Raw genomic sequence first — 57,671 nt, forward strand, 5'->3', positions numbered from 1 at the left:
CGCCTACCTCAACGCGCAGATAGAAGCTGGCGCACAGGCAGTACAGATTTTTGATACCTGGGGTGGTGCTCTCTCCCATACTGCTTACCAGGAGTTTTCGCTCAAATACATGAGCAAGATTGTTGCCGGTCTGACCAAACACAGCGAGGGTCGAGAGGTACCGGTGATTCTCTTTACCAAAGGTGGAGGACAGTGGCTTGAAGCCATTGCGGATTCAGGTTGTCATGCGGTCGGATTGGACTGGACGACACATATTGGTCATGCTCGCCAACGTATAGGCGCCAAAGTGGCGCTCCAGGGAAATATGGATCCGGCAACACTTCGTGCGTCACCTGAAAGAATTCGTCAGGAGGTTGCCAGTATCCTCGGTCAGTATGGCAGTGGCGAAGGTCATATATTCAATCTTGGCCATGGAATCACGCCAGACATCAGCCCCGAGAAGGCTGGAATTTTTATTGACGCAGTTCACAGTTATTCAGTGAATTACCACAAGTAAATCTAAATAGGCTGACCAGTTGTCTCATAATTAGACCGACTGTGCATTCCCGGTTGCTATTGCTTCGTATCAGAATACTCTTTAAAGGATGAAAATAGCCTTGTGCAAAGGCTGTATGACAACAAGGCTTTATTTAAATTTATAAACTTGAGTGTGCATCAGTATGAGCATCAAGCAGGTCAAGGTAAGTGTCGCAGACATCACGATGGGGATGTATGTCTCTTGTCTTGATCGTCCCTGGAGTCAGACACCCTTTCCCATTCAAGGCCTCCTTGTTAAAAGTCCCAAGGAGATCAGTGCGCTGCGCAACTACTGTGAATACGTGTATATAGATGTTACCAAGGGCTCAAGTCCGGCAGTTGCTGTGCAGCAACCATCGAAAGCCGGACCCAGGGCGTCCCCTGCTTTATCCTCCAGGGCGAGAGGTCTGGCCGCTGAAGCATCGCCAATTGACGTCAAGCGTGGTGTATATGGGAAGGTTGTCCCTCTTACCGAAGAGGTGCAGTACGCCGAAAAGGGTTTGATGCAGCTCCGTGGCCATTTTGCCCTGGCCGTAAAACAAATCGCCAAAGGCCGGGACTTTGATTATCAGGGATTGAAAGATTCCGTAGGGGACATGGTCAACAGCGTTGTCAGGTGCCCCGATGCCTTTACCTGGCTGTTACGGCTTCGCCTCAAAGACCAGCACAGCCATGACCACAGTATGCGTTCAGCCTTATGGGCAGTGCAATTCGCCCGCTTTGTCGGTATGCCAAAAGAGGAAATGTCAGTGCTTTGCCTCGGCACACTGCTGAAGGATATCGGCAAAATTAAATTGCCCAACGGACTGTTGCGGAAAAGAAAGCGTACGCTCGAAGAAGTCACTGAATACCAAAAATTTGTCGACTACGGTGTTGAGATGTTACGCAGTAGTAATGTTGAACCACGCGTTGTCTCTGTGGTGCGTTTTCACTGCGAGCGTCACGATGGCAGTGGGTTTCCAGAGGGGTTACAGGGTGGAAAAATTCCTCTATTGGCTAGGATTGCCGGTATAGCGACAACCTACGATGCTATTTCAAATCCCCGCGAAGCTGAGGCGCCGGTGGCACCATCCAGGGCGGTGAGCCTGCTCTATAATCTACGGGATAAAAAGTTTCAGGATGATCTGGTGGTGCAATTTATCCAGTCGATCGGCCTCTACCCTACAGGTACGTTGGTGGAGTTGACGACCGGAGATGTCGGTATTGTTGTCGAACAACATGCGGAATCCCGTTTGACGCCAAAGGTTGCGGTGTTGGATCCGAAAAACACGCAGGCCTCAGGGGCCTATATTCTGGTTGATCTCAAGGATGAGGGTATATCCCGGAGAATTCTGGAGAAAAGTGGTCAGTCAAAAGCAAAATCCGTTTCCAAGTTAGCTATTGCAAGAGATCTCGATTTGTCCGGTTACGATGTGGACATTGCCGCTGTCAGTGGCATTTTTATGAAAAATGCACAACGGGTAATGGAATCGGTTGTTTCTGATGATGCCAAAATTGAAACGCCAGCTCGTCAGGGCGGGCTATATGCCACGCTTCGGGATCGGTTTCGTCTCTGATGGGACTGCGGGATTCAATTTGGATTACCTTATAACCGACCCATTCTTTCCCCCATTTGAACTGTGGTTCCAGGCCCGCAGGTTTCATCCCAACTCGCTGAATTTTCTTCAAATAATAGAATAACAGTTGAGCCAAATTTGAATCGGCCCATTTCTTCCCCTTTTTTTAGAGCGACTTGGTTATCCGAAAACTGCTCTGTTTTCAGTTTCCCCGGGGAGTAATTTCCCCATACAGTCTCAATGCCTGCTACCAGCATAGCGCCTACCATGACAATGGCACAAGGACCTCTTTCTGTGTTGAAAAAACTTACCAAGCGTTCATTTCGGGCAAAAAGGCCATCGATATGCTGGGTTGTCGTGGTATTGACAGAAAACAGTTTGCCGGGGATGTAGCGGCAATACTCCAGTGATCCGTGAATGGGCATGTGTACCCGGTGGTAATCTCGGGGAGACAGATAAATGGTTGCAAACTGCCCATTAAGGAATTGTTCGCTCCGAGGGCTGTGCTCGCCCAATAACGCGTCCACTGAAAAATGCCTGCCCTTCGCCTGGAAAATACGTCCCTGGGTGATTGCCCCCAGCTGACTGATAGTGCCATCCGCCGGTGAAACGATACTTCCCGGTGTGTCGTCAAGTGGGCGCGACTCGGGTTTCAGTGAGCGCGTGAAAAAATCATTGAAACTGGTGTAGTCATTGTCGGAACTGCCGACTGCTTCATCCATATTCACGTTATAGGTTTTGATGAATTGTCGGATAAGCAGGTTTTTTGTCCGTGGGTGGGTGCTCTCAGCCAGTTTTGACACCAGCCGGGACAGCTGGTGTTGTGGGGTCAGCCGTTGCAGGGCAACAAACCACTCGGCAAGGAAATCATTCACCGCCCCTGCTCCACGGGTGTGTCGGATCGATTTCCCCACTCCCACCATGAGCCATCGTAGGCGCGAATATTACTGAAACCCAGCAGGCGGGCTACTAGATAGGTAAAGCCTGAACGGTGATGCGACTGGCAGTGGGTGATGGTGGGTTTATCGGGAGAGATGCCCACTGAGGTCAGGTATTCGAGGGCATCCTGACGAATCCGCATATTGCGTTCGCGATCCATCAGGCTGGTCCACTCGCAATGAATAGCACCGGGAATATGGCCGCCTTTCTCGGCCATTACCTTTTCTCCCGTATATTCCTCAATACTGCGGGCATCCCAGATTTGTACATCATTGATAGCATCCAGAGCCATGATATCCTCGGCGCTGACAATCGCTGCTCGATCAACATTCGCCTCGAATTCGGCCACTTCGGGTGGAGGAACTTCATCGGTGGTGGGGAAACCCTCGGCGTACCAGGCAATGAGTCCGCCGTTGAGGTACGACCAGTTTTGATGGCCGATAACATCGAGTGTCCAGATCAACCGACCTGCCCAGCCACCTCCTTCATCATCGTACACCACTACATGTTTGTCGGCTGTCAGTCCGATTCGACTAAACAGTGCGTCCAATTGCGCGGGGGAGGGCAGTTTGTTGGGCCATGGTTGGCCGCCATTCATCAGTTCCTTGGTTGACACATGCACAGCGCCGGGGATATGCCTCCGGCTGTATATTTCATCTTTGCAAACATCAATCAGCAGGATGTCAGGTCGTTCAAGCAGTTCAACCAGTGACTCCGGTTCCAGTAACTTAGGTAACTCAGTCATAATTGCTCCCATTCATGCGAGGCGCGATTGTAACATCAAAAACCCCATGGCTTTACTGCTGGTCAGATTCCAGGCTCTGTACAATTTGCTGGTAGCTACTGAAGCGAGTTGCGCTAATGCTACCGGAAGCAATGGCCTGGAGCAGAGCACAACCGGGTTCTCCCTGATGCCGACAGTCGCGGAATCGACAGTAGCCAAGAAAAGCTCTGAACTCTACAAACCCCTCTGCGATGGCGTCTGGTTCAAGATGCCAGAGTCCGAATTCGCGGATACCCGGCGAATCGATCACTTCTCCACCACTCGGTAGATGAAAGAGTTGTGCTGTGGTCGTGGTATGTGTCCCTTTTGCTGCGCTCTCCGATAGTGCTCCCACAGCTGCTTCTGTTCCAGGGGCGATGCTGTTCAGCAATGAAGATTTACCCACGCCCGATTGCCCGACAAAGACACTGGTGCGCGTGCTCAAATAGTCTGTGAGTTCGTCAATGCCTTTTCCGGTATGAGCCGATACCAGCAGGCAGTCATACCCCAGCTTTTTGTAATCATCCATCAGGCTGACCAGTGTTTCGTGCTGATTTTCGGCAATCAGGTCAATTTTGTTCAGAATCAGGATGGGTTTAATACCCTGGCGTTCAGCAGCGACCAGGTAACGATCTATCAGGTTGGCATGGGGTTCGGGAAAAGGGGCTATGACAACAGCAATACAGTCGATATTGGCTGCAACTGGTCGCAGCTTGCCGCGGTTGTCGGGTCGGCATAGTTCAGAGCTACGGGGGCTGATGGCTACCACCACGCCATTGGATTCTCCATTCTGCCAGGTGACCCGATCTCCGGTGACAATAGAGGGCAGATTGGCTCGCAAATAGCAGCGGTGTACCTCGCCTTTGTGCTCGTCGGACTCCACTAATACCCGGTTGCCATAACACGCGGTAATTCTGCCGGTTTGTTCAGGACCAAGGCCATCTGTAGTCGTCTGGCTCTCCGGCGAATCCGGTCTGTCAGTGGACGACTGTGCTCGACGCTGGTTCTCCAGTATCCGTCGGCGCTGTTGTTTGGTTAAATGACGCTTGGACAATATTTCTCCTCTTCTTGCCCGGACAGCCGCAGTGGCTGGCTTAGTTGCCCCGGAGGATATAGCATATGTTCAACCGGGGACAGGCACAAAAGATGATTGATTTTCAGGAAATTTACCAGTCACTAGCGGGGTTTATCCCGTTGCTGGTGGCCTTGGTTATCATAATATTGGGATTGTGGCTCGCCAACTGGCTGCTGTTGCGTCGCGCGGGTTTGTCCACTGAGTCGAAGCTTCCCGGTCAGGTGACCATGTTGGCGCTGACGGCGTTGGCACTGGTGATTGTTATCCTGGTGTTACCCGTGAGTGAATCCACTCGCGGTGATCTGTTGAGCCTGCTGGGGCTGCTGTTGTCCGTTGTGGTGGCTATCTCATCGACAACCTTTGTTGCGAATGCCATGGCGGGTTTGATGTTAAGGGCAGTAAAAAGCTTCCATCACGGTGACTTCATTCGTGCTGGCGAGCATTTTGGCCGCGTCACTGAGCGGGGCCTGTTTCACACCGAAATACAGTCCGAAGATCGTGATTTAATTACTTTGCCAAACCTGTTTCTGGCGGCGAACCCGGTCATAGTCATTCGTTCTTCTGGTACTATCATTTCCTGTGATCTTTCGCTGGGCTACGATATCCCCCATTATGAAATCGAGCCTCTGCTTAAAGAAGCGGCATTGTCAGCAGAGCTGGAAGAGCCGTTTATGCAGATTCGGGCACTTGGCGACTTTTCCGTCAGCTACCGAATTTCCGGTTACTATGAAGAGGTAAAGCACCTGTTGACGATGCGGAGCAGATTGCGTCGCGAGGTGCTGGATAAACTTCATGGTGCCGGTATCGAGATTGTATCCCCGGCATTTATGAATCAGCGTCAGTTCAATAACGGCGAGAGGTTTATGGCGCCTGCCAAGCAGGCCGTCTCCGTTGAACCACCGGAGACGGCACCGGAGGCCCTTATTTTTGACAAGGCCGATCGGGCAGAGAAGATCGGAACCCTGGAGCATGAAATTCAGGAGACTACAGAAAGGATCAAGACACTGAAGGGACAGCTCCCGGGCTCGGGTGATTCCGAAACGGACGAACTCAATGCCGAAATCAGCCGCAGCGAGGAGCGCCTAGTGCATCTTGACAATATAATCCGCATAGCAAAAGAAAAGCCTAATGAATGATATGACTACAGTCAGGCACCCCCTCAATCTGATCTGGATAGATCTGGAAATGACGGGCCTTGATACCGAGACAGATGCGATTATCGAGATCGCTACGCTCGTCACCGACAAGGACCTGAATGTTCTGGCAGAGGGCCCGGTGATGGCCATTCACCAACCGGAAACCATGCTGGCGGGGATGGATGAGTGGAATACACGTCAGCACGGTCAATCGGGTCTGACAGAGCGGGTGCGCAACAGTACAACGACGCTGGCAGAGGCGGAGCAGGCGACCATTGCCTTTTTGAAACAGTTTTTGGATGAACGGCAATCGCCGATGTGTGGCAACTCTATCTGTCAGGATCGCCGTTTTCTGGCGAGACAGATGCCGTCGTTGGAGGCTTTTTTCCACTATCGCAATCTGGATGTCAGCAGTGTGAAGGAGATCATCAGACGCTGGCGACCTGAGTTGATGAAAGGCTTCAATAAACAGAGTTCACATCTCGCCATGGCAGATATCAAGGATTCTATTGCCGAGCTGACCTACTATCGGGATGTCTTTTTTGTCATGGAGTCGCAGGCGGAATAATCAAACCTTTGTCTCGGGGGAAGGACTGGTTCTCATTCCAGGTCAGTCTTTAGCGATTGAGGGTATTGATGATTTTTCGTTTGCGCCTTTTCTGTTGCTGATGTTGTCCCAAGGCCCAAGCCACATGCTCTCTCACCATCGGCGAACTATGTGACTCGCGGCTTCGCAAGGCGCTGACCACTGTCTCCGAGGTGGGCGCGTTGCCAAGGCCAACGGCTAGGTTCCGGAGCCAGCCCTGATAACCCACTCGCCTGATGGACGACCCTTCGGTCTTTTTGAGAAATTCCTGTTCACTCCACAAAAAAAGTTCAGCGAGTTCGCGGTTGTCCAGATTGTGTCGGGGCGTGAAATCTTTCTCGTCACTCAAAGATGCCGCTTTGTTCCAGGGGCAGACGGCCTGACAGTCATCACAGCCGAATACCCGGTTGCCCATCGGTTCGCGAAACTCCTCTGGAATGCTGCCTTTCTGCTCTATGGTGAGGTAGGAGATACAGCGTCGCGCATCCAGGACATAGGGCGCCGGAAACGCATCGGTCGGACAGACTTTCAGGCAGGCCTGGCACTCCCCGCATTGATCTGTCTCGCTGGATTGGTCCACCGGTAGCGGCAGACTGGTATAGATTTCCCCAAGAAAAAACCAGGAGCCGGCCTGGCTGTTAATCACCAGGGTGTGTTTGCCCATCCAGCCCAACCCGGCTTTCACGGCGAGGGGTTTTTCCATAACCGGTGCGCTATCGACAAAGGGGCGTTGTACCACGGCTCCCGGTACGGCTTTCTCGATCTCTTTAGTGAGCGTTGTCAGCCGATTGCGGATCAGTTTGTGATAGTCGCGGCCCAGCGCGTATCGGGAGATGTAGGCTTTGCTCTCATCTTTCAGCGTCGCGATCATATTGCTGTTATCGGTCAGATAGTCCATTCTGACCGTGATAACACGAAGTGTCCCGGGAAGTAATTGTTCCGGGTGGTAGCGCTTCTCGCCGTGTTCACTCATCCAGCGCATCTCTCCCTGGTGGCCCTCCGCCAGCCAGTCATTCAGCTGATGTCCGGTTTCAGATAAGTCTGTGTCGGTGATCGCCACCTGCTGAAAACCGAGCTGCCTGCCCCAGTCTTTGATGTCCAGAGCAAGCTGTGTGTAATCGATCTCGGGTGTTTCACTGGACATAGTCGAACGGCCGTGGTGAGTTGACGTATAATTTTGCCAGATATTCTCGGGATAATCGGTATTTTATGTACCAGAATTTGCCAGTGCCATTGTTTACGACCGGCCAAGCCCGTCAACTGGATCAGGCTGTCATCCAGAACGGTACCCCGGGCATCAAATTGATGAAGCGGGCGGGTTATGCCACGTTCCAGAAAATTCTCAGTCACTGGCCGGGATTGCCGTTGACGGTTTTCTGTGGTGCGGGAAATAACGGTGGTGACGGCTATATCGTGGCGGCGCTGGCGGCCGAGGGTCAACTGCCTGTTCGGGTGATTGAGATGAGCTCGCCCGGGAAACTCCGTGGTGATGCGTGCACAGCGTTTGAGTATGCACGTGATGCGGGTGTGACGATGGTCCCGTTCAGTGATTGCCTGGATCTGTCGGCGGGTGTGATTGTGGATGCCCTGCTGGGCACAGGGTTTTCCGGTGGGGTTCGCGAGCCCTATGCCCAGGCTATCCGATTAATCAACCAAAGTGGTTTGCCGGTTGTCTCGGTGGATGTTCCCTCGGGTCTTTGTGCGAATACGGGTGCTGCTATCGGCCCTGCTGTCGAGGCGAACCTTACGGTCACCTTTATTGCTCTGAAACAGGGGCTTTTTACCGGCCGGGGGCCGGCCCTCTGTGGAGAGCTGGTTTACAGTGATTTGCGTGTTTCCGAACAAATTCTGGCGGCAGAGCCTCACCCGGCTTATCGCCTTGAGCTGGATCTTCTGAGGTCGACCTTGCTGGCGCCCCGTCGACGTGACGCTCACAAGGGGACCTTTGGCCATGTACTGATTATTGGCGGTGATCGGGGTTTTGGTGGGGCGGTAAGTATGGCCGCAGAAGCTGCATTAAGGGTGGGGGCCGGGCTGGTAAGCGTTGCAACCCGGACCGAACATGTTGCAGCGCTATTGGCGCGCCGCCCCGAGTTGATGGTGCGAGCGGTGACCTCGGGACAACAACTTCGGCCGTTGCTGGACCGTGCCACCGTACTGGTCGTCGGCCCCGGCCTTGGGCGATCGCCCTGGTCCGAGCAACTATTGCAGCAGGTGCTGGATACGGCATTGCCGGTCGTTCTAGATGCCGACGCATTGAATATCCTCAGTGAGGCTCGACTGACTTCAGGCCATTTGCCATCAAACTGGATAATTACCCCTCATCCGGGTGAGGCCGCGAGGTTGCTGGGTATCACTGTGGAGGCTGTGGAGGCCGACCGGTTTGCCGCTGTGCGTGCTCTACAGCAAACATTTCAGTGTGCGGTTGTTCTGAAAGGGGCTGGTTCATTGGTGTGTCTTGACCCCGGGCTGCCAGTGGCGGTTTGTACCGGCGGCAATCCGGGTATGGCCAGTGGCGGTATGGGCGATGTCCTGAGTGGTATTATTGGGGGATTAATTGCCCAACGGTTGTCGGCGGACATGGCATTGCCGCTGGCCGTGTGCCTGCATGCCGAGGCCGCCGATCGAGCAGCAGTGGAGGGCGAGCGAGGTATGCTCGCTACGGATCTGCTGGGCCCTCTGCGGCGCCTGGTGAACCCATGAGTCAAACAGTGGTCAAGGTGCTCTCAGGTGAGCAGGCAATGGTGGAGTTCGGGCGCCAGCTTGGTAAATTAATAGTCGCACCGATGCTGATTTTTCTGAGGGGTGATCTGGGCGCGGGCAAAACTACCCTGTGTCGCGGTATTCTTGGTGCGTTTGGCCACAAGGGGCCGGTAAAAAGTCCAACTTATACACTGGTAGAGCCCTATCAGTTCGGTGGTGATGGATTGGTTTATCATTTTGATTTATATCGGCTGGGGGATCCCGAGGAATTGGAATTTATCGGTATTCGTGATTATCTGTCGCAAGGTGGCTGTTGTCTTGTGGAATGGCCAGAACGCGGTGCAGGCATGTTGCCATTACCGGATCTGCAGATCACGATAACCGCCGTTGAGGATGGCCGTCGTCTGAGTATTACCTGTAATACCCCGAAAGGGGAGACCGTTCTGGCTTCCCTGCCGGAACCGGGTTGAGGGCAGCATTTTGTTAAAAGCGCGAATCATCGTATCTGTTCTGTTCCTGCTGGTTGGTGTCTGTCAGCCCTTGGCCGCGGCCACAGTGGATGGTGTTAGGCTGTGGCGCGCGCCAGATCACACGCGATTGGTTTTTGATGTCAGCGGGCCGGTGAACCACACCGTTTTTGATCTTGATAACCCCCACAGACTGGTGGTTGATATTGACCGGACTACTCTGGAAACCCCATTTACCGGACTGGATTTCTCTACTTCACCGATTACCGGGATTCGCAGTGGTGTGCATGAAGGACATCATCTGCGAATTGTGCTGGACCTCAGTGCTCCGGTGAGGCCGCGCAGTTTCACCCTGGTGAAGAATGAGCAATATGGGCACCGGTTGGTCCTGGATCTCTACGATCGTGTAATAGGCGATGCCCGTAGTACCGCAGAGGAATCAGTTAAGCCGCCCCCCCTGGGGCAGCGGGATGTGATCATATCGATTGATGCAGGTCACGGTGGTGAAGACCCTGGAGCTTTGGGCCCCAACGGCATTCGTGAAAAAGAAGTAGTGATGTCGATCAGCCGCGAGCTAAAAAGATTGTTTGATCAGACGCCCGGTTTCAAGGCTCGGCTTGTCAGGGATGGTGATTACTATATTGCACTGCGGGATCGGACGCGCATTGCCCACGAACATCGTGCAGACATGTTTATTTCGGTCCACGCAGATGCCTTCACCAAACCTTCGGCCAATGGTGCCTCCGTATTTGCCCTGTCCCGTCGGGGTGCTACCAGTGAAACGGCCCGCTATCTGGCCAGTAAGGAAAATCGTGCGGATTTAATCGGTGGTGCCGGTTCGGTCAGCCTCGACGACAAGGATCATATGCTGGCCAGCGTATTGCTCGACCTGTCCATGACCGCGACCCTCAGTAGCAGCCTGGATGCCGGGTCGGAAGTGCTGAAATACATGGGGGGTGTTGCCCGACTTCACAAAAAGCGTGTGGAACAGGCGGGCTTTATGGTGCTTAAATCGCCTGATATTCCTTCCATTCTGGTGGAGACCGGATTTATCTCCAATCCTCATGAGGCGCGCTTACTGGGTACCCGCGGCTACCAGCAGAAAATAGCCAGATCAATATATAACGGAATTCACCAGCATTTCAGCAAGGCGCCGCCCTCAGGGACGCTGTTGGCTGCGAGAAAGTCGATGGGTGAAAATGTCCATGTGATCGCGAGGGGTGATACGCTGTCCGATATCGCCCTGAAGTACAATATTTCCGTCGATGCATTGCTCAGGCATAACGGACTTACCAATACCCGTATCAACATTGGTCAGCGCCTTAAAATTCCCTCTTCATAAGAATTGTTTCATGCCCAAAATACATCTGCTCAGTCCCCGGCTAGCCAATCAGATAGCTGCTGGAGAAGTGGTTGAACGCCCGGCGTCTGTGATAAAGGAGCTACTGGAAAACAGTATTGATAGTGGTGCCAGTCGCATTGACATCGATGTGGAACGGGGCGGCATTAAATTGATGAGGGTACGCGATAACGGTTCCGGAATGGCGGCAGATGACTTGCCTTTGGCACTCAGTCGGCACGCCACCAGTAAAATTGAACAGCTTGATGATCTTGAGTCGGTCGGGACTCTGGGGTTTCGCGGTGAGGCTTTGGCCAGTATTTCCTCTGTGTCACGGCTGGCAATTGCCACCAATGACCAGAATAGCGGCCCGGGCTGGAAAGCCGAGGCCGAAGGTCGTGATATGGCCGTGAATCTGGCCCCGGTCGCCCATCCACTGGGCACCACAGTTGAGGTGCGCGATCTGTTCTTTAATACACCGGCCCGGCGCAAGTTTCTGCGAACCGAGGCCACCGAGTACAAGCGTATCGACGAAGTCCTCCGCAAGCTGGCCCTGAGTCATTTCGAGATTGATTTTACCCTGCACAATAACGGCAAGGCCGTGCATCATTTCCGCGCCACCACCAGTCAGGCAGAACAGGAACGACGGGTGGCCGCTATTTGCGGCCCGGCGTTTATGGAAAATGCGCTCTATCTTGATCTGGAGGCCGCCGGGTTGCGACTCTGGGGCTGGGTGGGCTTGCCAACGTTCTCGCGCAGTCAGGGGGATCTTCAGTACTTCTACGTCAATGGTCGCAGTATCCGCGATAAGCTGGTCACCCATGCGGTGCGTCAGGCCTATCGGGATGTGATGTACCAGGGACGCCACCCGGCGTTTGTCCTCTATCTGGAGGCGAATCCCGCAGAGATTGATGTCAATGTGCACCCCACCAAGCACGAGGTGCGTTTTCGCGACAGTCGGACAGTACACGATTTCCTGTTTCGCAGCCTGCACCGTGCGATCGCGGATATCCGGCCCGGTGATACCCCGGCTGCACAGGTTGCCATCACTGAGCAAACGCCCAGTGAGCCCCATTGGCGCACACCGGTTGAACAATCGGCAATGGGCTTTTCGGCACAGCAAACGTTCGGGACCAGCGAGGTGGCAGAGCCCATGACCGCCTACGTTCCCGGGACTGAGTGGCAGGACAAGCAGCTACATCCTGAATCCGAATCGGACGGCTCCTCCCCCCCTTTGGGTTACGCTATCGCCCAACTGAAGGGAATTTATATTCTGGCCGAGAATGCAGAGGGGCTGGTACTGGTCGATATGCATGCGGCCCATGAGCGAATTACCTATGAGCGCATGAAGCAGGCCTTTGACGCTCAGGCGCTTGTCTCCCAGCCCTTGTTGGTGCCGATTACCCTGGCGGTAAGCCAGTCAGAGGCGGACGGGGCAGATGAGCACTCGATGCTGTTTGAAAATCTGGGTTTTTTACTGCAGAGAGCCGGTCCGGAAAGCCTGATTGTGCGGCGGGTGCCCGCCATGCTCCGCGATGCCGATGTCGAGCCGCTAGTGAGAGACGTGCTGTCTGATCTCCTGAAGCACGGTAGCAGTGATCGTATTCGGCAGCATCTGGATGAGATCATGTCGACGATGGCCTGCCATTCCTCGGTACGGGCCAACCGCAAACTGAGTATTACCGAAATGAATGCCCTGTTGCGCGATATGGAGGCCACAGAGCGTAGTGGTCAGTGTAACCATGGTCGACCCACCTGGACGCAGATGTCACTGGATGCACTGGATCGACTTTTTTTAAGGGGGCGTTAGCCTGTGATCCGGACAATCGGAAATATTCTGTGGTTTGTGCTCGGCGGTCTGGTGATGGGGCTTGCCTGGTGGTTTATTGGCCTGATCGCCTTTATCACGATTATCGGGATTCCATGGGGTAGATCCTGTCTGGTGATTGGCCAATTTACAATGTGGCCCTTTGGCCGTGAGGCGATCAGTCGCAGCGAGCTCCGGCAACGGGAAGATATTGGCACAGGTTTGCTGGGCCTGTTCGGTAATGTGATCTGGTTTCTGCTGGCGGGATTCTGGTTGGCGGTTGCCCATATCATGGTGGCGTTGGCGCTATTTCTCACCATCATCGGCATTCCATTCGGGATTCAGCACTTGAAACTGGCGGGCATTGCCCTGGCGCCGGTGGGAAAAACCATTGTTTTCAGTGATGTCGCCAATGTGGCAAGGTCGAGATAGTCTGATAGGTCACGCGGAATTTTTTTCAAGTATGACGTGAAAGAATCATTGCCGTCAGGTGACATGACGCATCTGTAACGACATCAGCGGTGAGGGCTTTTGTCCAGCTCCCGATCCAGTTTCTGGGACACAAAGCCTGGCCCCCGGGAAAAACCACCCAGCAAATTGTAGGCGACCGGTAGCACAAACAGTGTGAAGACCGTGGCAAACGCCACGCCACAGAAAAGTGTAACCCCCAGTACTTGCCGGGTTTCAGCCCCGGCGCCAAAGGACAGGATCAGGGGCACTGAACCGGCAACGGTGGTAATACTGGTCATCAGGATTGGCCGCAAGCGAACGCGTGCTGCTTCGGTAATGGCGGCCTTCACTGAGGCCCCTCGGTCCCTGGCCTGGTTGGCAAACTCCACGATGAGAATGCCGTTTTTTGCCGCCAGCCCCACCAGCATAATCAGCCCAATCTGGCTGTAGAGGTTGAGTGTATTGCCAGTGGCCCACAGCCCGAGCAGTCCGCCGGCGATGGCCATTGGCACCGTGAGCACAATAATAAAGGGATTGACGTAGCTCTCGAACTGGGCCGCCAGCACCAGGAACATCACGATAACTCCCAGTACGAAGGTGAAATAGGTGGCACTGCCGGAGGCTTTGTAATCCAGAGAGCGGCCTTTGTAATCCACGATGGCGTATTCCGGTAAGTGCTCGTCAACCAGCCTCTCCAGGTATCGCAGTCCCTCGCCCAGCGGGAGCTGGTCTTCAAGGTTGGCATCGATGGTAATGGCGCGATTGCGATTGTAGCGATTGAGGGTTTTGGAATCGGCAAACTCTCTCAATGACACCAGATTGGACAGGGGAATCAGCTGTTCCGAGCGGTCGGAGCGGACGTAAATATTGGTGAGATCCCCCGGGCTGTTTTGCTGGTCGCGCTTGCCTTCAACCATTACATCGTACTCTTCCCCTGTGTCGATATAGGTGGTGATCCGCCGCGAAGCGAGCATGCTTTCCAGTGTGCGGCCGATATTTTGCACCGATACCCCCAGCTCTGCAGCCCGGTCATAATCAATCAATACCTGAACCTGCGGGCTGGTCTCCTTGTAGTCACTATCAAGATCGATGAAGCCAGGGTTATCTTTCTGCAACTCGGCAAACAGGATGTCCCGCCAGGCAGCCAGTTCCTGATAGGTACCCCCGGCAAGCACAAACTGTAGTGGTTTTGCGGTTCGACTGCCGATTCCCTGCCGCATGATCGGATGAATTGTCACCCCCGCCAGATCGGCTGTTTGCAGACGAATTTCCGTCATAATATCCCAGGCAGAGCGTCGGTTATCCCAGTCGCCGAGCACGACTATGACCATCCCGGTATTGAATGCATCCCGGGGAGCGCGAATCAGGATCCGTTCAGCCTCACCCGTTTCCGCCAGCGGCATCAGTCGACGTTCGATCTCTTCCATATACTCTTTGGTATAGGCGTAGCTGGCACCTTCCGGCCCTTTTACCATGATAAAAAAGGCACCGCGATCCTCCTTGGGGGCATATTCATTGGGGATCTGGTTAACCAGCAGGACACAGAGTCCAATGATGGCGATAAAGATTGCGATCACCAGATAGGGTTTTTCAATGGCCGCATCTACCAAATGTCCGTAGCGAGTTTTTAACCGGTTAAAAAAACTGTCGACCTTCCGAACCAGCAGTGTGGGTTTTCCCGTCGGTTTCAGCACCAGTGACGCCAGCACCGGCGAGAGGGTCAATGCCACCAGGCTTGAAAAACACACTGCAGCGCTCATGGTCAGGGCAAATTCGGAAAACAGTCGACCCATGTCGCCTTCGAGAATGGCGATTGGGGCAAATACCGCGATGAGTACCAGCGTCGTGGCAATGACGGCAAAACCCACCTGGCGGGTTCCCCGGTAAGCGGCGACGATGGCGGATTCGCCGTATTCCTCCATTCGCCGATGGATGTTCTCCAGCACGACAATGGCATCATCCACCACCAGCCCGATGGCCAGCACCATGGCAAGCAGGGTCAGCAGGTTGACCGTAAAGCCCATGGCCATCAACACAATAAAAGTCGCAATCAGTGAGACGGGCACTGTTACTGCTGGAACCAACATGGCTCGGGCGCTGCCGAGAAACAGATAGATGATGAAAATCACCAGCGCAATGGCGATAGCCAGTGTTTTGTAAACTTCGTTGATGGCCTTTTCAATAAATACCGAGGTGTCATAACTCTGTTGAATCGACATGCCCTCGGGCAGTGTTTTGTTGAGTCTTTCGGCCTCGGCCTTTGCGGCACGGGAAACTTCCATGGTGTTGGCAGTGGATTGTTTGGTAATGCCCAGCCCGACCATGGTTTCACCATTGCCCCGAAACAGGGTGCGGTATTCCTCGGTTCCCCGCTCCACGGTACCCACATCATGGAGTCGCACCAGATGGCCATTTTCCCCGCGCTGCAACACCAGCTGACTGAAATCCTCTGCGGTCCTGAATACCCGTTCCACACGAACGGTGAATTCCTGATCCACCGATTCGATCTTGCCCGCTGGAAGTTCCACATTTTCAGATCGCAGTGCTGATTCCACATCCGCTGAAGTCAGGTTGTGAGCGGCCAGCTTGATGCGGTCCAGCCAGATACGCATGGCGAAACTCTGACCCCCGCCCACTCTTACCAGTGCTACGCCATCGAGCACTGAAAAACGATCTGTCAGGTAGCGCTCGGCATAATCGGTCAGTTCCGGTATGGAGAGACGGTCACTGGTGAGATTGAGCCACATGATCACATCTTCGTTGGAATCAATTTTCTCCACATCGGGAAGGTCGGCCTCCTCGGGGAGATCCTCGAGAATACGTGAAACCCGATCGCGCACATCATTGGCGGCCGCATCAATGTCACGGGAGAGGTTAAATTCGATATTGATTCTCGATTCACCGTCTGAGCTGTTGGACTCAATAAACTTGATACCTTCCAGGCCGGAGATCCGGTCTTCAATCAGTTGCGTGATACGGGTTTCCACTACGCTGGCGGCGGCGCCGGGGTATTTGGTCTGGATGGAGACAATCGGTGAATCGATATCGGGGTATTCTCGCAGTGGCAGGCGCTCGAAGGCGATTGTGCCGAAAGCCACCAGCAGCAGAGAAATGACCGAGGCAAAAACCGGACGTCTGATACTGATATCGGAGAGAAACACGGTGCTCAGTCCGCCTTGTCTGAGGGTGAGTTCTGCTGTCGGAGCAGCTCGCTCAGGGATTCGTTCCCTCTCTGTTCGGCAACCACATGGACCGCTGTGCCGTCATTGAGGCGCATGGTGCCGTGCGTAACCACCAGTTCTCCGACTTCAATTCCCGACATGACTGCGATAGCGCCAGGGCGGCGGGGTCCGGTGACCAGTTTGCGTTTCACCACCCGGGCGGGTTCGGTCGTGGTATCAACCACAAAGGCAAACTGGTTGAATCCCTCCTGGATCAGAGACTCTTCGGAAATCATGAGCCGCTCCTGTGGCGGTTTTTGTAATACCACGGTGACCAGCATACCGGGTTTCAGCTTGCGCTGTTCGTTGGGCAGCAGGGCTCTGACCATCACTGCGCGGGTAATGGGATCGACTCTCGAGTCGATACTGGCCACTTCGCCTTCTACCTGCTGGTTGTCGAGTTCCGGTGCTTTTGCTGTGATTGTCATGCCGGTACGAAGGCTGCTGAGGAAGATGGCCGGTACGGACATGTCGAGTTTCATAACGCTGTCGTCGTCCAGCGTGGTAATGCTGTCCCCCGGCGTAACCAGCTGGCCGACACTAATCTGTCTCAATCCGAGGACTCCATCAAAAGGGGCCAATATCAGGCGATCCGCCAGACGGGACCGGGTAGCATTGAGCTTTGCTTTGGCCGCTTCAAAGGCCGCTTGCCTTTCATCCAGCAGTGATTCCGTGGACAACTTCGCCGTGACTAGCGATTTAATGCGCCGATATTGCCGCTCGGCTTCCTTGACGGTTGAAAGTGCCTCCTCAAGCTGTGCATGCTCTTCGGCGCTGGTCATCTCCACCAGCACATCGCCCTTACCGACCCGCTGGCCATCATCAAAGTGAATCGCCGTGATCGTTTCTGTGACAGTGGCGGAGAGTGTGACCGCCTCATTGGCTTTCAGGGTGCCGATGGCTTCTATTTTTTCGGAGAATAGCTCGGTGGTCGCAGCCTTGACGAACACGGGAGCCGCTGCCGGGGCAGCGAAAATGCCGAGTGATAAGCTGTATAGGGAAAGGGCAAGAACAATTGCCTTGAAGCGCATGCGGTGATCCTTGATTGCTGCTTGGATATCAGCCGGTCTCCCGGTTGTCCGGTTCCTAAATAAGTGGCTATATTCTGATTGGGAAATATGACAGCTGAGGGAAACCCTGCCAATGGAAACGGGTGGTTTTTCTGGTGATATCTGCGCAGGCGGCAATGTTTTATTTCCCAGAATTTTTATTTACCCGGTAATACGCGCTACAAAGACTCCAGGGATCACTTATATTTCAGCTCCCCAGTCAGCAGAGCGGGGTGTTGTCAGGCAGAATTCGTTATCGTTGCAAGCCTTAAGTGAAGCAGCCCGAATATGTTTAGAGGGGATCGAGTTGTTCCCCCAATATCGCCAGCTGCCGCTTGAGGCGAGCCTCACTGTGTTCACCCAAATGATTAATCCGGTACACGGCGCTCCCTTCGGCCAGCGGCGAGAGATCGATATCATTCAGCTCGGCCAGTTGAAGATCGGTGTGGTCAGCCAGCAGAATTTCGCCCGCTGCGGCTTTATCCAACAGGCTCTGCATTTCGGCAAGGCGCTTGCCGAGTTCACGCTCGCTCAGCAGAATTGAAGGAGAAGCCTGTTGCAGTCCCGGGGACACTGCGGCGGTCAGTTCAACGGTGATGCCCTGTTTGTCCAGTAACTGCGAACTGAGGCGGAGCAGTGCAGCAGCACAATGTATCGCACGGGACAGCTGGTCACTGTCACCCTCGGCAAACTCCAGATAAATATGATAGTCACTTCCCGGCAAACGCGTTGCCCCATAGAGGCGTTCTGCACCTTCGACCAGCTGGTCAAGCTTCACCATCAGTATTTTAAAATGTTCCCGGTTTAGTAGTGCTTCCAAGCGGGGGAGGTTGCGGCAGGCGATCGCAAGGGTTGCCACCGATTGACCGAGTAGTGGGTTCGATGTGGTACCAGGTTTACGCAGAAGGGGTTCTATTCGGTATTCAAGCTGGGCCAGCTCGTCCCCTTTACCGGTTTCGCTGCTTGGTAGTTGTTCAAGTAATGCCATTAATCTGCGTGAGAGGCCGCTGCCAAACCGGAAAGCGGCAAAAACCAGGATGGCGGCCAGTAAAATCCACAGCAACAGTAATATTCGTGTGGCAGTGGTTGTCTGTGCTGCATAATAATCGGGTTGCAGAATGACAGACACAAATCCGATTGTGTTGTCATCAACACTGACGGGGCTTCGATAGCGGCTGGTGTCCATTGAGCGCCGGTCATTGTCGCCGGCTCTGGCAATCAGCTGGTTTTCAATGTCGTACACTGCGGTCTGACTTACGCCAGTAATGTCGAGCATGTCGTCCAGTTCCACTTGCAGGCTCAGGCTGTCCCGATGGATCAGTGGCTCCCGGATCACTTTTGCGAGTTGTCCGGCCAGTATATTTCCCAGGTGGCTTTCCTGTTGTGCAGCCAATGCATTCATCTGCTGGCTATGGGTAAGTCCCAGTGCAAGACCGGTGAGCACTGAAAAAATGAGTGCAGCGAGGGGCATAAGTTTGTCAAAAGATCGTTTGGTGTGGCCCATGCTGGTGACATATCCCTGTGATTGGCTATTGCTCATTCTATCTCATTCGCTGCTCTCCTATAATACTCGCGCCGATAAGGTTGTGATGATCCCCACCAAAAATGGAAGCCACTGTGAGAGAAATTCTACTGATCAATGTTGCCGGAGAAGACAAGCCGGGTATTACCAGCGCTGTCTCCCGGGTACTCGACGAGCACGGCGCGGATATTCTGGATATTGGGCAGGCGGTGATCCACGATAATCTCAATCTTGGCATTCTGGTCATGATTCCCGACGGCCAGCAATCGGCTTTGGTGCAGAAGGAAATTCTCTTCAGCCTTCATGCCATGGATATGCGGGTGCGCTTTCAGCCTATTTCCGAATCGAGTTATGAGCACTGGGTGGAGCAGCAGGGCAAACCACGCCATATTGTCACTCTGCTTGCTCGCCGCGTGGCCGCCCACCACATTGCGAGAGTGACTGCTGTGACCGTAGAGCAGGGGCTGAATATTGATAAAATTACCCGCCTGTCAGGACGAGTGCCACTGGAGCGTATCGAGGCCAATACCAAGGCCTGTGTGGAGTTTTCCCTGCGCGGTATTCCGGTGGATCTGACGGCGTTGCGCGCCTCCCTGTTGGAGTTATCGGCCGAGCTGGATATCGATGTCGCCTATCAGGAAGACAACATTTATCGCCGCAACCGCCGGCTGGTCGTCTTTGATATGGACTCAACTTTGATTGAAGCGGAAGTTATCGATGAGCTGGCCAAGGAGGCGGGAGTCGGCGATGAGGTGGCAGCCATCACCGATGCAGCGATGCGTGGTGAATTGGACTTCAAGGCGAGCTTTGCAGAGCGAATGAAATTACTGCGGGGGCTGGATGAATCAGTGCTGGCGGCGGTGGCTGCACGACTGAAACTAACGGAGGGCGCTGAAAACCTGATGTCTACGCTACGTCTGTTAGGCTATAGAACGGCTATTTTATCCGGGGGCTTTGATTATTTTGCACGGCATATTCAGAAGCAGCTTGGCATTGATTACATTTATGCCAACCATCTTGAGGTTGTTGACGGTCAGGTGACTGGCCGGGTGTGCGGTGAAGTGGTCGATGGCCAGCGCAAGGCACAATTGCTGCGTGAAATTGCTGCTAGTGAAAATATCAGTCTGGAGCAAGTGATTGCCGTTGGGGATGGTGCCAATGATTTGCCGATGCTCAGTATCGCAGGGCTGGGGATCGCCTTTCGGGCGAAACCACTGGTAAAAGCCACCGCCAAGCAGTCAATCTCGAAGCTGGGTCTGGATGGCATACTTTACCTGATGGGCCTGAGTGACCGCGATACACTGCTCTGGCAACACGAGCAATTGCTCTCGAGCTAATTAGTTGTCATCGTCACTGAAATCGTAGTTCATGCGTTGAGACGGCGGCTGCAGGAAGTGACCTTGAATATAGTGAACCCCGCAGGTCCAGAGTATGGGTATCATGTCTGCCCGCTCCACAAAGGGGACAATAATTTGTTCATTTTCGATTTTCAGTGAACTGATCAGACTCTTGAGCTCGGCCAGGCTTTCATCATTCTGGTACGCCTTTTCAATGATGACGCTATCAAACTTGATGTAATTGACCGACAGATTTTGTAGTAGCGTCATTGGTTCAATGGCCAGCCCGAAGTGCGATAACGCGACATCGCCATTGATTTTGCTCAGCTCTTCAATCAGTTCTACAGAGCGGTGGTACTGACGGGCGACATCGATTTCACGCAACTGGAAGATGACGTTTTTGGGGTATAGCCCGGATGCTTTCAGTGCCACTTTCAGCCAGGGGATAAAGCCCTCGTCGGTCAGGGTATGGCTACAGATGTTGATGAAAAGACGTGTGGTTGGAGCAATCTTCAGTTTTTCTGAAAGCGCTTTGAATGACTCCAGAATCACCCAGTGGTCAATGTCTCTGGCCGCATCGGTTTTAAAGACCTTGGCAATAAAGTTGTCTGGCAGCGCTATCTCGTCGGCTTCCGGTTTGGTTTGGATAGAGACTTCGTAAAATTGTTCCTGCTTGCCCTGCAGTGGGATGATGGGTTGGTAGAGCAGCTCGAAGAGCTTGTCTTCCAGCATGGCTCTGGCGGCTTCCTCGACATCTTCCTCGCAGTATTCGGGGCCGATTTCTGATTGATAGAGGTTGGCGCCGTTAGCGAAGTCTCCATTGTTCTTTTGGTGCAGATCGGTGAGAGCAGAGAGGGCTTTCTCTATACAGCCCTCCGCCGTGGCAACGGTTTCACTGATGACTGATGCCCCGATACCCAGGGTCAGGGTAAAGGTTTGTTCACCCAGTTGAAAAATATGCTTGCCTACGGTCTCGCACAGTTGGTTGGCAAACATCAGAGCTGCATCGGTCCCGGTGTTGGGCATGATCATCACCAGCGTATCCTCCTTGAAACGCATGAGACTGACCTCCTGGCTTGATGCATCCCTGATCTTGTCCACCAATTGTGAGACCAGCTCTTCGGTTTTTTGTATGCCGATTTCGGCCAGAATACTGCTGTAGCGATCCAGGGTGATATAGAGCAGGACTGAAGAGCTATGCTTCTGCGCGGCGAGACGAATGGCGTTGTTGATCAACTCGATAACCTTGTCGCGCTGAATATTCATCGCACCCGATGGCTCGGCGCCTTGATCGTCGCCAGCACTCACTTGGCCATCCAGAAACTGCCTGCTTATGACCAGCTCCAGAGCTGGTTCGCCCTGATAATCTACCTTGGCGATTTTGGCCTCGATTGGAATCGGTATTTCGTCGTTGGTGATGCCGGTAAAGCGCAGGGTTTCCAGCGGGATCTCTTCGTCCTTGTCGATGGGCCGGAGATATTCCCTGAGGCGTGCGTGATCCTCCGGTGCAATTGTGTCAATCACCGGGAGGCAAAGCATGCTGTCATTTTCCAGATGACCAAACAGCTGGGCAAAACTGTCATTGGTGAACAGATAAGTCCCTTCCTGAATAATTGCGATGGCATCTACCGAAGAACCCAGCAGTCTTTCGCAACGGTTTTCTGCATCGGCATACCGACGCCTGAACTGACGCAACAAACGTCGTTGTTCAAGGTTGAATAGTGTTCTTGCGACCACCAGCAGTAACTGCTGGTCTTCGTCCATAGGCAGCACATCCGCAGCGCCCAGGCGCAACCCCTCGACAATTTCTGTGACGTTGTACTGCTCAGAAATCAGAATTACGGGGGTGTCAAGGTCAAAACGTCTGATGAGGGAGAAGATGGATTTAATGGGTGTGTTTTCGCCCTGATATTGACCAATAATCATATCCCAGGGCTTTTCCTGCAGCAGTTTTGATAGTACTTCTTCCTGATTGACATGCTTTGACTCAGCACGGTAGTTGGCGTTGCGCAACAAACTGACGATGCGGTTAGCCTCTTCAAAGCTGTCGTGGACCAGTAAAAGCTTCAGGGCGCTGTCTGGGATCATTTAGGCTGGGCTCCTGAATCGTACAGGGTGAGTTTTTGTTAGATTGCCGCATTATAAGGCAATGGAGGCCGGGGAACACGCAGTCAATCCCCGCGCATCGTTTTGCCCCTGAGACTAAAATGCGAGCCGTGCCACATTATCGGCAAAAAAGCCGAGTAAAGCGAAATAGTGGCCGGCATGACTTCAAGTTAATGGCATCTTGCTCGGTGATCCGGGGATTTCCCTTACCAGTTTGGGTACAAGGTAGCCGGGGAGTCTGACCAGCAACTGACTGTGTAATTTGCGAGCTGTTTCATCAGAGACCTCAAAGTGAGCTGCTCCGCTGATTTTATCCAGTTGGTGGAGGTAATAGGGCAGGGTGCCGAACTCAAACAGGCGCTCGGATAACTTCGCCAGGGTGTCGGCGTCATCATTAATTCCGGCCAATAACACGGACTGATTCAGTACCGTGACACCGGCGGCTTTCAGGGCCAGCAAACTTGCCCCAACTGAATCATCCAGCTCATTGGGGTGATTACTATGAATCACCATAGAGGTTTGCAGACGCGTCTCTGTCAGCCATTGCAGGCAGCTATCCGTGATCCGGTCAGGAATGACCACCGGCAGCCGGGTGTGGATTCTCAATCGTTTGACATGCCTGATGTCGGCAATCTGCTCGGTGAGCCATTGCAATTGATTATCACCGGTTACAAGTGGATCGCCGCCACTATAGATAACTTCGCTGATGGAATCGTTTCGGGCAATGTAGTCCAGCGCGTTTTGCCATTCCGGCCGCGCCGGCCTGTTTTCCTGGTAGGGGAAGTGGCGGCGGAAACAATAGCGGCAGTTGACTGCACAGTTTGGGCTGACGACCAGCAGAAGTCGGCCATGGTATTTGTGAATCAATCCTGGCACCGGGTTGGCCTGTTGTTCTGCCAGAGGGTCCTTGCTGTAACCGGGCACAGCCAGCAATTCCTCACTAACCGGCAGGATTTGTCGAAGCAGGGGATCGTTTGGATCACCTTTTCTGATTCGTCTCAAGTAGGCGTGGGGTGCCCGCACCTGAAAATCACTGTGGGCAGCCAGCGCCTCCCGGAGGTAGGTCCCATCCAGTTCCAGATAGTCAAAAAGCTCTTTGGGGTGGCGAATACTGGCCGTCAATTGTTCTTGCCAGCCAGGGCTATCCAAACTCGTCGCAGAACCGGGTATCATAGCGCTCTCTTTTTTCCGGGAAGTTTTACTGAGTGTTGAGGCAATAATGGCTACCTATTCTACCAACGAAATTCGCGCCGGTCTGAAAGTCATGCTGGATGGCGATCCCTGTTCCATTGTGGAGAACGAATTTGTCAAGCCGGGCAAGGGCCAGGCATTTAACCGGGTTCGTTTGCGAAACCTGAAAACGGGCCGGGTCTGGGAGCGGACTTTTCGCTCCAGTGATTCGCTGGAGGCCGCTGATGTGTCGGACCGCGACATGCAGTATCTCTACAATGATGGCGAGCACTATCATTTTATGGAGCCGGATACCTTTGAGCAGTATCAGGCAGATGGTAAAACCCTCGGCGATGCTGTGCAGTGGTTGAGAGAGCAGGATACCGTGATGGTTACCCTGTTCAACGGTCAGCCATTGGCAGTGACACCACCCAATCATGTGGAGCTGGAAATTGTCGAGACAGATCCGGGCCTGAAGGGCGACACTGCCCAGGGGGGCACCAAGCCCGCCAAACTGGTAACCGGTGCTGTGGTCAAAGTGCCGTTATTCCTCAATATTGGCGATGTTGTGCGGGTGGATACTCGCACCGGGGAGTATCTCAGTAGAGCCTGATTGCCCTGTTTTCGGCACGTTTATGAACAGTAAAGGGGTGGCGTCAGTCACCCCTTCTGCTGTTGACGCTGTCGGCTTTGGCAAACAGCAATTGTTGAGGAAGTGGAATGGCTGACTGGCAACCGACGGCGACACTTGAAACGCTGCGCCGCCGTGCTGAGCTGATGGCGGCCATACGCCACTTCTTCAGCTTTCGCGGCATCTGGGAAGTGGATGTGTCGGTATTGGCAAAAACCGGTGTTACGGATCTCAATATCGATTCGATTCCGGCAGAGCTGAATGGTCGGCGCCACTATCTGCAGAGCTCCCCCGAATATCAAATGAAGCGCCTGCTCGCCGCTGGCAGTGGCGGTATTTATTATTTGGGGAAGGCCTTCCGTGATGATGAGTCTGGTCGGCGTCACAGCCCGGAGTTCACACTCCTCGAGTGGTATCGGCCCGGTTGGGATGAGCACGACCTGATTGACGAGGTGTCCTCATTGTTGCGTGAGCTGGGGATAGTGACTGAACCCGTCAAGATGTCCTACCGTGAAATTTTTCAGCAGAGCATCGGGCTGGATCCTCATACAGCACCCTTGGAGGTTCTTCAGCAGAAAGCGACAGTACTTTCGGGGAGTGACTTTACTGCGGTCAGTCGAAACAGCTGCCTCGATCTACTGTTCAGTCTTGGTGTCGAGCCCACACTCCCCGATGGACTGGTGTTTGTTTATGACTATCCTTTGTGTCAGGCCGCTCTGGCCTGTAGTGGCAGGGATGCCTCAGGTGTTCCCGTGGCGCGACGCTTTGAGGCTTTTCTGAACAGGATGGAGTTGGCCAACGGTTACTATGAGCTGACAGATGCTGTAGAGCAGCGCTCCCGTTTTGAATCAGATCTGGCTTTGCGGGCAGCGGCCGGAAAGCCAGCCATGCCGGTTGATCATCAACTTCTGGCTGCTATGAAATCGGGGTTGCCTGCATGCGCCGGAGTTGCTCTCGGTGTCGACCGTCTGTTGATGCAGTTGCTCTCACTGGCGGATATTCGTCAGGTTCTCCCATTTGCTATGCGGTGTGACGTAAATGATTGAAACGCTATCGCCAGCGATTTTTCTGATGGGGCCAACGGCCACCGGTAAAACGGATCTGGCCATCGCATTGCGGGAGCACTTCCCTGTGGAGTTGATCAGTGTGGACTCTGCGCTGATCTACCGGGGTATGGATATTGGCTCTGCCAAACCTCCAGCAGATCAATTGGAGGCCGCACCACACCGCCTGATTGATATCCTGGATCCGTCTGAGGCTTACTCGGCGGCTGAGTTTGCACGGGATGCCCGCCAGGCCATGGCGGAGATCGGTGCTGCGGGACGCATTCCCTTGCTGGTGGGTGGCACCATGTTGTACTTCAAAGCGCTACTCGACGGGTTGGGGAATATGCCGCCTGCAGCCCCCGCCATTCGTGCCGAGATTGAAGATGAGGCCGCTCAGCGAGGCTGGCCTTTTATGCACGAGTTGTTGGCAGCCGTAGATCCTGAAACAGCAAAACTGCTGCACCCCAATCATTCTCGCCGCATTCAGCGGGCACTGGAAGTGTATCGCACTACCGGTAAAACCCTCTCACAATTCAAACGCGAGCAGGCCAGCGCAGGCAGTGAGATCGATCCCATTACCCGGCAGTACCAGTTGATTCAGATTGGGCTTTTCCCCCATTGCCGGGCGCTGCTTCATCGGCGTATTGCCCAGCGATTTGAGAAAATGCTGGCGCAGGGGTTTGAAGAAGAAGTCAGAGAGCTGTACCGGCGTGGTGACCTGCATCCCGACCTGCCTTCAATGCGTGCTGTGGGCTACCGGCAGATGTGGCAATACCTGTCTGGAGAGATCGATTATCCCACCATGGTAAACATGGCCCAGGCGGCGACTCGTCAATTAGCCAAGCGACAACTGACCTGGCTGCGCAGCTGGCCGGCATTGGAGCAGGTTTTTATTGATTCAGAAGCCGGGGAACCTGAGAAGATGCCATCTTTGCTTTCGGGGTGCTTGAAAATCCTTGAAAAGAGACCCATATACAAAAAGCAAGACCGATAGTATGATGAATCCCCTTTAGTATGGACGCTGGTTTCGCCGAGTATATTTTATTTTAAGTCTTTGTTTTTCGGCGTTTTTTATTCCTTTGTTGAGGAGAATAACAATGTCAAAAGGGCATAATCTACAAGACCCTTTTTTGAATGTATTGCGCAAAGAGCGTATTCCCGTCTCTATTTTTTTGGTCAATGGCATCAAACTGCAGGGCCAGGTTGAATCATTTGATCAGTTTGTCGTGCTGTTGAAAAATACGGTCAGTCAAATGGTCTACAAACACGCGATTTCCACGATTGTTCCCTCGCGGCCGGTACGCCTGCCGATGGCTGCAGATGACTCGATGGATGCCTCTGAGTGAGTGGAGTGCTGATTGTTTTTTGATCGCCCTGAATCCGGTGAAACCGCTATTCTGGTGCATTTGATTCTCGGCACTGAAAATGAGCCTGAAGATCCCAGAGAATTCGAAGAACTGGTGCTCTCCGCCGGTGGTGATCCTGTCGCATTGGTAGCAGGGCAGCGCAATGCTCCCCATCCCAAGTACTTTGTGGGCACGGGGAAGCTGGATGAGTTGGTGGGACTTGTCGAAGAAACCTGCGCGGAGTTGGTTATTTTTAACCACAACCTCTCACCCAGCCAGGAGCGCAATCTCGAGGCTGCACTAAAATGCAGAGTGCTTGATCGCACCGGCCTGATTCTCGACATCTTTGCCCAGCGTGCGCGCACCCACGAAGGTAAGTTGCAGGTTGAGCTTGCACAGTTGCAGCATATGTCTACTCGGCTGGTTCGTGGATGGACTCACCTGGAGCGGCAGAAAGGTGGTATTGGGCTGAGAGGGCCGGGCGAAACCCAGCTAGAAACAGACCGTCGTTTGTTGCGCAATAGAATCAAGTCTATTCTCGGCCGTCTGGACAAAGTTCGCCGACAGCGGGATCAGGGTCGCCGCTCGCGGCTGAGAGCGGAGATGCCAACCATATCGCTGGTGGGTTACACCAATGCGGGAAAGTCCACACTGTTCAATCGGCTCTCGAATGCAGAGGTCTTTGTTGCCAATCAGCTGTTTGCCACACTCGATCCGACTATGCGTCGTCTCAATATCAATGGCTTGGGCCCGGTTGTGCTGGCGGACACCGTGGGTTTTATCAGTCATTTGCCACACAAGCTGGTCGAGGCCTTTCGGGCGACCCTGGAGGAGGCGGCCAGTGCGTCCCTGTTGTTGCATGTGGTCGATGCGCACAGCGAGGAGCGGTCGACCAATATTGCTCGAGTGAATGAGGTGCTGGGCGAGATAGACGCTCTGGAGCTACCGACTTTAATGGTCTACAACAAAATTGATTTGTTGGAAAATCCAGCGCCCCGCCTGGACTTTGATGAGGCTGGCAAGCCGGTAGCCGTCTGGCTGTCGGCACAAACTGGCCAGGGTTTTGATCTTTTGGCTCAAGCGATTGCATCATTGCTGAGCAACGACATTGTCCACGATACCTGCCGATTGTCGCCCACTATGGGTCGTTTGCGTGCCATGCTTTACGAGCGCAAGGCTGTGCTTGCAGAGTCCCCGTCGGATAATGGCAACATGCTGGTCGAAATCTGCATGCCAAGGCCCGATTTTTACCGTTTGTTGCAGTCTGAACAGTTAACGCCCGACGATTTGCAATGCCAGTCCTGTCAGCGTCCTTCCAGCGCCAGCCCCCACTGACTATAGGTGCGTCATAGCACCGTGCATTCTGTTCTCTTTGGTCTCGCAGAATAACGACTTGTTTTCGCCACATTACTTGCCTTAAGCATGGTATTTAAATGGTGGCTTGGTACAATCGTCGGTCGCGAACAACCCTTGAGTATACGGAGAAACATATGGCCTGGAATGAGCCTGGTGGTGGTAAAGATCCCTGGGGCACCAATAACTCAGGCGACGGTCCACCCGATCTTGATGAAGCGCTCAATAAGCTGCGCGCTCGCTTCAGCAAGTTGTTCGGTGGCTCCGGTGATGGTGGCAAAAACGGTTCCAGCGGTGGGTTGATTGCAGTTGTTCTCGCTGTTTTGGTGGTTGGCTGGGGGTTGTTTGGTTTCTATCAGGTGGATGAGAAAGAGCAGGCTGTCGTGCTGCGCCTGGGCAAATATCTGGACACGGTTGGATCCGGGCTGCACTGGAACCCTCCCCTGATTGACCGCGTCACCAAAGTGCGGGTTACGGAAGAGCGTCAGTACACGTCGGTGGGCCAAATGCTCACGCTGGATGAAAATATCGTCGAGCTACCATTGGTTGTCCAGTATAACGTCAACGATGTCAAAGCCTTTGTGCTCAACGTCAAGGAGCCCGAAGTCAGTTTGCGCCATGCATCGGACAGTGCTTTGCGTCACGTGGTTGGTAGTACCCGACTGAATGATGTGGTTTCCAGTGGCCGTGAGAAAGTCGGTGATGATGTCAAAATCCGGTTGCAGCAGTACCTCGACAGTTATGATGCTGGCATTCTGGTGCGGAAAATCAATATTCAGGAGGCCAAACCGCCTGCTGAAGTAAAAGCTGCATACGATGATGTGATCAAGGCCCGTGAAGATCAGGAGCGGCTGGTTAACGAAGCGCAATCCTATGCCAACGGCATTGTTCCTGAAGCGAGGGGTAAAGCGCAGCGTATGATTGAAGAGGCGCTGGCCTACCGTGAACAAGTGGTAGCTGAGGCACAGGGTGAAACGCGGCGTTTTGAAGCTTTGTTGACAGAATACCAAAAAGCGCCGGAAGTGACCCGGCAGCGGCTCTACCTGGATTCGGTTCAACAGGTCATGACGCGAAGTTCCAAAGTCCTGGTCGACGTGGACGGCGGCAATAATATGCTGTATCTGCCGCTGGATAAAATTGTGGAGAAAGGTGCTGCTGCGAGTCAGCCGGCCACCTTGAGGAGCAGTGATTTGAACAGCATTGCCGATGAGGTCATGAATCGTATCCGGCAGGAAAATTCCTCTACTCCCCGAAGGGAGGTGCGCTAATGACTAACCGTTCAACAGGTTTGCTGGTGCTGCTGGCAGCCGTGCTGCTATTGATGAGCAGTTCTCTTTATGTGGTTTCGGAGACTGAAAGGGCTGTTAAATTGAGATTTGGCCGCTTGATTGATGTCGATATCAAACCGGGTCTCCATGTGAAAATTCCCTTTGCCGAGAAAATCCGCAAGTTTGACGCTCGGGTGTTGACTCTCGATGCCGAGCCATCCAGTTTTTTTACCTCTGAGAGAAAACGCCTGATTGTGGATGCTTACACAAAATGGCGGATTGTTGATGTAGATACCTACTATAAATCCACCGGTGGCGATGAGGCCGTGGCGCATAATCGGCTGTCCAGCCGGGTAAACGACGGACTGCGCAACCAGTTTGGTGAGCGGACGCTCCACGAGGTGGTGTCTGGAGAGCGCGATACTTTGATGGAAAATATCAAAATTGGTCTGAATACCACCGTGCGCCTGTCATTGGGTGTAGAAATAATTGATGTCAGAGTCAAGCGGGTTGATTTGCCTTCTGAAGTGAGAGGGCAGGTGTTCAGTCGTATGAAGGCTGAGCGGGAAAAAGAGGCCCGGGAGCTTCGTTCGAGGGGTATTGAGGCGGCAGAAAAAATCCGCGCCGATGCCGACCGGCAACGCACTATTCTTATGGCCAACGCCTACCGCGAAGCCGAGGAGTCGAGAGGTGAGGGTGATGCCGAGGCCACTGCGACTTATGCCTCGGCGTTCAGTAAGGATCCAGAGTTTTATGCGTTTCAGCGCAGTTTAAAGGCCTATACAGAGTCATTTAACAGCAAGGGTGATGTGCTGCTGGTTGATCCGGAGAGCGATTTCTTCCGCTACCTGAACAGTCAGCAGGGGGAATAATCTGTATCGGGGGTCGCTTCGTGACCCCCAGCGCAGCGTTGCTTGTTGTCAGATTGGCAAAAAGTGCAGCAGTGCGCCAGATGGGGTGATAAAATGCCACGACCGGGATCGCCCGGTTTTTTTGTGACTGGCAGGGCGATTGTATGTGGATAGATTTAGCCAAAGCGTTTTGTCTGATGTTGGTGCTTGAGGGCGTCATGCCTTTCCTGGCGCCCGGGCGATGGCGCAATATGGCAGCATTGCTGGCACAGGTTGATGACCGCAGTATGAGAATGATGGGCTTGTTCAGCATGTTGCTTGGGGCCGGAACTTTGTATTTTATTAACGGGTAGTCATGATGACTGTTGCTGATCGCTGGTTGTTGCCTGATGGCATTGAAGAAATACTTCCCAATCAGGCGTTGCAGATTGAGCGGCTGCGCCGTCAGGTGCTGGATTTGTATCACTGCTGGGGTTACGACCTGGTGATACCGCCGCTGGTGGAGTTCACGGAATCGCTGCTCAGTGGAACCGGTTCAGATCTCGATCTGATGACCTTTAAGGTGACGGATCAGATCAGCGGTCGAATGATGGGTGTTCGTGCCGATATGACACCCCAAACCAGTCGTATGGATGCCCACAGTCTTCGGCGCAATGGCCCCAGTCGCCTTTGTTATGCCGGGACAGTTCTCTATACTCGACCGAAGCAGGCTCTTGAGAGTCGTTCTCCAATCCAGATTGGTGTTGAGCTTTATGGTGAACCAGGCCTCGAGGCAGATATTGAGGTGATCAGTTTGATGGTGGAGACTTTGCGTCTCGCCGGACTCGGCACGCCACAGCTCGACCTCGGTCATGTGGGGATATATGCCAGCCTGCTTGAAGCGGCTGGACTGTCAGCTGATCGCGAAGCCGAGTTATTTGATCTGCTTCAGCGCAAGGCGGTCCCTGAGCTCGATGTCTGGCTCGGGAAGTGCCTGGAAAATGCAGATATTGCGCTGATGATCCGTGCTCTGGTCGGGTTTGCAGGCGATGCCTCCGTATTGGATCGCGCCCGTGAAGTGTTTGCTGAAGCACCAGCTGAAGTGGAGCTGGCACTGGATGAGCTACAGGCGGTTGTCAGTGCGCTCAGTGAAAGCTTCCCCGATCTGGAGCTCTACCTCGATTTGAGTGAGTTGCGTGGTTACCACTATCACACGGGTATCGTGTTTGCTGCCTATGATCAGGGGCTTGGTCAGGCCATCGGTAATGGCGGACGCTATGATCATGTTGGCAAAGGCTTCGGTCGCTCCCGACCGGCCACCGGCTTTAATATGAGTTTACAGTCGTTGGCCAGGGTTGCGTTGTCCGGGGCTGTGGCAGGTGGTATTTTTGCCCCTGTTAGTGAGGAGCCCGGTTGGCGAAAAGCTGTAACAGCGTTACGCTCCAATGGCGAGCGGGTGGTCTGTGGCTTTCCGGGCCAAAAGCCGGATTATCAGGAATTACATTGTGATCGCCAGCTGGTTTGGCTGGATGGCACCTATAAAATAATTGCAGTTTGACCATCACTATCAGGGTTAGATATACACATGGGAAAGAATGTCGTGGTGCTGGGCACCCAGTGGGGCGATGAAGGCAAAGGCAAGATCGTCGATCTGTTGACTGATCAGGCGGTTGTGGTAGCCCGTTTTCAGGGTGGCCACAATGCCGGCCATACCCTGGTCATCGAAGGTAAAAAAACGGTTCTTCACCTGATACCTTCAGGTATTCTCCGGAAGAATGTGACCTGTCTGATTGGCAATGGTGTGGTGTTGTCTCCAGAGGCATTGCTGCATGAAATCTGTGAGTTGGAAGATAAAGGCGTTCCTGTCCGGGACCGTCTTCGGTTGTCACCTGCCTGCCCATTAATCTTGCCCATCCATATGGCGTTGGATCAGGCTCGTGAACGCGCCAGAGGCGATGCCAAAATAGGTACCACCGGTCGTGGTATCGGCCCGGCCTACGAAGATAAAGTGGCACGAAGGGGTATCCGCCTTGGTGAATTATTCAATCGGGAGCTGTTTGCGACCAAATTGAAAAGCCTCATGGAATACCACAACTTCCTGCTGACGAACTACTATCATGAGCAGCCCGTCAGCTATGAAGAAACCCTGCGGCAGTCGATTACCTGGATGGATGAGTTGGCGCCCATGCTGGCGGATGTCACCGGGTTGCTGCATGATGCTCGCGAAGCGGGTGATAATATTCTGTTCGAGGGGGCTCAGGGCTCACTGTTGGATATTGATCACGGCACCTATCCCTATGTGACATCTTCGAATACCACCGCCGGTGGTACGGCCACAGGCAGTGGTTTTGGTCCGCTGTATCTCGATTACGTGCTGGGTATCACAAAGGCCTACACCACTCGGGTGGGCTCGGGCCCGTTTCCCACCGAGCTGTTTGATACGGTCGGCAAACACTTGGGCGAGAAAGGCCATGAGTTTGGCGCGACTACCGGTCGCGAGCGACGCTGTGGCTGGTTCGACGCTGTGGCATTGAAACAGGCCATTCGTATCAATTCTGTTTCCGGCATCTGTCTGACCAAGCTCGATGTGCTTGACGGTGTTGAAACCATAAAGGTATGTATCGCCTATCAGGATGCCTGCGGGAATGAGGTGATCACCCCGAGTCACGCGGATGATTACGAAAAACTGGTTCCCGTTTATGAAGAGCTGCCCGGTTGGCATGAATCGACCATTGGCATCAGATCCTTGGAAGAGCTGCCCGACAATGCCCGCGCCTATATCGCCCGTATTGAAACGATTCTCCACACCCCAGTGGATATTATTTCGACGGGCCCGGATCGGGTAGAAACGATTGTCCTGCGCCATCCGTTCGGTTGTTGATCCGCCGAGTATTCCTCAATTCGCCCTATGTCGGTGAGCAGCTGTTTTGTGGCAACAAAAGGTTTCCGGTTATCTGATTCTCTATTAAGCTAAAAGCAGTAGTGGATAAAAGGCTTCTGTGTATGCTGAACTCGGTAGAACTCAAAGATTACATGCTTCGCAACCCGGTTAAAGTCAATCAACGGGATGATTTGTTCGCCGCCATAGACTTGATTGTCAGCAATAAAATTTCCGGGTTGTGTGTGGTGGATGATGATAATAACCTGATGGGCGTGCTGTCCGAAACGGATTGTTTAAAGGCCATCCTGGGTGCCAGATATAATCAGGAAAGCAGTGTTGGCCCGGTGCGTGATGTGATGACCCGCGATGTTTTTACAGTCACGTCTCAGGCCGATATTGTCGATGTGGCCCAGCAAATGATGAAGCGTGGTTTTCGTCGCTGTCCGGTTGTCGACAAGGGTAAGTTGGTCGGCCAGATCACCTGCCGGCAGCTGCTGAATGGGGTTGGGAAGTTCTCCGAAAAGCAGACTTGATCACGGCACTTCCATCAAATATGGCGCTAACTCCGAGGAAATATATGTTCCGGTTAACCCCCGCTCTTCTTATTTTGTTTTCATTTCTGGCAAGTGGCGTTGTTGTGGCGGCAGAGGATCGCCCTGAGCACTTCAAGGGATTGCCTGCTGATACCCTGGCACAGGCGGTGGCCAACTTTTCCGAGTACAACGGCAAACTTGAAGGCCTCATTCAGCAGGAGCAGCTGTCGCCACAGGATATGCATGAAGTGCATATGCTCACCTACACGCTGGAAAATGCATTGGCCAAAATCCAGGCCGAGCTCGCTGCCTTAGCGGAACCCCTTGAAGCGGTCCACCTTGCTTCAGAGCGTTCAGCTCCTGAAACTGTCAAAAAGCAAGGTCAGGTTTATCTGGACAATGCACACCAGATCATCAAGTGACTCGCTTCGTCGCGCGTCAGTATCAGGATAACAGGGAGCTCAATGTATAAGCTGGTTTTTTATGTGCCCGTCGAGTATCTGGAATCGGTGAAGCAGGCTGTTTTTGCCACTGGAGCAGGCAAAATTGGCGAATATGAGAGCTGCTGTTGGCAGGTGTTGGGTATCGGCCAGTTCCGTCCACTTGCCGGCAGCACTCCTTATCTGGGAAAGGTGGGCAGCCTGTCTGAAGAGGAAGAGTATCGTGTTGAACTGGTGTGTGATGATAGCGCGATAAAACAGGCGATTCGCGCGCTGATCAGTGCCCACCCCTACGAAGAACCGGCCTACGACGCATGGCAGTTGGCGGAGTTCGACCTCTAGTCTGCAGCGTTGGTGATGGAACGAAGCCTCGATGTGATCACGTCGGTGTGTATGATTGAGAGGCCCTGTTTTAAATCTGCAAAATGATGCTTCAATGCAGTGGTAATCACGGGGAAAGCCAGCTCTTCCCAGGGAATATCGGCTTCACTGAACAATCTGGCGTCCAGCGACTCGTCCCCGGCACCGTAACTACGGTTATGCAGCGCTCCCCGATAAAGGATATAGACCTGATTGATGTGGGGGATATCGTAGATGCCGCTGAGCACAGGTTCATTCAGTTTTGCCAGCGCCTCTTCCCAGCATTCCCGCAGTGCACCCTGAAGCACGGTTTCCCCATTTTCCAGAAAACCGGCTGGCAGGGTCCACATACCGTAGCGTGGCTCAATGGCCCGTCTGCACAGCAACACTCTGTCACTAACCATAGGAATGCAGCCCGATATCACTCGGGGGTTCTGATAGTGAATGGTGTCGCAATGTCCACAGACATGGCGTTTTCGATTACCTCCGTTGGGAACCTTGAAGTTGACAGGCTTGCCACATTGACTGCAAAAATTCATAGACACTTTTTCTTTGCATTGGAAAATAACATCTTCGGCAACAGATGCCGACGAGAGTAGGATAACAGGGTTATGCTAAAACGGATTACCGAACGTTTAAATGCTATGCCCGTTGACCGGCTCAGACCCTTCGGAGTGGAGGGGCTTGAAGCGGCCATTCTGGTCGCCCTAACCCGTGAGCCGGAAAACCCAAAAATTATATTCACCAAACGGGCAGAGCACCTGAATTCACACCGGGGAGAAGTGGCATTTCCCGGTGGCAAATGGGAACCGGGAGATGAAGATCTACTGGTGACGGCATTGCGAGAGACCCGGGAGGAAATTGATTTGTCTCCGCACCAGGTACAGGTCATTGCGGGGTTGCCGGTCAATCGAACTCGCCAGTTGATGCGGGTGAAGCCCTATGTGGGGCTTATTGAGCCCGACTTGGTGCTAATCGCCAATCCCGAGGAGCTGGATGCTGTTTTTGAAGTCCCGGTGTCTTATTTTCTGGACCCGTCGAACCTGACAGTCGATTACTTTGTCGGTCCGGATTATGCGCTCAATATGCCCTGTTTTATCTATGACGATTACCGTATCTGGGGCTTTTCGTTGGTGGTGTTGGCCGATTTCCTCAACATTTCCCTCGATGCCGGGATCCGTCTGGTGTATCCGGACTGTTCTGATCTGAGGCCGGCATCCCGGTAGCTTGCAATTTCACGCCTGCCGGCTCGATAATTGCCGTATTAGAGAGGCAAACGTTTTAGGCGTACCCATGATAGCAACGATTTCTTCCCCCTGTATTTCTGTCTGTGCGCTGGACCATGATGACGTATGTATCGGCTGTCACCGCACAGCCAAAGAAATTCGTGACTGGTTATTGATGGACGATGATGAGCGATTGGAGGTAATTACAAAAGCTGCTGAACGTGGTTGTAAAAATAATCCGTTTGCCTAGTAATCGGGCATATTTCATCGATTGGGTTTAATCTTCGTCATCATCGTCCAGTTCACCGTTTCCTGAATGAAGCGTTATGCGCTGTTTAACACGAACCTTTACTACCATTTTTTCGCTCAGTTCCAGCGTTTCAAACTGATAGCGACCGATGGCAAAACTCACGTTGCCGTCAGGGATACTTTCCAGGTGTTCCAGAATCAGTCCGTTAATTGTCTTTGGACCATCTGTCGGCAGATCCCATGAATTTGCTTTGTTGATATCCCGGATGGTGGCTGACCCGTCAATGTCAAACATCCTCTTGTCCAGGGCGACGATGTCTTCCTGTTCATCCTCTGCCCTGTTAGTGGTGAAATCGCCGACAATCTCCTCCAGTATGTCCTCCATGGTGACCAGCCCCTCAATTTCACCATATTCATCCACCACTAGGCCGATTCGGCGTTTGGCCTGTTGAAAGTTCACTAATTGCTTGTTGAGTGGTGTATTTTCAGGGACAAAGTAGGGCTCTCGGGTAAATCGTTTGATGGCTTCTTTGGTCAGGCTGTCACTGCCAGAACGCAGCAGCCTGGCGATGGTTTTTACATGAATAATTCCCAATACATTATTCATGTTGCCCACATATACAGGCAGGCGGGTGTAGCCGGAATTAATGATGGTGGTTAATAGTTGATCGACCTCCAGCTCAAGGTCCAAGCCTATAATTTCATTGCGTGGCACCATGATGTCATTCACGGAGACTGTTTCAAGGTCCAGGATGTTGATCAGCATATCCTGGTGGTCGGGGATATTTTCACTGGAGATGTCTACGACGGTACGAATTTCTTCTTTGCTGAGGCTCACATCGAGGGACTTGGTAGTATTCACGCCCAGTAATCTGAGTAGGCCGTTGGAGAGGTGGTTCACCAGCCAGACCAGCGGGTAAAAGACAAATAACAGCGGTCTGAGGATGTGGCTGGCAGTAAAGGCAATTCCTTCCGGGTGCAGTGCCGCCATTGTTTTTGGCGTGACCTCGGAAAAAATCAGTATCGCCAGTGTCAGCAATAATGTGGCGATGGCGATACCGGCATCGCCATAAAGACGCAGAGCAATGACCGTGGCGATCGCGGAAGCGAGGATATTCACCATGTTGTTGCCGATCAGGATAATACCGATCAGTCGGTCAGGACGTTTTAGCAGTTTGTAGGCTTTGCGGGCACCGAGATGTCGTTTTCTCAGATGTTTCAACCTGTAACGGTTCAGTGACATCATGGCTGTTTCAGAGCCGGAGAAAAAAGCGGATAAGAGGAGGAGGCCAGCTAATACGCTAAATAGTAGCCAGAGAGGGGTATCGTCCAACGGGGGGAAAACCTCGTATTCACCTAAGGCAGGGTATGTTGAAGAAGTTTGTCGTGCTTGGCAACCATATCTTGGTGTCAGATTCTGAGGGGAACCAAGCTTGGCGGTTGGGCTGGTCTGAAATCGTCCTTTGCTCAGAGAACGCCCGTTTTTTCAGTGCAGCATTACCTCGAGGACAAACTTGCTTCCCCAGTAGCCCAACACCATGGCGCTGAAGCCTACCAAGGTCCAGCGAATGGCTGTATTGCCCCGCCATCCTTTGATGTGTCGTCCCCACAATAAAATGCCATAAAACAGCCAGGCTAAAAGAGTGAAAACCGTTTTGTGAATCAAGTGCTGGGCAAAGAAATCCTCAAAAAACAGAAACCCGGTAATCAGTGACAGGGTCAACAGACCAAAGCCGGCCCACAGCACCTCAAACAGCAATGCTTCCATGGTTTGCAAAGGAGGGACTATCTGTAGCCAGCTGCCGAGGTGTCTGTGGCGTAGCCGCCAGTTTTGCAGGGCGATAAAAATCGCCTGAAACGCAGCGATGGTCAGCAGGCTGTAGGCCACAATGGAAAAGAAAATATGTGCCCCGATGGGTAAAGACACGGTCTCCCTCAAAGGGGCGCTGCTACCGATCAGGAGGGTCAATGCCAGGATCAGTGCTGCCAGAGGGAAGAGAATCAGAAAAAGACTGTGAACCGGTTTTCGTAGGCTGCTGAGCAGAACAATCAGGTTGATGGTGAAAATGATGGCGCTGGTCATGGGGAGCAGCCCGAAATCAAGACCGGCATCACTAAAGATCCAGTGTGCACTGGTGTATCCGTGCAGTGCCAATGCAGGAGCGGCAATCAGCTGCAGAGAAGATAGCTTCAAGTTGGGATGCTTGCGAAGCTGAAGCGCCTGGAACAGGGTCGCGCAGATATACAGGGCGATGGCGGCAGAAGCTGTAAGCATAATGGGATGACTATTTAAACAGGTGACAAAGTGTGTCACAGATAGCGGATAGCGAAAAGAGGCCGTCCCAAAACTCGGATGCTTTCAGTTATACTGCTATGCCTGTAAATAAGGTGAAGACGAAATAAATCCCATGGCAATGTTTGAAAATCTCAGTGATCGTTTATCGGCTTCCCTGAAAAAAATCTCTGGGAAGGCCAGCCTGACCCAAGACAATATTCAGGAAACCCTGCGTGAAGTGCGTATGGCACTGCTGGAAGCGGATGTGGCGCTACCGGTTGTCAAAACCTTTGTGGAGGGTGTCAAGGAGAGGGCGCTGGGTCAGCAGGTTGGCAGTAGTCTCAATCCGGGCCAACAGTTCCTGAAAACTGTCCAGTCCGAGCTTGAGCATGTGATGGGTGACAGTAACGAGTCGCTCAATCTGGCCGCACAGCCGCCAGCAGTGGTATTGATGGCTGGTCTACAGGGGGCTGGTAAAACCACCTCTGTAGCCAAGCTGGCTCGCTATCTCAAGGAGCGCGAAAAGAAAAAAGTCATGGTGGTGAGTGCCGATATCTACCGGCCAGCCGCCATTAAACAGCTGGAAACGCTTGCCTCGGAGGTGGGGGTTGAGTTTTTTGCCAGCCATACTGATCAGAAACCCGTCGATATTGCACGCAATGCGGTTCAGGCGGCGAAAGTAAAATTTATCGATGTATTGCTGGTGGACACGGCTGGTCGCCTGCATATTGATGATGCGCTGATGACTGAAATCCGGCAGCTACACAAAGCACTGTCGCCGGTAGAAACCCTGTTTGTCATTGATGCAATGATTGGTCAGGATGCGGTTGCCACCGCCAAGGCATTTAACGAAGCACTGCCCCTGACGGGGGTAATTTTGACGAAGGTGGACGGCGATGCCCGGGGTGGGGCGGCACTCTCTGTTCGCCAGGTAACCGGCAAGCCGATCAAGTTCCTCGGTGTTGGCGAAAAAACCGATGCGCTGGAGCCGTTCCACCCGGACCGGATCGCTTCGCGGATTCTCGGCATGGGCGACATGATGTCGCTGATCGAAGATGTCGAACAGAAAGTTGACCGTAAAAAAGCGGAACAGTTGGCTAAAAAGGTCGCCAAGGGCAAACGGTTTGATCTGAATGATTTGCGCGATCAACTCCAGCAAATGAAGAATCTGGGCGGGTTTTCAGGCTTGCTGGATAAGCTGCCCGGCATGGGCAATATGAGCCAGATGGTTGAGCAAGCCAATATGGGGAAGCAGTTTTCACGTATGGAGGCCATTATCAACTCCATGACGCCTGCGGAAAGGAGAAACCCCGACTTGCTGAATGGTTCCCGCAAGCGGCGGATAACGGTAGGGTCCGGCACCAACCTTCAGGATCTGAATCGCCTGCTCAAACAGCACAAGCAGATGGGCAAGATGATGAAAAAAATGAAAGGCAAAGGCATGCAGCAGATGATGCGCGGCATGGCAGGCAACATGCCCACTGGTGGTGGTATGGGGGGCGGTATGCCACCAGGCGGTGGGAAATTCCCCTTTTAGCGGGGCCTCTCCAGGCTGTCGTTCCCGCTGAATCTCGTCTCCGGATAAAGCTGTTTTTCAACTATACTTTCCAGCTATACACGGTTGCGTGTTTTCGCTATAATCCCGCGCCTTTCACAGGTGCCTGTTCGAGAGACCGGGCGTGGTCTTGTTCCTCAGTGATGAGGAATCGACCGGCTGTAATTTGAAACTAAATACAGAAGAGAGTTTTCATGGTAACAATTCGTCTGGCTCGCGGAGGCTCAAAAAAGCGTCCGTTCTATCATATACATGTCACTGATAGCCGCAGGGCCCGTGACAGTCGTTATATCGAACGCATCGGCTTTTTTAACCCGGTTGCCCGTGGCCTAGAAGAGCGTCTCAGGGTGGATGTGGATCGTGTGCAACACTGGGTGAGCGAGGGCGCGATGTTGTCCGATCGTGTTTCCCAGTTAGTGAAAGAAGCAGCCAAGCAAGCCTGATAAGACTAAGGCCGTGAACGCCCAGCAAAGTGTGGACCCGATTGATCCAGTGGTTGTCGGGCGCATAACGGCAGTTCATGGTGTGAAGGGTTGGGTAAAAATTCACTCCTTCACCGAGCCGGGCGGTAACATTTTTGATTACCAACCCTGGTGGCTGAAGATTGCTGATCATTGGCAGAAATTGAAGGTCACAGAACAGCGTTCCACTGCCAAGGGACTGATGGTTCACCTGGCGGAGATTGATGACAGAGATCAGGCCAGAGCTTATTGCCAGCAGGACATCTACGTGGCAAAAGCGCAACTGCCGGTTCTTGCTAATGGTCAGTATTACTGGCACCAGCTTGAGGGGATGCTTGTTGTGACCTCTCAGGGCGTCAGACTTGGCATCGTCGACTCTCTGATGGAAACCGGTGCCAATGATGTGCTGGTTGTGAAAGGGGATGACAGGAGCCTGGATCAGGAAGAGCGGTTGATTCCCTACATAGATCAATTTGTATTAAACGTCGATCTCGGCGTCGGCAAGATCGAGGTGGACTGGGATCCGGCTTTTTAATAATCGGGGGGATAGCCCAAAGGATAACCGGCCATGAAAGTAGCACTGGTTACACTTTTCCCCGAAATGTTTGCTGCCCTCACCGACTACGGTATCAGCAGTAGGGCAATCAGGCAGGGCTTGCTGGAAGTGGCATTTTTCAATCCGAGAACCCACACCAGTGACAGGCACCAGACAGTAGATAGCCGCCCTTATGGTGGCGGTCCTGGAATGGTGATGATGATCGAGCCTTTGCGCAAGGCCATCGGCGTCGCACGTACATGGATAGGGGGCCCGGCCACAGTGGTGTACCTCTCGCCCCAGGGCCGTGTGCTGGATCAGACTGGCGTTAACGCGTTGGTAGCACAGGGCGATCTGATACTGGTTGCCGGACGTTACGAAGGGGTTGATGAGCGATTGATCCAGCTGGAAGTGGATCAGGAGTGGTCCATCGGGGACTACGTACTCAGTGGCGGTGAACTGCCCGCCATGGTGTTGCTCGACGCATTGATCCGGCAATTGCCCGGTGCATTGGGTCACGAGGACTCGGCAGACCAGGATTCCTTTGCCGATGGCCTGCTGGACTGTCCCCATTACACGCGGCCGGAGCAGTACGAAGATTTTAAAGTGCCCGAGATTTTGCTGTCGGGCAACCATGAAAAAATACGGCAGTGGCGGTTGAAGCAGTCATTGCAGAGAACCTGGCAGAGACGCCCGGAACTGTTGAAAAAACTGACGCTCAGTGACGAGCAGCAGCAATTAATGGACAGGATTGTCAAAGAGTCGGCAGATGAAAGTGACTGAGTCGTTTTCCTCTCTGTGCGACGCTACTCAAAAAGGTGGCATGCCACCAACCAACAAAAGCTGAGGAGCAAACCGTGAGTAACAAAAATTCGATTATTACCGCGATTGAAACAGAACAAATGAGCAAACAACTGCCGCCGTTTTCCCCAGGCGATACAGTCGTTGTTCAGGTCAAGGTTAAAGAGGGCACCCGCGAGCGCCTGCAGGCATTCGAGGGTGTGGTGATTGGCAAGCGCAATCGTGGATTGAATTCTGCATTCACTGTTCGCAAAATTTCCAATGGCGTTGGCGTTGAGCGGACCTTCCAGACTTTCAGCCCGCTGGTTGAGAGTGTGCAGGTCAAGCGTCGTGGCGATGTGCGCCAAGCCAAACTTTACTACTTGCGCGAACTGTCGGGCAAGGCTGCACGTATCAAGGAAAAGCTCAACTGAGTTCATTCCTCAATGGAAAAAGGCACCACAGGTTGGTGCCTTTTTTTATGGCTGAAAGTGGCTTTCAGGGTTGCCTGCAATTTTTGATGATTGTTCCATGCTTCGAGCCCGGTTAGAGTAACCCATGGCGCCGACATCGACCGACCAACACCTGATAGACAATTATCTCGATGCCCTCTGGATGGAAAAGGGCCTGAGTCGCAATACCCTGGAAGCCTATCGACGCGATCTTGAGGCGCTGGCCATTTGGGTAACGCGGGAGGATTTGTCCCTGATTGGGCTGGGGGCTGCCGATGTACAGCGCTACCTTGCCCGCCGCTTTGAACAGGGTGTGTCGGCGCGCTCGGCGGCCAGACAGTTGTCCTGTATGCGGGGGCTTTACCGTTATTTACTCCGGGAAAACCGGCTTGTCGAAGATCCCATTGCAATGGTGGAAAACCCCAAGCTGGGTCGTCCGCTCCCAAAGAGTCTTACGGAAATGGATGTGGAGGCGCTGTTGAATCAGCCGGACACTGATTCGTTGCTGGGTCTGCGTGATCGCACCATGCTGGAAGTGCTGTACGCCACGGGCCTGAGGGTCTCCGAGCTGGTGGGGCTAACCCTTTATCAGGCCAATTTGCGGCAGGGTGTGGTGAGGGTGACAGGTAAGGGTGGCAAGGAGCGGATGGTGCCCATGGGCGATGAAGCAATGAGTTGGCTGGAGCGTTTCATGCGGGAAGCCCGGCCCCTGATGCTGGGGGCTGTACAGAGTGATGTGTTGTTCCCCAGTCGTCGAGCCCGGCAAATGACCCGGCAGACCTTCTGGCACCGAATCAAAGGTTACGCCCGCCAGGCCGGTATTGAAAAACCCCTTTCACCACACACACTTCGCCACGCATTTGCGACCCATCTGCTGAATCACGGAGCCGATCTCAGGGTGGTACAATTGCTGCTCGGGCACAGTGATCTTTCCACCACACAGATCTACACCCACATAGCCAGTACCCGCATCAAGGCGCTGCATATGGAACACCACCCGAGAGGGTAGTGAACCCTTGTGGCCATTAAGACTCAATACCTGATTGGCCATGCTGAAACTGACAAGAGACACCCGCGATGATCAAAAAAATGTTGGGCACCATAATTGTCCTGATATTACTACCCACCGCTTATGCCGCTGATGTGTCAGAAGAGACACGCAAGACCATCATCGACAAATTGCAGCAGGCGCGTCCTGACCTGAAATACGGTGCAGTGGAAAGCTCACCCATCGACGGACTTTACCGTGTGCGAATCAACGGTACCCAATTCTTTTATGCCAATAAAACCGGTGATTACATCATTACGGGTGACATGTATCAGGCTCTTCCGGGAATGTTCGCACCGATCAAGGATCTGGCTGCGGCGAAATTGCGCAAAGAGATGCTGGACTCGGTGGCAACGAAAGACATGATTGTTTTCCCCGCCGCAGATGTACGCCGTTATATTCTCCATGTATTCACGGATGTGGATTGTGGTTATTGCCGAAAACTTCATATTGAAACTGTACCCGAACTGAACATGGCCGGCGTGGAGGTTCGCTATCTGGCTTTTCCCAGAGCCGGACTGGACTCCGCCTCCTATCGCAAGATAGCTTCTGCATGGTGTGCCAAAGACAAGCTGGCCGCACTCACTGCACTGAAAAACCGCCAGCCGATAACAGAAAACGTCTGTAAGGATAATCCCGTTGCCAGTCACTTTCTGCTCGGTCAGAAAATAGGCATCACCGGCACCCCGGCCCTGATTCTGGAAGACGGTGCTTTGTTGCCTGGTTACAGCCCGGCAGCTGAGTTGCTGACGATCATGGGGCTTGATGAAAATAGTGATGGTTAGAGCGGTAACCGGCGTGGCCAAATCATTGTTGGTAGATTGACAGTCCCTTTACTGCCAATTAAGGTTGCGAACCTTCATCAGCCTGCTGGTTTGAAGACTGCGCTTGCGCAGTGAATGGGTATCGTGGTGGTCGTTTTCGTGATATCGCGGCGTAGACATGTCTGTCACGACGTGCCACAAAACGGTATTACCCCAGTTGGCACTGAATTAAACCGGTTAACACCGAGGCAAATCGATTGAACTCAGTAAAAGTTGGCCTGTGTGGCCTCGGAACAGTAGGTAGTGGCACATTTAATGTGTTGCAGCGCAATGGTGACGTAATCAATGCCAGAGCGGGGTGCCGCATTGAGATAGTGCAGGTGGCGAGCAGGCGCCCCAATCCCGACTGCCAGCTTGGCGATACCCCGGTTACCGAAGATGTATTTGCGGTTGCCCGCAATCCCGATGTCGATATTCTGGTAGAGCTGATTGGTGGCATTACCGTTGCGCGCGAACTGATTCTCGATGCCATTGCTCATGGTAAGCACGTGGTCACGGCGAACAAGGCGCTGATCGCCGAGCATGGTAACGAAATTTTTAATGCCGCAAGGGTTAAAGGTGTCACCGTTGCATTCGAAGCCTCTGTCGCAGGCGGCATTCCCATTATCAAGGCGATCAGGGAAGGCCTTTCGGCCAACCGCATTGAGTGGCTGGCGGGGATAGTCAATGGCACCGGCAATTTTATATTGACAGAAATGCGGGACAAGGGCCGCGCCTTTGATGATGTGTTGGTGGAGGCACAGCAGCGTGGCTATGCAGAAGCTGACCCGACTTTTGATGTGGAAGGGATTGATGCGGCCCACAAGCTGGTTATTCTGGCCTCCCTCGCCTTTGGTATCCCGTTGCAATTCGAAAAAGTCTTTACCGAAGGCATCAGTAACCTGGACACCCAGGATGTGGCCTACGCCCGGCAACTCGGCTATCAGATCAAGCATCTGGGTATTGCCCGTCGCAACAATGGTGGTATTGAACTGCGGGTTCACCCCACGCTGATCCCCCGCAAACGACTGCTCGCCAATGTCGATGGTGTGATGAATGCCGTGGTGGTCAAGGGTGATGCCGTGGGCCCCACACTGTATTACGGTCCCGGCGCCGGGGCAGAACCTACGGCCTCTGCAGTGATTGCCGATATTGTCGACCTGGCCCGCACCCTGACGGCCGATCCGGAGCACCGGGTCCCCCACCTGGGTTTTCAGCCAGATCAGTTGAGCGATATTCAGGTGCTGTCTATTGAACAGGTCGAAACTGCCTATTATCTGCGGATCACGGCACGTGATGTGCCGGGGGTTTTATCAAAAATTACCCAGATTCTCAGCGATGCCAAAATCAGTATTGAGGCCGTTATCCAAAAAGAGGCAGATGATGGCGAGGACTATGTGCCGCTGATTATTCTCACCGACCGCGCCGTGGTGAAGAAACTCGACGAAGCGGTAGACAAGATTCAACAGTTGCCCACGACCGAGGGTGATATTGTCAGGATTCGTGTGGAATCACTGGGCTAGCGTTTTCCGTTTCAAGAACAGAACAGGTATCAAGCGTGAATTATATCAGCACCCGCGGGCAGGCCCCGGTATTGAGTTTTGAAGATGCAGTACTGGCCGGTTTGGCTACCGATGGCGGTCTTTATGTGCCGGAAACCCTACCGCAGTTTTCCCGGGAAGAAATTGCCAGCTGGTCTGGCCTGTCCTATCAGGAGCTGGCCTTCAAGGTGATGTCCCCATTCATGGCCGGCGAGGTTCCGGATGACACGCTACGGGAATTGATCGACAAGGCTTACAGTACTTTTCGTCACGATGCCATCGCGCCTCTTATACAAAGCGGTCACAACGAATTTATTCTCGAACTGTTTCAGGGGCCGACGCTGGCCTTTAAAGACTTTGCTCTGCAATTTCTCGGTCACCTGCTGGACTATGTGCTGAAAAAGCGCGATCAGCGTGTCGCCATTATGGGTGCTACCTCCGGTGACACCGGCTCGGCTGCGATTGAAGGCTGTCGCCACAGTGACAATGTGGATATCTTTATTCTTCATCCCTATCAACGGGTATCTGAAGTGCAGCGCCGCCAGATGACCACGGTGTTGGAAGATAATGTCTTCAATATCGCTTTAGAGGGCAACTTCGATGATTGCCAGAATATGGTCAAGGCCAGCTTCGGTGACCAGTCATTCCTACCGGAAGGGCGTCAGCTGGTGGCGGTCAACTCGATTAACTGGGCGCGCATTATGGCCCAGATTGTCTACTACTTTTACGCCGGACTGGCGCTGGGAGCCCCCCATCGCCCGGTGGCGTTCTCTGTGCCCACCGGCAACTTCGGTGACATCTTTGCCGGTTATCTGGCCAGCCGCATGGGTCTGCCGATTGATCAACTGGTGATCGGCACCAATGCCAATGACATACTGCACCGCTGCATCAGTTCCAATGATCACAGTCTGCACCAGCTGGTACACAGTCTCTCACCGTCCATGGATATCATGGTGTCCAGTAATTTCGAACGGATGCTGTTTGACCTTTATGATCGGGATGGGGCCGCCCTTGCTGCCCTGATGGCCGACTTCAAAAAAACCGGCAACCTGCGTCTCAGCGAGGCAGCCCTGGCCAGTGCGCGGCAGCTGTTCACCAGCTATCGACTGGATGACGAGTCCATGATGGCGGTCATTCATGATATGTGGCAGAAGAACGGTTATCTGCTCGACCCGCACACCGCTATTGGCGTCGCCGCAGCGCGTCATACCCGCCGCCGCCAGGATATTCCCATGGTCTGTCTGGCCACCGCCCATCCGGCGAAATTTCCCGAGGCGGTGCGCAAGGCCGGCTACCAGCAGGATCCACCTCTGCCGCATCACATGGCCGACCTGTTTGAACGCGAGGAGCGGTATTCCGTGCAGCCCAACGACATTGGATCGGTGCAGCAATACATGGCTGAACATATCCGCCGTTAACCGGGGGGAAAACAGAAACGACTATTTCAGTTTTTTAAGGTAGTCGTAGATAGCCATTTGTGAGCGCACTTTTTTCTTGTTGCCCCGTTTTACATAGCTGTTGCTTTGCTGTTCATCAATCACCCGAGCCTTGCAGCGATCGCTGAACTGGATTTCCAAGATATCAATCACGCGTTTTTTCAAGGTGGCATCCAGAATGGGGACGCCCACTTCAAGCCGGTAATCGAGGTTGCGGGTCATCCAGTCCGCCGATGACAGGTAGACCTCGGGGTCGCCGCCATTGTGGAAGACCAGGCAGCGGGGATGTTCCAGAAACCGGTCTACGATACTGATAATTGAAATGTTGTCCGATAGACCCTTGATGCCCGGCTGAAGTGAGCACATTCCCCTGACAATCATGCGAATTCTGACGCCTGCCTGGCTCGCCGCATAGAGCTGCCTGATGATGCTGTCGTCCACCAGATTGTTGAGCTTCAGGCTGATAACGGCTTTGCGGCCAGATTTTGCGGCATGAATCTCACGATTGATCAGCGCGCGGATTTTGCGTCGGTTGTTGAAGGGCGAGACCTGCAGGTATTTGAAGTCGTAGTGCTTGAAGCTGTATTCAATAAAGTTGAAGACATTGCGAACTTCCTCACAAATATTTTCGTGGCAGGTAAAAAGGGAAAAGTCCGTGTAAATTTCAGCGGTCTTTTCGTTGAAGTTGCCCGTGCCAATATGGGTGTAGAGTTGCTCGCCATGCTGGGTCTCTCTGGTAATCAGACACAATTTTGAATGTACCTTGAGGCCCGGTACGCCCAGCATGACTGTGATACCTGCCTCGGCGAGCATTTCGGAGAGCTCCAGATTCTGCTTTTCATCAAAACGCGCTTTCAGTTCCACGTTAACCGTGACTTGTTTGCCATTGCGCGCCGCATCCATCAGGCATTCCACGACTCTAGAGTCTTTCGCCACTCGGTAGATATTAATTTTTATAGAGATAACATTGGGGTCAAATGCCGCTTGGCGTAAAAATTCCACAAAATAATTGAATTTTTGATAGGGGTAATAGAGCAGGATGTCGCCCTGATCAATCGCATCAAAAGTATTTTTTGCTCGGTCAAACTGACTGACAGACAGGGTGGGAATTGGCTGGCTGGCGAGGTACTTTTCGCCGGGGTTGGCAAAGCCGATAAAGTCGCGAAAGTTGCGGTAGCGGCCCCCAGGAATAATGCTGTCGCCTTTGGCAAAGCCAAACTTGCTTTTTAGCATGTCGATCATCTCGGTAGGCATTTCCCGGTCGAAGGTCAGCCTGACGGGGTTGGCCTGAAGGCGTTGCTTTAGCCCAATCGACATTTTTTCAACGAGGCTTCGGTCAATTTCATCGTCGAGTGTGTACTCGGCGTCCCGGGAAAACTTCATCGACCAGGCATTGAGGCTGTGATAGCGGAAAAAATCCACCAGCACCATATCCAGGCAGTACCGAATCGCCTCATCGATAATCATAAAGTGCCGACGGCGATTTCTTTGGTCATTGGGCAATCTCAAAAAACGACTGCTGGTGTCCGGCACTTCCAATAGGGCATAACCGACGCCATCTTTCTTGCCAATTTCCACTACCAGGTAGTTGGCGCCATCTCGCAGCACTTTCGACAGATCAATTTCCGGGGTGACCAGAATGGGCACAATGCGGGGTAGCACTTGCGCGCGAAAATGTTCGCGAACCCATTCACCCTGACTGGCAGAGAGGTCCTCTGGCATTAAAAAATAGATACGTCGTTTCTGTAACTCTGCCAGAACGGCTCGGAATGCCCGGTCAAACCGTACCGAAAGCCTGGCAATACCCTTGTTGATATCGCGCAGGAGCTGTTTGCAGTCCTTTGCCGAGCCCGCGATCTGTTCAATCAGTACCTTGCGTCTGACATCAGCCACCCGAACTTTGAAAAACTCATCCTGATTGTCAGAAAAAATACCGAGGAAATGTACCCGGTCAATGACAGGATTCTCTTCATCCTCAGCTTCCTGAATGACACGCTCATTGAAGGCAAGCCAGCTCAGTTCTTTTGGGTATATTGGGTATTTTTTCATGTGCGACCTGATACCATATGTAATGATTTTTTGACCTGTTGCTGAATCAGCATACTGTGTCCAGAACGTCTTTGTATGACATTAAAGTGACAGGTGAATGACAATACCCTGTAGAGTTTCACTGAATGTCTCATATTCTGCATAAATCAGAAAGTCATCCCCGCTCTCCTTCAATCCATATTAGCAAACCAATCCTGTCGTTCAGTGCGTAGGATTCTCACATGGACAATGCCGTTGTTTTCACCATAATACTCAGCGTTTTCCGCTCCGATGGGTGTGCGGAGTACTGATGAAAGGCCAGGTTATGAAACGGTTCCTGATGGTCGTTGGTGTACTGTTCGGTGTCACTGCGCTGTTGATCTATGGCTACAAACCCATGCTCAATGGCTGGCATGCCGGCGTGCTTTCCTGGCAGAGCTTTCGTCTGGGTAACATGGTGCTGCCCGAGGGTGCAATGGATCTGTCGCGCTACCGGGTAACCATTGATGGCAAGACAATCCCGGCGCTTGAGGACGATCTCTCAGCACTGACTTATAACCGTGAGAAAAATACCCTCTGGGCATTGTTGAACAGTGATCCGGTGGTGGTGGAGCTTTCCCTCGAAGGTGAACTGTTGCGTTCAATCCGGATCGAGGGTGTCAGGGATATGGAAGGTTTTACACACGTCAGTGGTGATCGTTATGTGATTGCCGAAGAGCGCACTCACCGCTTGCTGGTCGTCGACATGCCTGATGGCGTGGATAGCGTCCATACCGAAGGTGTGCCGACCCTGGTGGTCGGGATCGGCAGTGATACCAATAAGGGTTTTGAAGGTCTATCCTGGGATGATGATGGGCAGCGCTTGTTGGTGGTAAAAGAGCGCAATCCGATGCGAGTGATTGAAATCACCGGGTTTGTCAGTTTTGTTGTGGGTGAACCAATGAATATCGGTATTCGCGAGATCAAATCACCGGACTCGCCGGAGCTTTTTATGAGGGACCTGTCATCAATCACCCATGTCAGGGGCGTGGGGCATAAGTTATTTCTGAGCGATGAATCTCATATGCTGGTGGAACACGATGATGAAAGACAATCCATCAGTTTGCTGGATTTGCGAGCGGGCAGGAGTGGTCTGGAGAGCACCATCCCCCAGGCAGAGGGTGTAGCTGTAGACTCTGAACTGAATATCTACATCGTCAGTGAGCCAAATCTGTTCTACCGGTTTTCCCCAGAGTAGCTGCCGCTTGGGGTGAACCTGCAGTTAAGCATAGCGATTGAGCCGGTGATTATGTCGGTGCTATAGCCACCGCTGGCCAGCAGTGCTTCCAGGGTCACATAATCCGCGAGGGAGTGCGGATCAATGCTGCCTCACAGCCGCGAATCTGATACCCTTGCCAACCAGAATAATTGATAACAATGCATGGCAGGTCATAAGGGTTTTGCCGGTTTCAGCAAATCAGAACATCGCTTCATCTGTTGTCAGGAGGGCCAGTTGCCATTCAAACCGTCAGTCTCCATTGATGTGAGTCTCCCCGGTGATGCAATGGTGAGTGGAGAATGTATCAATTTCAGTCCGCCTGGCGCTTCAGGGGATGCTTTTACCCCGAATTTTCTGCGGTGACACGATGAATCTCAAATTCATACTGGACGCTGTGCCTTATACCCTGTCGGGAAGGATGCGGGTATCGGGAGGGCACCTGCCCGTTGCCGGCCACACTGTCCCGACAGACTTTATCGGTGTTGGTGTCACCACCGCGGATAACCCACTGGTAGACGACTATGTGCTGGAGCGCCTTGCTGAACTGGGTATCAGCCAGGTCCGTGTCGATTTCACCTACGGGGATATGGCAGGCCCGGTCGCCCGGCTGCTGGATCGTCTGCTGGCCACCGACATCCAGGTTCTGTTGCATCTGGTACAACCGTTTGAGGAAGTAAAACGAATTAACACGCCTGCGGGGCAGGTGGCCTGGCGTGAATTCGTCAGCTCAACTGCCACCCGTTACGGTGAAAGACTCTGGGCAATTGAGGTTGGCTCAACCATCAATCGCCGTCGCTGGTCCGGCTATGATACCGAGAGTTTTTTTACCAGCTGGAGCATTGCCTACGACGAAATCAAGTCCAGAAATATCAGGCTGGCCGGCCCCAATATCAGTGATTTTGAACCACTCTGGAATATCGCTGTACTGACCCGTTTAAAGCAGGAAGGCAAGCTGCCCGATATCCACACCAATAACCTTTTCAGTGAACGGGTGGTGGAGCCGGAGCGATTTGATCACCGGTTGATGGGTAGCTGGATCGGGCAGCTTGTGAAAGTAAATCTGGTCAAAAAGTGCCGGATTCTCAAGAAGATCACCAGTGACTTTGGTATCGATGAACTGGTCTCTCCCTCCGCTTTCTGGACCTTGCCCCGTATCAAACGCGTGTTGGTCAACAGTGAACAGAAGATGGCGGATTACCTGACCAGATATATGGTGCTGTGTGCGGCTTCCGGGTCGATGCGTCAGATCTATTGGGGGCCGATGTTGTGCAACCGCGAAGGGCTGATTGACGATGATACCGGTACCTATCCTTTGCTGGAGAGGGTAACGCACTATCATCGGGTGCTGGGAGACGAAGCCAGCTATCGCATTCGCCCGGCCTTCCAGGCCATGAAAACCTTTATCGCAGAAATCTCAGGCGGTCGCTACGAAGGCGCACTGGCCACCACCGGTGGATTGCAGATACATGCATTCCGCAATGACCGTCACCTGATTCATGTGGCCTGGGCAGAAAATGGCAAAGCACTGCCGCTGCGGGCCTGTTATAGCGAAGGCGATATCGCTGCCAGCGAGTTACTTGATCGCGACGGAGATTGTCTGACCGGCAAGGTGCAACTGATTTCAGAGGCCCCCTTGTATCTGACCTGGCCCGCTACGGCAGATGTGCAGCTGATCGAGCCAGACCTCGCGCAGATAGAGCACATTTACCGGCATATCCCCGATCAGAAATACTACCTGTACGATGATGACCAGTGGCACGGCATGCTGGTGGCCAATAGCCCCGCCGAAGCGGCATTGCGTTTCAAGGTTCTGCATCCCGATCACTTGCCCGACCCCACCAAAGAAAACCTTTTGCGCCGCGCCCGCAATGCTGTCTGGACAGTCGACGGCGCGCTGGCAACGGCGGTTGTGGCAAAAAAACCGCTGAAGATTCATCCCCACAAGCGCTTTCTCGAAAGACACAGGCCTTCAAAAGCCCGCCGCAGCTGGATTGCCGCTGCAGAATTATTGCGCAGGGGTATCCCCACAGCGATGCCGCTGGCCTATTTCGAAAAAGTCGGTGATCGGAGTCTGCTGGAAAATTACTTTATCTGTGACCGGGTTGACGCAGATTTTACGGCCAGGGAAATACTGTCGGCATTTCGTGAGGGTGCCAGCCACTTTCAGGATATTTCCTCTGAACAGGCCTACCGGGAGCTGGGACGTTTCCTGTTTGAGATGCACTGCCGGGGAGTCTATTTCCGGGATCTTTCCGGTGGCAATATCCTCATTAAAAAATCACCTGGGGGCGAGCTTCAGTTCACCCTGATCGACATTAACCGGGCGCGTTTCTTTAATCGCGGTGCCACCACGATGGAGCGACTTTCCGATCTTTCCCGTGTCTGCAACAAGCTCCATTGGGCCGGTCGGGAGCAGTTGATCGGCCAGTATCTACAACGGCCTGAGAGCGGAGGTGCTATCCCATGGCATTACCGCATACCGTTTTATCTGTATGACTTCAAGGCCGCCTTCAAGCGTCGTTTTGGACGCAAGGCCATCAAGCGATTGCTTAACAGGGCTGCCCGCTCAAACGGAAGCTCTAAGTAACCGACCAGAAGTGGTCAAAGTAACCGGCGCGCGTGAGAGGCCATCGGCAAAACAATAGCGGCTCCCGCTGCAGTTATCTCTCCAGAATAGCCGCCACTCCCATACCGCCAGCGGTGCAGATCGAAATCAGGCCGCGCCCCTGTCCCGCCAACTGCAGTTGCCTTGCCAGCGTACCGGCTATCCGTGCGCCGGTGGCGGCAAAAGGATGGCCGATGGCCAGACTGCTGCCGGTCATATTGAGCTTGTCTCGATCAATACTGCCTAATGCTTTTTCCAGGCCCAGCCTTTCCCGGCAGTATTCCTCCGACTCCCAGGCTTTGAGGGTGCAGAGCACCTGTGCGGCAAAGGCTTCGTGGATTTCATAATGGGTGAAATCCTGCAGGCTGAGTTCGGCACGACTCAGCATATTGGCCACGGCCACGGTCGGCGCCATCAGCAGGCCCTCACCACCCACATGGTCGACAGCGGCCGTTTCCATATGGGTGAGACGTGCCAGCACGGGCAGATTGTTGGCGGCGGCCCATTCCTCGCTGGCCAGCAGCAGGGAGGCTGCCCCGTCAGTCAGCGGCGTGCTGTTACCGGCAGTCAGGGTGCCTTTCGCGCTGCGATCAAAAGACGGTTTTAGCTTTTCGAGCTGCGCCAGCGTCAGGTCTTGGCGCAGGTTGTTATCCCGCAACATGCCCGCACAGGGGCTCAGCAGGTCATCAAAAAAACAGTTGCTGTAGGCGGACTCGGCACGGTGGTGGCTGGCCAGCGCCAGCTCATCCTGTGCTTCGCGGCCGATCTGCCATTGCTTTGCCATTAATTCACAGTGCTCGCCCATGCTCAGTTCCGTGCGCGGTTCACTGATGGCGGGGGCCACAGGGGCGAGCTCGGAAGGGCGAAAGCCTTTCAGGATAGCCAGTTTCTGACGGGTGGTTTTTGCCTTGGATAGCGCCACCAGCCGTTGGGAGAATCGCCTGGAAAACAGCACCGGTACATCGCTGGCACTGTCGGTACCGGCGGCAATGCCGCACTCAATCTGCCCGCAGGCGATTTTCGAGGCGATGCCAAAGGCTGCTTGCAGGCTGGTGCCGCAGGCCTGCTGGAGCGTGATACCGGGAGTCAACGGCGACAGGCTGGTGCCCAACAGCGCTTCGCGGGCAAGATTGAAATCCTTCGGGAAGGTCATCACAGCGCCCGCCACCAGCTCATCCATTTGTTGCCCATGGAGATTGTAACGATCCACCAGCCCTTGCAGGGCGCTGACCAGCATGTCGAGGTTGGTCAGATCAGCATAGCCGGTGCCAGCCCGGCAAAAAGGAATACGGTTTGCTCCGACAATGGCTACCGGACGAATGGTCTTGGTTTGGCTCATGGTTTCACCTCCGACTGCTGGTGTTCCAGGTAATGCATCGGGCCGCCGAGAAAGGGGGCAAAGCCGGTGCCGAAAATGACCCCGGCGTCCAGCAGGTCGGCGCTGTCGACAATGGCATCATCCAGGCAGCGTTGACACTCGGCCAGCAGCGGTTTGATGAGGCGGTCACCGAGAATATCCATGGCCACCATATCACTGGCCTTGCCTATGTCAGGCTTGCCTTTCTTCCATCGGTAAAAGCCCTCGCCGGATTTCTTGCCAAGCTTGCCCTCGTCAATCAGCGCCTCCAGTTTCGCAATGGCCTCCTGCCTGTCCGGTGCGAGTTTTTTGACCACACTGAGCGCGACATCAAGCCCGACAGTATCCACCAGTTCAACCGGTCCCATCGGCATGCCGAAGTGTTTGGCTGCTTCATCCACGGTGGCCATGCTGTGCCCTTCCTCCAGCAGATTGATAGCCTCCAGCATATACGGGGCCAGCACACGATTGACCAGAAAGCCGGGAGCGCTGTTGACCGGCAAGGGAAATTTGCCGATACGATTGCTGAACAGGCAGCCTTTTTGAATATCCGCGGGATTGGACTGCTCGCCCCGCACCACTTCCACCAGCGGCATCTTTGCTACCGGATTAAAGAAGTGCAGCCCGATCAGGCGTTGTGGCTGCTGCAAGCCCAGTGCAATTTCATGCAGTGGTATGGCAGAGGTGTTGGTTGCCAGTACGGCGTCAGGTCGGGCTTTTTCCTCCAGATCCTTAAAGAGTTGCTGCTTGGCCTCCAGATTTTCAAAAATCGCCTCAATCACGACATCCGCCCGGGCAATCCCTTCTCCGTCCACGTCGGCGATCAGACGGCTGCTCGCCGCAGAAACCTGTGCAGTGCTGCGCAATTTTTTCTTGAACAGTTTTTCAGCCCGTTTCAGGGCGGGCTCGATGTATTTAGCCTCCCGATCCTGCAGTGTGACTTCCATTCCTCGTAGAGCGCACCAGGCGGCAATGTCGCCACCCATGACGCCCGCGCCGACCACATGCACGCGGTGGGGCTGCCAATTGGCAGTGGTTTCATCCGATTTGCCGAGAGCCTTTAACTGTTCCTGTAGACGGAAAACCCGCCGCAGGTGTCGGGATGTGTCACCCATCAGTAATTCACTGACTTTGTCTGCTTCGCCTTTCAGCAAAGCTTCAAAGTCGCTGCCCACCCTCCGCCAGAGTTCGATGAGGGTATAGGGTGCCGGGTAGTGTTCCGGACGGGCCCGTTTGGCCACCTCGCGGGTCATGACTTTGGCCAGGATCTGGCGCATGCCGGGGCTGCTGGTCAGTTGCTCTAGCCGGTTGGCCCGGTGTCCTTTGCGTTGCTTGACGATGGCTTTGCGCGCTGCCCAGTGCAGGCTGCCGTGTTCTGATACCACCTTGTCCATCAGGCCCACGGCACGTGCGGCACGGGCTCTGAGAGAGCGGGCGCTGAGGATCAACTCCAGTGCCTTGCGGCCTCCCAGCAGGCGAATGCTGCGTGCGGTGCCACCAAAGCCGGGAAAAATCCCCAACTGGATTTCCGGGAACCCGATCCGGGTACTCTCAGCATCCAGTGCTACTCGGTAGTTGCAAGCCAGTGCTAGCTCCAGACCTCCGCCGAGACAAAAGCCATGAACGGCAGCAACCGAATAACAGGGCAGTGCCTCCAGCCGGGCAAAGACCCGGTGGGCCATTTCAATACCGGCTTTTGCCACTTCGCGGTCGGCCTGTTGTTCAAATTCACGAATATCCGCGCCGGCGATAAAGCCGCTGGCTTTCGGCGAGTAAATGACCAGTCCGGCGGGCAGGACCGTTTCCAGCTCCGATAGGATGGCATCCAGTTCCTGCATCACCTCATTGTTCAGAGTGTTGACACTCTCAGCGCAACGATCGATTGCCAGCCAGGCAATATTTTCGTTATCCCGCTCCAGTTGCCAGTGCTTGTACGAAGGGTTATCGGTCATCGGTAAAACATCTCCTTTCCCATCGCATCGCTGGCTCGTGTGCTTCCTGATACCAGCCTGCTTTACAATGTCGGTCTGTTGTTATCATCAATTCATCATAGCGGATTGGCAACGGATTGAAATGCTCCCCGCATAAAATGGATCTGGAACACTTTGCCATGACGAAACCCCATATCACCCGCCGCACTGCTGACCTGACCCAGTGCGAATTCAGTTCATCGGTTCCGCCGTTATTGCAGCGCATTTATGCGGCCCGGGGGGCCGAGAACGACCGGGCACTGGCGCGAACACTCCAGGGGCTGCCGGGCCCTGACGGCCTGCTCGGGATCGGCGAGGCGGTCGTGCTGCTCGAGCAGGCCATCAATGAACAGCAATCGATTCTCATTATCGGCGATTTTGATGCCGATGGTGCCACCAGCACGGCGCTGACTCTGCTGGCGCTGAGGGCCATGGGGTTTTCCCGGGTGGATTATATCGTGCCCAACCGCTTCGAATACGGCTATGGTCTCACCCCGGAAATTGTCGAACTGGCCAAACAGCAAACACCGGATCTGATCATCACGGTCGACAACGGTATTTCCAGTGTCAGTGGTGTCGAGGCCGCAAAAGCCGCCGGTATCAAAGTGCTGATCACCGACCACCATCTGCCCGGCGCACAACTGCCCAAAGCGGATGCCATCGTCAATCCCAACCAGCACGGTTGTGAGTTTCCCGGTAAAAACCTCGCCGGAGTGGGCGTGGTGTTTTATCTGATGAGCGCCCTCCGCAAGCGACTTCGTGAGCACGGCTGGTTTGCAGATCAGCAACGGGTGGAACCCAATATGGCCGAATGGCTCGATCTGGTGGCACTGGGTACCGTGGCCGATGTGGTCACTCTCGATACGATCAATCGCATTCTGGTCTACCAGGGATTGCAGCGTATCCGGGCGGGGAAATCCCGGCCGGGCATCCAGGCACTGCTCGACCTCGCGGGCCGCGATTGCAGCCGCCTGGTGGCATCAGATCTCGGTTTTGCCATCGGGCCCCGGCTCAATGCGGCCGGTCGGCTCGATGATATGTCCATCGGCATCCAGTGTCTGCTTGAAACCGACCCCTATATAGCGCGGGAATATGCCCTGCAACTGGATGAACTGAACCGCGACCGCCGGGTGATCGAAGCCGACATGCAGCGGGAAGCGCTGTTGGCACTGGAGCAATTGCACCTGGACGAACAGAAGTTACCCTGGGGGCTGTGCCTGTTCGATGCCAACTGGCATCAGGGGGTGGTGGGTCTGCTGGCCTCGCGCATCAAGGACAGGGTGCATCGTCCGGTCATCGTCTTTGCCGATGCAGACAACGGCGAATACAAAGGGTCTGCCCGCTCCATCAAGGGCCTGCATATCCGTGATGCCCTGGACGCAGTCGCCAGCCGCCACCCGGGCCTGATCAGTAAATTCGGCGGCCATGCCATGGCGGCAGGGCTGAGTCTCCCAAAAGATCACTATCTGAAGTTTGTCGATGCGTTTGATGCAGAGGTACGTCGATTGCTCACCCCGGCGGATCTGGAAGCAGAAATCCTCACCGATGGGGTGCTGGATACCACTGAACTCAATATCGACACCGCCCAATTGCTGCGCGAGGCCGGCCCCTGGGGGCAACATTTTCCCGAACCGCTGTTCGAGGGCGAATTTCATATCGTGC

52 protein-coding genes (2 of these 52 only partly in view) are annotated in these 57,671 nt (G+C 53.6%); 37 read left to right on the forward strand and 15 right to left on the reverse strand.

From position 1 onward, the window contains the following. On the forward strand, positions 1-496 hold the 3' portion of the coding sequence (gene hemE, locus AACZ64_RS01085; RefSeq protein WP_036858434.1) for a uroporphyrinogen decarboxylase. Its footprint begins 569 nt before the window's first position; only the last 496 of its 1,065 coding nucleotides appear in the window; the start codon falls outside the window, past its left edge; its stop codon occupies positions 494-496. Between the two features lie 163 nt (positions 497-659). Next, complete coding sequence (locus AACZ64_RS01090; RefSeq protein ID WP_051921093.1) at positions 660-2,072, forward strand: HD-GYP domain-containing protein; 1,413 nt, start codon at positions 660-662, stop codon at positions 2,070-2,072. Between the two features lie 29 nt (positions 2,073-2,101). Here AACZ64_RS01090 and asd read toward each other — a convergent pair whose 3' ends face one another. Genes asd through rsgA form a run of 3 tightly spaced genes read right to left on the reverse strand, consistent with a single transcriptional unit; the run spans position 2,102 to position 4,828 of the window. Beyond that, positions 2,102-2,947, reverse strand: a complete 846-nt coding sequence (gene asd, locus AACZ64_RS01095) for an archaetidylserine decarboxylase (RefSeq protein WP_036858433.1) — start codon at positions 2,945-2,947, stop codon at positions 2,102-2,104. Next, a complete protein-coding gene (locus AACZ64_RS01100) occupies positions 2,944-3,756 on the reverse strand; it encodes a rhodanese-like domain-containing protein (protein WP_036858432.1) in 813 nt (270 codons plus the stop codon). The genes asd and AACZ64_RS01100 overlap by 4 nt, the downstream gene beginning before the upstream one ends. A 52-nt stretch (positions 3,757-3,808) precedes the next feature. Then, positions 3,809-4,828, reverse strand: a complete 1,020-nt coding sequence (rsgA, locus tag AACZ64_RS01105) for a small ribosomal subunit biogenesis GTPase RsgA (protein WP_036858431.1) — start codon at positions 4,826-4,828, stop codon at positions 3,809-3,811. Positions 4,829-4,893: 65 nt separating this feature from the next. Between rsgA and AACZ64_RS01110 the strand changes: the two genes are divergently transcribed. Further along, entirely contained in the window at positions 4,894-5,985 is a 1,092-nt protein-coding gene (locus AACZ64_RS01110) for a mechanosensitive ion channel domain-containing protein (protein WP_272993415.1), read from the forward strand. 1 nt (position 5,986) lies between these two features. After that, positions 5,987-6,553, forward strand: coding sequence for an oligoribonuclease (gene orn, locus AACZ64_RS01115; protein WP_036860940.1), 567 nt, complete (start codon positions 5,987-5,989; stop codon positions 6,551-6,553). 49 nt (positions 6,554-6,602) lie between these two features. Here orn and queG read toward each other — a convergent pair whose 3' ends face one another. Continuing rightward, positions 6,603-7,715, reverse strand: coding sequence for a tRNA epoxyqueuosine(34) reductase QueG (queG, locus tag AACZ64_RS01120; protein ID WP_036858430.1), 1,113 nt, complete (start codon positions 7,713-7,715; stop codon positions 6,603-6,605). Between the two features lie 65 nt (positions 7,716-7,780). On the opposite strand from queG, the gene AACZ64_RS01125 reads away from it, so the two are divergent. From AACZ64_RS01125 to AACZ64_RS01145, 5 genes are read left to right on the forward strand one after another with little or no spacing between them, the layout of a single operon-like run. Beyond that, positions 7,781-9,274: an NAD(P)H-hydrate dehydratase gene (locus AACZ64_RS01125; protein ID WP_293613859.1), complete on the forward strand. Its 1,494-nt coding sequence runs from the start codon at positions 7,781-7,783 to the stop codon at positions 9,272-9,274. Then, on the forward strand, positions 9,271-9,744 hold the full coding sequence (tsaE, locus tag AACZ64_RS01130; protein WP_036858428.1) for a tRNA (adenosine(37)-N6)-threonylcarbamoyltransferase complex ATPase subunit type 1 TsaE: 474 nt from the start codon (positions 9,271-9,273) through the stop codon (positions 9,742-9,744). Before AACZ64_RS01125 ends, tsaE begins: the two co-directional genes overlap by 4 nt. A 7-nt stretch (positions 9,745-9,751) precedes the next feature. After that, on the forward strand, positions 9,752-11,083 hold the full coding sequence (locus AACZ64_RS01135) for an N-acetylmuramoyl-L-alanine amidase (RefSeq protein ID WP_339639663.1): 1,332 nt from the start codon (positions 9,752-9,754) through the stop codon (positions 11,081-11,083). Between the two features lie 10 nt (positions 11,084-11,093). After that, entirely contained in the window at positions 11,094-12,890 is a 1,797-nt protein-coding gene (gene mutL, locus AACZ64_RS01140) for a DNA mismatch repair endonuclease MutL (RefSeq protein ID WP_036858426.1), read from the forward strand. Positions 12,891-12,893: 3 nt separating this feature from the next. Next, positions 12,894-13,319, forward strand: coding sequence for a YccF domain-containing protein (locus tag AACZ64_RS01145; RefSeq protein ID WP_293613858.1), 426 nt, complete (start codon positions 12,894-12,896; stop codon positions 13,317-13,319). Positions 13,320-13,402: 83 nt separating this feature from the next. Here the strand turns inward: AACZ64_RS01145 and AACZ64_RS01150 are convergent, their stop codons facing one another. From AACZ64_RS01150 to AACZ64_RS01160, 3 genes are all read right to left on the reverse strand, one after another. Beyond that, entirely contained in the window at positions 13,403-16,498 is a 3,096-nt protein-coding gene (locus AACZ64_RS01150) for an efflux RND transporter permease subunit (RefSeq protein ID WP_293613857.1), read from the reverse strand. 5 nt (positions 16,499-16,503) lie between these two features. Then, positions 16,504-17,589 carry an efflux RND transporter periplasmic adaptor subunit gene (locus AACZ64_RS01155; protein ID WP_293613856.1) on the reverse strand — a complete coding sequence of 362 codons (1,086 nt, stop codon included), beginning with the start codon at positions 17,587-17,589 and terminating at the stop codon, positions 16,504-16,506. Between the two features lie 310 nt (positions 17,590-17,899). After that, positions 17,900-19,147, reverse strand: coding sequence for a hypothetical protein (locus tag AACZ64_RS01160; protein WP_293613855.1), 1,248 nt, complete (start codon positions 19,145-19,147; stop codon positions 17,900-17,902). A 77-nt stretch (positions 19,148-19,224) separates the two neighbouring features. Between AACZ64_RS01160 and serB the strand changes: the two genes are divergently transcribed. Continuing rightward, positions 19,225-20,466 (forward strand): phosphoserine phosphatase SerB, encoded by a 1,242-nt coding sequence (gene serB / locus AACZ64_RS01165; protein ID WP_293613854.1) that lies wholly within the window; start codon positions 19,225-19,227, stop codon positions 20,464-20,466. On the opposite strand, the gene AACZ64_RS01170 is transcribed toward serB, so the two are convergent. Both AACZ64_RS01170 and epmB read right to left on the reverse strand, forming a co-directional pair. Beyond that, positions 20,467-22,554: an EAL domain-containing protein gene (locus tag AACZ64_RS01170; RefSeq protein WP_293613853.1), complete on the reverse strand. Its 2,088-nt coding sequence runs from the start codon at positions 22,552-22,554 to the stop codon at positions 20,467-20,469. A gap of 183 nt (positions 22,555-22,737) precedes the next feature. Then, on the reverse strand, positions 22,738-23,745 hold the full coding sequence (gene epmB, locus AACZ64_RS01175) for an EF-P beta-lysylation protein EpmB (RefSeq protein ID WP_339639603.1): 1,008 nt from the start codon (positions 23,743-23,745) through the stop codon (positions 22,738-22,740). A 46-nt stretch (positions 23,746-23,791) separates the two neighbouring features. Between epmB and efp the strand changes: the two genes are divergently transcribed. The 13 genes from efp (at position 23,792) to AACZ64_RS01240 (ending at position 34,412) form a co-directional block, all read left to right on the forward strand. Beyond that, on the forward strand, positions 23,792-24,355 hold the full coding sequence (gene efp / locus AACZ64_RS01180; RefSeq protein WP_036858418.1) for an elongation factor P: 564 nt from the start codon (positions 23,792-23,794) through the stop codon (positions 24,353-24,355). A 107-nt stretch (positions 24,356-24,462) separates the two neighbouring features. Further along, positions 24,463-25,419 (forward strand): EF-P lysine aminoacylase EpmA, encoded by a 957-nt coding sequence (gene epmA, locus AACZ64_RS01185; RefSeq protein ID WP_339639604.1) that lies wholly within the window; start codon positions 24,463-24,465, stop codon positions 25,417-25,419. Then, the gene (miaA, locus tag AACZ64_RS01190) at positions 25,412-26,413 is read left to right on the forward strand and encodes a tRNA (adenosine(37)-N6)-dimethylallyltransferase MiaA (protein ID WP_339639605.1); all 1,002 of its coding nucleotides are present in this window, start codon (positions 25,412-25,414) and stop codon (positions 26,411-26,413) included. Before epmA ends, miaA begins: the two co-directional genes overlap by 8 nt. 103 nt (positions 26,414-26,516) lie before the next feature. Continuing rightward, the gene (gene hfq, locus AACZ64_RS01195) at positions 26,517-26,765 is read left to right on the forward strand and encodes an RNA chaperone Hfq (protein WP_293613849.1); all 249 of its coding nucleotides are present in this window, start codon (positions 26,517-26,519) and stop codon (positions 26,763-26,765) included. 12 nt (positions 26,766-26,777) lie between these two features. Beyond that, complete coding sequence (gene hflX / locus AACZ64_RS01200; protein WP_293613848.1) at positions 26,778-28,100, forward strand: ribosome rescue GTPase HflX; 1,323 nt, start codon at positions 26,778-26,780, stop codon at positions 28,098-28,100. Positions 28,101-28,255: 155 nt separating this feature from the next. Further along, entirely contained in the window at positions 28,256-29,386 is a 1,131-nt protein-coding gene (gene hflK / locus AACZ64_RS01205) for an FtsH protease activity modulator HflK (RefSeq protein WP_293613847.1), read from the forward strand. Continuing rightward, entirely contained in the window at positions 29,386-30,258 is an 873-nt protein-coding gene (gene hflC / locus AACZ64_RS01210) for a protease modulator HflC (RefSeq protein WP_293613846.1), read from the forward strand. Before hflK ends, hflC begins: the two co-directional genes overlap by 1 nt. A gap of 143 nt (positions 30,259-30,401) precedes the next feature. After that, the gene (locus AACZ64_RS01215) at positions 30,402-30,590 is read left to right on the forward strand and encodes a DUF2065 domain-containing protein (RefSeq protein WP_293613845.1); all 189 of its coding nucleotides are present in this window, start codon (positions 30,402-30,404) and stop codon (positions 30,588-30,590) included. A gap of 5 nt (positions 30,591-30,595) precedes the next feature. Continuing rightward, positions 30,596-31,774 (forward strand): ATP phosphoribosyltransferase regulatory subunit, encoded by a 1,179-nt coding sequence (locus AACZ64_RS01220; RefSeq protein WP_293614018.1) that lies wholly within the window; start codon positions 30,596-30,598, stop codon positions 31,772-31,774. Positions 31,775-31,801: 27 nt separating this feature from the next. Next, the gene (locus AACZ64_RS01225; RefSeq protein ID WP_293613844.1) at positions 31,802-33,097 is read left to right on the forward strand and encodes an adenylosuccinate synthase; all 1,296 of its coding nucleotides are present in this window, start codon (positions 31,802-31,804) and stop codon (positions 33,095-33,097) included. 122 nt (positions 33,098-33,219) lie between these two features. Next, a complete protein-coding gene (locus tag AACZ64_RS01230) occupies positions 33,220-33,630 on the forward strand; it encodes a CBS domain-containing protein (RefSeq protein WP_293613843.1) in 411 nt (136 codons plus the stop codon). A 44-nt stretch (positions 33,631-33,674) separates the two neighbouring features. Further along, positions 33,675-34,052, forward strand: coding sequence for a DUF6746 family protein (locus AACZ64_RS01235; protein ID WP_293613842.1), 378 nt, complete (start codon positions 33,675-33,677; stop codon positions 34,050-34,052). Between the two features lie 42 nt (positions 34,053-34,094). After that, the gene (locus tag AACZ64_RS01240; RefSeq protein ID WP_293613841.1) at positions 34,095-34,412 is read left to right on the forward strand and encodes an NGG1p interacting factor NIF3; all 318 of its coding nucleotides are present in this window, start codon (positions 34,095-34,097) and stop codon (positions 34,410-34,412) included. Here AACZ64_RS01240 and AACZ64_RS01245 read toward each other — a convergent pair. After that, positions 34,409-34,969, reverse strand: coding sequence for an NUDIX hydrolase (locus AACZ64_RS01245; RefSeq protein ID WP_293613840.1), 561 nt, complete (start codon positions 34,967-34,969; stop codon positions 34,409-34,411). The genes AACZ64_RS01240 and AACZ64_RS01245 overlap by 4 nt on opposite strands. A gap of 72 nt (positions 34,970-35,041) precedes the next feature. Here AACZ64_RS01245 and AACZ64_RS01250 point away from each other — a divergent pair, with 72 nt between their 5' ends. Beyond that, entirely contained in the window at positions 35,042-35,656 is a 615-nt protein-coding gene (locus AACZ64_RS01250; protein ID WP_293613839.1) for a CoA pyrophosphatase, read from the forward strand. Between the two features lie 67 nt (positions 35,657-35,723). Beyond that, positions 35,724-35,906 (forward strand): DUF1289 domain-containing protein, encoded by a 183-nt coding sequence (locus AACZ64_RS01255; protein WP_293613838.1) that lies wholly within the window; start codon positions 35,724-35,726, stop codon positions 35,904-35,906. A gap of 27 nt (positions 35,907-35,933) precedes the next feature. Here the strand turns inward: AACZ64_RS01255 and AACZ64_RS01260 are convergent, their stop codons facing one another. Together AACZ64_RS01260 and ccsA are read right to left on the reverse strand one after the other, a co-directional pair. Continuing rightward, positions 35,934-37,238, reverse strand: a complete 1,305-nt coding sequence (locus AACZ64_RS01260) for an HlyC/CorC family transporter (RefSeq protein WP_293613837.1) — start codon at positions 37,236-37,238, stop codon at positions 35,934-35,936. Positions 37,239-37,391: 153 nt separating this feature from the next. After that, on the reverse strand, positions 37,392-38,180 hold the full coding sequence (ccsA, locus tag AACZ64_RS01265; RefSeq protein WP_293613836.1) for a cytochrome c biogenesis protein CcsA: 789 nt from the start codon (positions 38,178-38,180) through the stop codon (positions 37,392-37,394). Between the two features lie 139 nt (positions 38,181-38,319). On the opposite strand from ccsA, the gene ffh reads away from it, so the two are divergent. The 9 genes from ffh (at position 38,320) to thrC (ending at position 46,773) form a co-directional block, all read left to right on the forward strand. Further along, positions 38,320-39,717, forward strand: a complete 1,398-nt coding sequence (gene ffh, locus AACZ64_RS01270; RefSeq protein ID WP_339639664.1) for a signal recognition particle protein — start codon at positions 38,320-38,322, stop codon at positions 39,715-39,717. 212 nt (positions 39,718-39,929) lie between these two features. After that, positions 39,930-40,178: a 30S ribosomal protein S16 gene (gene rpsP / locus AACZ64_RS01275; protein WP_036858401.1), complete on the forward strand. Its 249-nt coding sequence runs from the start codon at positions 39,930-39,932 to the stop codon at positions 40,176-40,178. Between the two features lie 13 nt (positions 40,179-40,191). Next, on the forward strand, positions 40,192-40,731 hold the full coding sequence (rimM, locus tag AACZ64_RS01280; RefSeq protein ID WP_293613835.1) for a ribosome maturation factor RimM: 540 nt from the start codon (positions 40,192-40,194) through the stop codon (positions 40,729-40,731). Positions 40,732-40,764: 33 nt separating this feature from the next. Beyond that, positions 40,765-41,514: a tRNA (guanosine(37)-N1)-methyltransferase TrmD gene (gene trmD, locus AACZ64_RS01285; RefSeq protein WP_293613834.1), complete on the forward strand. Its 750-nt coding sequence runs from the start codon at positions 40,765-40,767 to the stop codon at positions 41,512-41,514. 74 nt (positions 41,515-41,588) lie between these two features. Beyond that, a complete protein-coding gene (rplS, locus tag AACZ64_RS01290) occupies positions 41,589-41,945 on the forward strand; it encodes a 50S ribosomal protein L19 (protein ID WP_293613833.1) in 357 nt (118 codons plus the stop codon). 124 nt (positions 41,946-42,069) lie between these two features. Further along, positions 42,070-42,972, forward strand: coding sequence for a site-specific tyrosine recombinase XerD (gene xerD, locus AACZ64_RS01295; RefSeq protein ID WP_339639611.1), 903 nt, complete (start codon positions 42,070-42,072; stop codon positions 42,970-42,972). 68 nt (positions 42,973-43,040) lie between these two features. After that, a complete protein-coding gene (locus AACZ64_RS01300; RefSeq protein WP_339639612.1) occupies positions 43,041-43,796 on the forward strand; it encodes a DsbC family protein in 756 nt (251 codons plus the stop codon). A gap of 236 nt (positions 43,797-44,032) precedes the next feature. Further along, positions 44,033-45,337: a homoserine dehydrogenase gene (locus AACZ64_RS01305; RefSeq protein WP_339639613.1), complete on the forward strand. Its 1,305-nt coding sequence runs from the start codon at positions 44,033-44,035 to the stop codon at positions 45,335-45,337. Positions 45,338-45,372: 35 nt separating this feature from the next. Beyond that, complete coding sequence (gene thrC / locus AACZ64_RS01310; RefSeq protein WP_339639614.1) at positions 45,373-46,773, forward strand: threonine synthase; 1,401 nt, start codon at positions 45,373-45,375, stop codon at positions 46,771-46,773. A 21-nt stretch (positions 46,774-46,794) separates the two neighbouring features. Here thrC and ppk1 read toward each other — a convergent pair whose 3' ends face one another. Next, positions 46,795-48,840: a polyphosphate kinase 1 gene (ppk1, locus tag AACZ64_RS01315; protein ID WP_293614403.1), complete on the reverse strand. Its 2,046-nt coding sequence runs from the start codon at positions 48,838-48,840 to the stop codon at positions 46,795-46,797. 289 nt (positions 48,841-49,129) lie between these two features. Here ppk1 and AACZ64_RS01320 point away from each other — a divergent pair, with 289 nt between their 5' ends. Then, a complete protein-coding gene (locus AACZ64_RS01320) occupies positions 49,130-50,056 on the forward strand; it encodes an SdiA-regulated domain-containing protein (protein ID WP_293614402.1) in 927 nt (308 codons plus the stop codon). 388 nt (positions 50,057-50,444) lie between these two features. Then, positions 50,445-52,664: a lipopolysaccharide kinase InaA family protein gene (locus tag AACZ64_RS01325; RefSeq protein ID WP_293614401.1), complete on the forward strand. Its 2,220-nt coding sequence runs from the start codon at positions 50,445-50,447 to the stop codon at positions 52,662-52,664. A 73-nt stretch (positions 52,665-52,737) separates the two neighbouring features. On the opposite strand, the gene AACZ64_RS01330 is transcribed toward AACZ64_RS01325, so the two are convergent. Together AACZ64_RS01330 and AACZ64_RS01335 are read right to left on the reverse strand one after the other, a co-directional pair. Further along, complete coding sequence (locus AACZ64_RS01330; RefSeq protein WP_272993402.1) at positions 52,738-54,021, reverse strand: acetyl-CoA C-acetyltransferase; 1,284 nt, start codon at positions 54,019-54,021, stop codon at positions 52,738-52,740. Then, positions 54,018-55,991, reverse strand: a complete 1,974-nt coding sequence (locus AACZ64_RS01335; RefSeq protein WP_293614400.1) for a 3-hydroxyacyl-CoA dehydrogenase NAD-binding domain-containing protein — start codon at positions 55,989-55,991, stop codon at positions 54,018-54,020. The genes AACZ64_RS01330 and AACZ64_RS01335 overlap by 4 nt, the downstream gene beginning before the upstream one ends. A gap of 158 nt (positions 55,992-56,149) precedes the next feature. On the opposite strand from AACZ64_RS01335, the gene recJ reads away from it, so the two are divergent. Beyond that, positions 56,150-57,671: the 5' portion of a single-stranded-DNA-specific exonuclease RecJ gene (gene recJ / locus AACZ64_RS01340; RefSeq protein WP_293614399.1), read on the forward strand. The gene runs 209 nt beyond the window's last position; only the first 1,522 of its 1,731 coding nucleotides appear in the window; its start codon is at positions 56,150-56,152; its stop codon lies beyond the right edge, outside the window.

It is taken from the genome of uncultured Porticoccus sp. (assembly GCF_963975625.1).
GTDB lineage: Bacteria > Pseudomonadota > Gammaproteobacteria > Pseudomonadales > Porticoccaceae > Porticoccus.

What these genes read in the sequence shown, in the direction of transcription:
- ppk1 (WP_293614403.1), bottom strand. Translation starts at nt 48,840, where the DNA reads ATGAAAAAATACCCAATATACCCAAAAGAACTGAGCTGGCTTGCCTTC.
- ccsA (WP_293613836.1), bottom strand. Translation starts at nt 38,180, where the DNA reads ATGCTTACAGCTTCTGCCGCCATCGCCCTGTATATCTGCGCGACCCTG.
- AACZ64_RS01300 (WP_339639612.1), top strand. Translation starts at nt 43,041, where the DNA reads ATGATCAAAAAAATGTTGGGCACCATAATTGTCCTGATATTACTACCC.
- hfq (WP_293613849.1), top strand. Translation starts at nt 26,517, where the DNA reads ATGTCAAAAGGGCATAATCTACAAGACCCTTTTTTGAATGTATTGCGC.
- AACZ64_RS01330 (WP_272993402.1), bottom strand. Translation starts at nt 54,021, where the DNA reads ATGAGCCAAACCAAGACCATTCGTCCGGTAGCCATTGTCGGAGCAAAC.
- AACZ64_RS01250 (WP_293613839.1), top strand. Translation starts at nt 35,042, where the DNA reads ATGCTAAAACGGATTACCGAACGTTTAAATGCTATGCCCGTTGACCGG.
- AACZ64_RS01225 (WP_293613844.1), top strand. Translation starts at nt 31,802, where the DNA reads ATGGGAAAGAATGTCGTGGTGCTGGGCACCCAGTGGGGCGATGAAGGC.
- AACZ64_RS01160 (WP_293613855.1), bottom strand. Translation starts at nt 19,147, where the DNA reads ATGAGCAATAGCCAATCACAGGGATATGTCACCAGCATGGGCCACACC.
- AACZ64_RS01230 (WP_293613843.1), top strand. Translation starts at nt 33,220, where the DNA reads ATGCTGAACTCGGTAGAACTCAAAGATTACATGCTTCGCAACCCGGTT.
- hflK (WP_293613847.1), top strand. Translation starts at nt 28,256, where the DNA reads ATGGCCTGGAATGAGCCTGGTGGTGGTAAAGATCCCTGGGGCACCAAT.
- rpsP (WP_036858401.1), top strand. Translation starts at nt 39,930, where the DNA reads ATGGTAACAATTCGTCTGGCTCGCGGAGGCTCAAAAAAGCGTCCGTTC.
- trmD (WP_293613834.1), top strand. Translation starts at nt 40,765, where the DNA reads ATGAAAGTAGCACTGGTTACACTTTTCCCCGAAATGTTTGCTGCCCTC.
- tsaE (WP_036858428.1), top strand. Translation starts at nt 9,271, where the DNA reads ATGAGTCAAACAGTGGTCAAGGTGCTCTCAGGTGAGCAGGCAATGGTG.
- AACZ64_RS01325 (WP_293614401.1), top strand. Translation starts at nt 50,445, where the DNA reads ATGAATCTCAAATTCATACTGGACGCTGTGCCTTATACCCTGTCGGGA.
- xerD (WP_339639611.1), top strand. Translation starts at nt 42,070, where the DNA reads ATGGCGCCGACATCGACCGACCAACACCTGATAGACAATTATCTCGAT.
- miaA (WP_339639605.1), top strand. Translation starts at nt 25,412, where the DNA reads ATGATTGAAACGCTATCGCCAGCGATTTTTCTGATGGGGCCAACGGCC.
- queG (WP_036858430.1), bottom strand. Translation starts at nt 7,715, where the DNA reads ATGTCCAGTGAAACACCCGAGATCGATTACACACAGCTTGCTCTGGAC.
- AACZ64_RS01335 (WP_293614400.1), bottom strand. Translation starts at nt 55,991, where the DNA reads ATGACCGATAACCCTTCGTACAAGCACTGGCAACTGGAGCGGGATAAC.
- AACZ64_RS01240 (WP_293613841.1), top strand. Translation starts at nt 34,095, where the DNA reads ATGTATAAGCTGGTTTTTTATGTGCCCGTCGAGTATCTGGAATCGGTG.
- epmA (WP_339639604.1), top strand. Translation starts at nt 24,463, where the DNA reads ATGGCTGACTGGCAACCGACGGCGACACTTGAAACGCTGCGCCGCCGT.
- AACZ64_RS01215 (WP_293613845.1), top strand. Translation starts at nt 30,402, where the DNA reads ATGTGGATAGATTTAGCCAAAGCGTTTTGTCTGATGTTGGTGCTTGAG.
- AACZ64_RS01235 (WP_293613842.1), top strand. Translation starts at nt 33,675, where the DNA reads ATGTTCCGGTTAACCCCCGCTCTTCTTATTTTGTTTTCATTTCTGGCA.
- epmB (WP_339639603.1), bottom strand. Translation starts at nt 23,745, where the DNA reads ATGATACCCGGTTCTGCGACGAGTTTGGATAGCCCTGGCTGGCAAGAA.
- mutL (WP_036858426.1), top strand. Translation starts at nt 11,094, where the DNA reads ATGCCCAAAATACATCTGCTCAGTCCCCGGCTAGCCAATCAGATAGCT.
- AACZ64_RS01245 (WP_293613840.1), bottom strand. Translation starts at nt 34,969, where the DNA reads ATGAATTTTTGCAGTCAATGTGGCAAGCCTGTCAACTTCAAGGTTCCC.
- AACZ64_RS01110 (WP_272993415.1), top strand. Translation starts at nt 4,894, where the DNA reads ATGTTCAACCGGGGACAGGCACAAAAGATGATTGATTTTCAGGAAATT.
- AACZ64_RS01255 (WP_293613838.1), top strand. Translation starts at nt 35,724, where the DNA reads ATGATAGCAACGATTTCTTCCCCCTGTATTTCTGTCTGTGCGCTGGAC.
- AACZ64_RS01320 (WP_293614402.1), top strand. Translation starts at nt 49,130, where the DNA reads ATGAAAGGCCAGGTTATGAAACGGTTCCTGATGGTCGTTGGTGTACTG.
- hflC (WP_293613846.1), top strand. Translation starts at nt 29,386, where the DNA reads ATGACTAACCGTTCAACAGGTTTGCTGGTGCTGCTGGCAGCCGTGCTG.
- AACZ64_RS01100 (WP_036858432.1), bottom strand. Translation starts at nt 3,756, where the DNA reads ATGACTGAGTTACCTAAGTTACTGGAACCGGAGTCACTGGTTGAACTG.
- efp (WP_036858418.1), top strand. Translation starts at nt 23,792, where the DNA reads ATGGCTACCTATTCTACCAACGAAATTCGCGCCGGTCTGAAAGTCATG.
- AACZ64_RS01125 (WP_293613859.1), top strand. Translation starts at nt 7,781, where the DNA reads ATGTACCAGAATTTGCCAGTGCCATTGTTTACGACCGGCCAAGCCCGT.
- AACZ64_RS01090 (WP_051921093.1), top strand. Translation starts at nt 660, where the DNA reads ATGAGCATCAAGCAGGTCAAGGTAAGTGTCGCAGACATCACGATGGGG.
- orn (WP_036860940.1), top strand. Translation starts at nt 5,987, where the DNA reads ATGACTACAGTCAGGCACCCCCTCAATCTGATCTGGATAGATCTGGAA.
- AACZ64_RS01220 (WP_293614018.1), top strand. Translation starts at nt 30,596, where the DNA reads ATGACTGTTGCTGATCGCTGGTTGTTGCCTGATGGCATTGAAGAAATA.
- AACZ64_RS01170 (WP_293613853.1), bottom strand. Translation starts at nt 22,554, where the DNA reads ATGATCCCAGACAGCGCCCTGAAGCTTTTACTGGTCCACGACAGCTTT.
- ffh (WP_339639664.1), top strand. Translation starts at nt 38,320, where the DNA reads ATGTTTGAAAATCTCAGTGATCGTTTATCGGCTTCCCTGAAAAAAATC.
- AACZ64_RS01155 (WP_293613856.1), bottom strand. Translation starts at nt 17,589, where the DNA reads ATGCGCTTCAAGGCAATTGTTCTTGCCCTTTCCCTATACAGCTTATCA.